This window comes from Brevibacterium oceani, assembly GCF_013623835.1.
Taxonomy (GTDB): Bacteria; Actinomycetota; Actinomycetes; order Actinomycetales; family Brevibacteriaceae; genus Brevibacterium; species Brevibacterium oceani.
Genome location: NZ_JABKDE010000005.1, coordinates 229861 through 287364 on the forward strand (window position 1 = coordinate 229861; position 57504 = coordinate 287364).

Annotated in this window: 52 protein-coding genes (1 of these 52 only partly in view); 15 read left to right on the forward strand and 37 right to left on the reverse strand. The window is 66.5% G+C overall.

Annotated features, from left to right (window positions below):
• Window positions 1–49: 49 nt before the first annotated feature.
• Entirely contained in the window at window positions 50–562 is a 513-nt protein-coding gene (locus tag HK401_RS12930; RefSeq protein ID WP_181275076.1) for an EamA family transporter, read from the reverse strand.
• A 16-nt stretch (window positions 563–578) separates the two neighbouring features.
• Here HK401_RS12930 and HK401_RS12935 point away from each other — a divergent pair, with 16 nt between their 5' ends.
• Window positions 579–887 (forward strand): hypothetical protein, encoded by a 309-nt coding sequence (locus HK401_RS12935; protein WP_181275077.1) that lies wholly within the window; start codon window positions 579–581, stop codon window positions 885–887.
• Here the strand turns inward: HK401_RS12935 and HK401_RS12940 are convergent.
• Both HK401_RS12940 and HK401_RS12945 read right to left on the reverse strand, forming a co-directional pair.
• Window positions 875–2008: a pyridoxal phosphate-dependent aminotransferase gene (locus HK401_RS12940; protein ID WP_258234199.1), complete on the reverse strand. Its 1134-nt coding sequence runs from the start codon at window positions 2006–2008 to the stop codon at window positions 875–877. The genes HK401_RS12935 and HK401_RS12940 overlap by 13 nt on opposite strands.
• A gap of 145 nt (window positions 2009–2153) precedes the next feature.
• Entirely contained in the window at window positions 2154–2726 is a 573-nt protein-coding gene (locus HK401_RS12945) for a peroxidase-related enzyme (RefSeq protein WP_210603614.1), read from the reverse strand.
• A gap of 199 nt (window positions 2727–2925) precedes the next feature.
• On the opposite strand from HK401_RS12945, the gene HK401_RS12950 reads away from it, so the two are divergent.
• The gene (locus HK401_RS12950) at window positions 2926–3231 is read left to right on the forward strand and encodes a cupin domain-containing protein (RefSeq protein WP_181275080.1); all 306 of its coding nucleotides are present in this window, start codon (window positions 2926–2928) and stop codon (window positions 3229–3231) included.
• 30 nt (window positions 3232–3261) lie between these two features.
• Here HK401_RS12950 and HK401_RS12955 read toward each other — a convergent pair whose 3' ends face one another.
• Window positions 3262–4740: a glutamate-cysteine ligase family protein gene (locus HK401_RS12955; RefSeq protein ID WP_181275081.1), complete on the reverse strand. Its 1479-nt coding sequence runs from the start codon at window positions 4738–4740 to the stop codon at window positions 3262–3264.
• A 170-nt stretch (window positions 4741–4910) separates the two neighbouring features.
• On the opposite strand from HK401_RS12955, the gene HK401_RS12960 reads away from it, so the two are divergent.
• Entirely contained in the window at window positions 4911–6083 is a 1173-nt protein-coding gene (locus tag HK401_RS12960) for a M20 family metallopeptidase (protein WP_181275082.1), read from the forward strand.
• Window positions 6084–6344: 261 nt separating this feature from the next.
• Here the strand turns inward: HK401_RS12960 and HK401_RS12965 are convergent, their stop codons facing one another.
• The gene (locus tag HK401_RS12965) at window positions 6345–7322 is read right to left on the reverse strand and encodes an FkbM family methyltransferase (protein WP_181275083.1); all 978 of its coding nucleotides are present in this window, start codon (window positions 7320–7322) and stop codon (window positions 6345–6347) included.
• 162 nt (window positions 7323–7484) lie between these two features.
• Between HK401_RS12965 and menC the strand changes: the two genes are divergently transcribed.
• A complete protein-coding gene (gene menC, locus HK401_RS12970) occupies window positions 7485–8609 on the forward strand; it encodes an o-succinylbenzoate synthase (protein ID WP_181275084.1) in 1125 nt (374 codons plus the stop codon).
• A 74-nt stretch (window positions 8610–8683) separates the two neighbouring features.
• Here menC and HK401_RS12975 read toward each other — a convergent pair whose 3' ends face one another.
• The 8 genes from HK401_RS12975 to HK401_RS13010 form a co-directional block, all read right to left on the reverse strand.
• Window positions 8684–9046 carry a hypothetical protein gene (locus tag HK401_RS12975; protein WP_181275085.1) on the reverse strand — a complete coding sequence of 121 codons (363 nt, stop codon included), beginning with the start codon at window positions 9044–9046 and terminating at the stop codon, window positions 8684–8686.
• 109 nt (window positions 9047–9155) lie between these two features.
• Entirely contained in the window at window positions 9156–10370 is a 1215-nt protein-coding gene (locus HK401_RS12980; RefSeq protein ID WP_181275086.1) for an ABC transporter permease, read from the reverse strand.
• Window positions 10367–11152, reverse strand: a complete 786-nt coding sequence (locus tag HK401_RS12985; protein ID WP_309135986.1) for an ABC transporter ATP-binding protein — start codon at window positions 11150–11152, stop codon at window positions 10367–10369. The genes HK401_RS12980 and HK401_RS12985 overlap by 4 nt, the downstream gene beginning before the upstream one ends.
• 20 nt (window positions 11153–11172) lie before the next feature.
• Window positions 11173–12531, reverse strand: coding sequence for an efflux RND transporter periplasmic adaptor subunit (locus tag HK401_RS12990; RefSeq protein ID WP_181275087.1), 1359 nt, complete (start codon window positions 12529–12531; stop codon window positions 11173–11175).
• Window positions 12532–12628: 97 nt separating this feature from the next.
• On the reverse strand, window positions 12629–13537 hold the full coding sequence (locus tag HK401_RS12995; protein ID WP_181275088.1) for a cation diffusion facilitator family transporter: 909 nt from the start codon (window positions 13535–13537) through the stop codon (window positions 12629–12631).
• 305 nt (window positions 13538–13842) lie between these two features.
• A complete protein-coding gene (locus HK401_RS13000) occupies window positions 13843–15549 on the reverse strand; it encodes a flotillin family protein (protein ID WP_181275089.1) in 1707 nt (568 codons plus the stop codon).
• Between the two features lie 149 nt (window positions 15550–15698).
• Window positions 15699–16151 carry a DUF3817 domain-containing protein gene (locus tag HK401_RS13005; protein WP_181275090.1) on the reverse strand — a complete coding sequence of 151 codons (453 nt, stop codon included), beginning with the start codon at window positions 16149–16151 and terminating at the stop codon, window positions 15699–15701.
• A 248-nt stretch (window positions 16152–16399) separates the two neighbouring features.
• Complete coding sequence (locus tag HK401_RS13010; RefSeq protein ID WP_181275091.1) at window positions 16400–18508, reverse strand: M28 family peptidase; 2109 nt, start codon at window positions 18506–18508, stop codon at window positions 16400–16402.
• Window positions 18509–18940: 432 nt separating this feature from the next.
• Here HK401_RS13010 and HK401_RS13015 point away from each other — a divergent pair, with 432 nt between their 5' ends.
• Both HK401_RS13015 and HK401_RS13020 read left to right on the forward strand, forming a co-directional pair.
• Window positions 18941–20044 carry a VIT1/CCC1 transporter family protein gene (locus HK401_RS13015; RefSeq protein ID WP_181275092.1) on the forward strand — a complete coding sequence of 368 codons (1104 nt, stop codon included), beginning with the start codon at window positions 18941–18943 and terminating at the stop codon, window positions 20042–20044.
• The gene (locus HK401_RS13020) at window positions 20041–20928 is read left to right on the forward strand and encodes an aminotransferase class IV (protein ID WP_181275093.1); all 888 of its coding nucleotides are present in this window, start codon (window positions 20041–20043) and stop codon (window positions 20926–20928) included. Before HK401_RS13015 ends, HK401_RS13020 begins: the two co-directional genes overlap by 4 nt.
• Before the next feature lie 91 nt (window positions 20929–21019).
• Here the strand turns inward: HK401_RS13020 and HK401_RS13025 are convergent, their stop codons facing one another.
• Window positions 21020–21220, reverse strand: coding sequence for a hypothetical protein (locus HK401_RS13025; protein WP_181275094.1), 201 nt, complete (start codon window positions 21218–21220; stop codon window positions 21020–21022).
• 255 nt (window positions 21221–21475) lie between these two features.
• On the opposite strand from HK401_RS13025, the gene HK401_RS13030 reads away from it, so the two are divergent.
• Window positions 21476–21775, forward strand: coding sequence for a DUF4235 domain-containing protein (locus HK401_RS13030; RefSeq protein ID WP_181275095.1), 300 nt, complete (start codon window positions 21476–21478; stop codon window positions 21773–21775).
• Between the two features lie 98 nt (window positions 21776–21873).
• On the opposite strand, the gene aroD is transcribed toward HK401_RS13030, so the two are convergent.
• Window positions 21874–22656, reverse strand: coding sequence for a type I 3-dehydroquinate dehydratase (gene aroD / locus HK401_RS13035; RefSeq protein WP_181275096.1), 783 nt, complete (start codon window positions 22654–22656; stop codon window positions 21874–21876).
• Window positions 22657–22703: 47 nt separating this feature from the next.
• Between aroD and HK401_RS13040 the strand changes: the two genes are divergently transcribed.
• The 6 genes from HK401_RS13040 to HK401_RS13065 all read left to right on the forward strand — a co-directional run bounded on the left by HK401_RS13040 (window position 22704) and on the right by HK401_RS13065 (window position 29123).
• Window positions 22704–23516, forward strand: a complete 813-nt coding sequence (locus HK401_RS13040; RefSeq protein WP_181275097.1) for an alpha/beta fold hydrolase — start codon at window positions 22704–22706, stop codon at window positions 23514–23516.
• A gap of 399 nt (window positions 23517–23915) precedes the next feature.
• Window positions 23916–25226, forward strand: coding sequence for a quaternary amine ABC transporter ATP-binding protein (locus HK401_RS13045; protein WP_181275098.1), 1311 nt, complete (start codon window positions 23916–23918; stop codon window positions 25224–25226).
• On the forward strand, window positions 25226–26131 hold the full coding sequence (locus HK401_RS13050; protein WP_181275099.1) for an ABC transporter permease: 906 nt from the start codon (window positions 25226–25228) through the stop codon (window positions 26129–26131). Before HK401_RS13045 ends, HK401_RS13050 begins: the two co-directional genes overlap by 1 nt.
• 59 nt (window positions 26132–26190) lie before the next feature.
• Window positions 26191–27102 carry a glycine betaine ABC transporter substrate-binding protein gene (locus tag HK401_RS13055; RefSeq protein ID WP_181275100.1) on the forward strand — a complete coding sequence of 304 codons (912 nt, stop codon included), beginning with the start codon at window positions 26191–26193 and terminating at the stop codon, window positions 27100–27102.
• A gap of 203 nt (window positions 27103–27305) precedes the next feature.
• Entirely contained in the window at window positions 27306–27890 is a 585-nt protein-coding gene (locus HK401_RS13060; RefSeq protein ID WP_181275101.1) for a methylated-DNA--[protein]-cysteine S-methyltransferase, read from the forward strand.
• Between the two features lie 330 nt (window positions 27891–28220).
• On the forward strand, window positions 28221–29123 hold the full coding sequence (locus HK401_RS13065; protein ID WP_181275102.1) for a glycine betaine ABC transporter substrate-binding protein: 903 nt from the start codon (window positions 28221–28223) through the stop codon (window positions 29121–29123).
• Window positions 29124–29246: 123 nt separating this feature from the next.
• On the opposite strand, the gene HK401_RS13070 is transcribed toward HK401_RS13065, so the two are convergent.
• The 4 genes from HK401_RS13070 to HK401_RS13085 all read right to left on the reverse strand — a co-directional run bounded on the left by HK401_RS13070 (window position 29247) and on the right by HK401_RS13085 (window position 32834).
• Entirely contained in the window at window positions 29247–30560 is a 1314-nt protein-coding gene (locus tag HK401_RS13070; protein WP_309135987.1) for a Dyp-type peroxidase, read from the reverse strand.
• Window positions 30550–31197: a copper chaperone PCu(A)C gene (locus tag HK401_RS13075; RefSeq protein WP_181275103.1), complete on the reverse strand. Its 648-nt coding sequence runs from the start codon at window positions 31195–31197 to the stop codon at window positions 30550–30552. Before HK401_RS13075 ends, HK401_RS13070 begins: the two co-directional genes overlap by 11 nt.
• Before the next feature lie 316 nt (window positions 31198–31513).
• Entirely contained in the window at window positions 31514–32185 is a 672-nt protein-coding gene (locus HK401_RS13080) for a hypothetical protein (RefSeq protein WP_181275104.1), read from the reverse strand.
• A gap of 178 nt (window positions 32186–32363) precedes the next feature.
• Window positions 32364–32834 (reverse strand): isochorismatase family protein, encoded by a 471-nt coding sequence (locus HK401_RS13085; RefSeq protein WP_181275105.1) that lies wholly within the window; start codon window positions 32832–32834, stop codon window positions 32364–32366.
• 362 nt (window positions 32835–33196) lie between these two features.
• On the opposite strand from HK401_RS13085, the gene HK401_RS13090 reads away from it, so the two are divergent.
• A complete protein-coding gene (locus HK401_RS13090; RefSeq protein WP_181275106.1) occupies window positions 33197–34816 on the forward strand; it encodes an HNH endonuclease signature motif containing protein in 1620 nt (539 codons plus the stop codon).
• 148 nt (window positions 34817–34964) lie between these two features.
• On the opposite strand, the gene HK401_RS13095 is transcribed toward HK401_RS13090, so the two are convergent.
• From HK401_RS13095 to dcd, 18 genes are all read right to left on the reverse strand, one after another.
• The gene (locus tag HK401_RS13095; protein ID WP_181275107.1) at window positions 34965–36317 is read right to left on the reverse strand and encodes an N-acetylglucosamine-6-phosphate deacetylase; all 1353 of its coding nucleotides are present in this window, start codon (window positions 36315–36317) and stop codon (window positions 34965–34967) included.
• Window positions 36314–37105 (reverse strand): DeoR/GlpR family DNA-binding transcription regulator, encoded by a 792-nt coding sequence (locus HK401_RS13100; RefSeq protein WP_181275108.1) that lies wholly within the window; start codon window positions 37103–37105, stop codon window positions 36314–36316. Before HK401_RS13100 ends, HK401_RS13095 begins: the two co-directional genes overlap by 4 nt.
• A 42-nt stretch (window positions 37106–37147) precedes the next feature.
• Complete coding sequence (locus tag HK401_RS13105; protein WP_181275109.1) at window positions 37148–38122, reverse strand: class II fructose-bisphosphate aldolase; 975 nt, start codon at window positions 38120–38122, stop codon at window positions 37148–37150.
• Window positions 38123–38126: 4 nt separating this feature from the next.
• A complete protein-coding gene (locus HK401_RS13110; protein ID WP_181275110.1) occupies window positions 38127–39455 on the reverse strand; it encodes a PfkB family carbohydrate kinase in 1329 nt (442 codons plus the stop codon).
• A complete protein-coding gene (locus tag HK401_RS13115; RefSeq protein WP_181275111.1) occupies window positions 39452–40537 on the reverse strand; it encodes an ROK family protein in 1086 nt (361 codons plus the stop codon). Before HK401_RS13115 ends, HK401_RS13110 begins: the two co-directional genes overlap by 4 nt.
• Window positions 40534–41463, reverse strand: coding sequence for an SIS domain-containing protein (locus HK401_RS13120; protein WP_181275112.1), 930 nt, complete (start codon window positions 41461–41463; stop codon window positions 40534–40536). The genes HK401_RS13115 and HK401_RS13120 overlap by 4 nt, the downstream gene beginning before the upstream one ends.
• Before the next feature lie 143 nt (window positions 41464–41606).
• Complete coding sequence (locus HK401_RS13125) at window positions 41607–43622, reverse strand: S9 family peptidase (protein ID WP_181275113.1); 2016 nt, start codon at window positions 43620–43622, stop codon at window positions 41607–41609.
• 25 nt (window positions 43623–43647) lie between these two features.
• Complete coding sequence (locus HK401_RS13130) at window positions 43648–44454, reverse strand: hypothetical protein (protein ID WP_309135988.1); 807 nt, start codon at window positions 44452–44454, stop codon at window positions 43648–43650.
• Window positions 44451–46139: a sensor histidine kinase gene (locus tag HK401_RS13135; RefSeq protein WP_181275114.1), complete on the reverse strand. Its 1689-nt coding sequence runs from the start codon at window positions 46137–46139 to the stop codon at window positions 44451–44453. Before HK401_RS13135 ends, HK401_RS13130 begins: the two co-directional genes overlap by 4 nt.
• Window positions 46136–46888, reverse strand: a complete 753-nt coding sequence (locus HK401_RS13140; RefSeq protein WP_181275115.1) for a response regulator transcription factor — start codon at window positions 46886–46888, stop codon at window positions 46136–46138. Before HK401_RS13140 ends, HK401_RS13135 begins: the two co-directional genes overlap by 4 nt.
• Window positions 46878–47273, reverse strand: coding sequence for a monovalent cation/H(+) antiporter subunit G (mnhG, locus tag HK401_RS13145; protein WP_181275116.1), 396 nt, complete (start codon window positions 47271–47273; stop codon window positions 46878–46880). Before mnhG ends, HK401_RS13140 begins: the two co-directional genes overlap by 11 nt.
• Window positions 47263–47982: a monovalent cation/H+ antiporter complex subunit F gene (locus HK401_RS13150; RefSeq protein WP_181275117.1), complete on the reverse strand. Its 720-nt coding sequence runs from the start codon at window positions 47980–47982 to the stop codon at window positions 47263–47265. The genes mnhG and HK401_RS13150 overlap by 11 nt, the downstream gene beginning before the upstream one ends.
• The gene (locus tag HK401_RS13155) at window positions 47979–48605 is read right to left on the reverse strand and encodes a Na+/H+ antiporter subunit E (RefSeq protein ID WP_181275118.1); all 627 of its coding nucleotides are present in this window, start codon (window positions 48603–48605) and stop codon (window positions 47979–47981) included. Before HK401_RS13155 ends, HK401_RS13150 begins: the two co-directional genes overlap by 4 nt.
• Entirely contained in the window at window positions 48605–50185 is a 1581-nt protein-coding gene (locus HK401_RS13160) for a Na+/H+ antiporter subunit D (protein WP_181275119.1), read from the reverse strand. The genes HK401_RS13155 and HK401_RS13160 overlap by 1 nt, the downstream gene beginning before the upstream one ends.
• The gene (locus HK401_RS20765) at window positions 50182–50877 is read right to left on the reverse strand and encodes a Na(+)/H(+) antiporter subunit C (protein WP_258234202.1); all 696 of its coding nucleotides are present in this window, start codon (window positions 50875–50877) and stop codon (window positions 50182–50184) included. The genes HK401_RS13160 and HK401_RS20765 overlap by 4 nt, the downstream gene beginning before the upstream one ends.
• 2 nt (window positions 50878–50879) lie before the next feature.
• Entirely contained in the window at window positions 50880–53924 is a 3045-nt protein-coding gene (locus tag HK401_RS13170) for a Na+/H+ antiporter subunit A (RefSeq protein WP_181275201.1), read from the reverse strand.
• A 271-nt stretch (window positions 53925–54195) separates the two neighbouring features.
• Entirely contained in the window at window positions 54196–55506 is a 1311-nt protein-coding gene (locus HK401_RS13175) for a hypothetical protein (RefSeq protein WP_258234189.1), read from the reverse strand.
• Window positions 55503–56081: a dCTP deaminase gene (gene dcd / locus HK401_RS13180; protein ID WP_181275120.1), complete on the reverse strand. Its 579-nt coding sequence runs from the start codon at window positions 56079–56081 to the stop codon at window positions 55503–55505. Before dcd ends, HK401_RS13175 begins: the two co-directional genes overlap by 4 nt.
• A 384-nt stretch (window positions 56082–56465) precedes the next feature.
• Here dcd and HK401_RS21065 point away from each other — a divergent pair, with 384 nt between their 5' ends.
• On the forward strand, window positions 56466–57504 hold the 5' portion of the coding sequence (locus HK401_RS21065; protein ID WP_181275121.1) for an LPXTG cell wall anchor domain-containing protein. Its footprint extends 542 nt past the window's final position; 1039 of the gene's 1581 nt are visible here — the first part of the coding sequence; it begins with the start codon at window positions 56466–56468; its stop codon lies beyond the right edge, outside the window.

Consider the following 57504-nt stretch of genomic DNA (forward strand, 5'->3'; position numbering starts at 1 on the left):
GTGGCCCGCCGCAGCGATCACCGCGCGGGGTTCGCCTCCGCGACCTCAGTCAGCGCCGCCTTCGCGTCAGCGCCGCCGGGCCTCCCCCGACGACCCAGACGATCGCGGCGACGATGACCGCACCGATCCACTGGGCCGGCTGCAGGCGCTCGCCGGCGATGAGCGAACCGAGCACCACGGCCGACAGCGGCTGCAGCAGCATGAGCGCGGCCGTCGTGGGCACCGGAACCAAGGGGCTCGAGATGCTCAGCAGCACCCAGGACAGGGCCTGCCCGCACACGGCCAGCGCGAGTATCCAGGCCCAGCCATCCCAACCGAGCTCGAAGTCGAGTCCGCCGAGGACGATCCCGGCTGCCGCCGTCATCACCCCGGCCGCGATGGTGCCGACCTCGACGGGAGCGACGACGTACTGCGGGGCGATCTTCCGGCAGTGATGGATGCCGAAGATGTAGACGCCGTAGAGGATGCCCGAGAGGATCCCGAAGACCGCGCCCCGTGTCGGGTTCGCCGCGGCGGCATCGACTCCGAAGACTCCCCCGGTGAGCAGCATGCCGATGATCATGAGTGGAATGCAGCCGATGAACAGCCATCCGGGGCGGTTCCCGCCGAAGATCCAGACCAGCGCCGGAGACTCCGGCGATGACCAGAGCCTTCGGCGGAATCTTCCCGTGCCTGCGGATCTCAAGCACGGCCAACGGCGCAAGGACGACGACCGCGATCCAACACCGCAGAAAGGCAGCGGTGGGGGCGGTCGCCTCGGCGAGGATGACGAACAGACCTGCCGAGCCCAGCAGCACAGCCGCGACGATCACCCCGAGCACCGGCAGGGCGCGTGGGGCAGGGGTCGGGCCCGGTTCGGTCACCTCGGCGGAACTCATCCCATGTAGTCGAGGATGCGGTCGATGGCCTCGGCGGTGCGGCCGGCACCGACGGCCAGGGACAGACGCACCGAGCGGGACCCGTCGACGGAGTCGAAGTCATCGCCCGGCGCCAGGGCCACGCCGGTCGCGTCGAGCACCTGCGCGCACCAATGTCCGGCGGTGTCGAGTCCCGCCCGGTCGAGGATGTCGTCGATGCGGGCGTACATGTAGAAGGCGCCGTCGGGTGGGGCCATCTCGCCGAAACCGAGATCATCGCGCGCTTCCAGGACGTGGTCGCGGGCTCCGGCGAAGGACGCCACGGCGGCTTCGCACTCGGCATAGGATTCGTCGGTGAAGCCGGCGACGGCCGCATACTGGGCGGGCACCGGGGCGCACAGTGACAGGTTTCCCGTGACGTTCTGGGCCGGGGCGATGAGGGACTCGGGCAGGATCGCCCACCCCAGCCGCCATCCGGTCATGCCCCAGTACTTCGAAAACGAGGAGATGACGATGGCCGTGTCGTCGTGGGCGAGTGCGCATTCGCCGCGGGTGCCGATGTAGCTGATGCCGTGGTAGATCTCGTCCGAGATCACCTGCACCCCGTTCGCCCGGCACCAGTCGACGATCTCGCCGAGCGCCTCGGGCCCGATCATCGTGCCCGTCGGATTTGCCGGGGAAGCGAGCATGAGGCCCTTGAGCGGCGCCTCGGCGTGAGCGGCGGCCAGGAGTTCGACGTTGGGTTGGAACCCTTCGTCGGGTCCGCAGTCGAGTTCGACGACCTCACAGCCGAGTGCGGCGAGGATGTTCTTGTACGCCCCGTACCCGGGCCTGGCCAGAGCCACGCGGTCACCGACGTCGAAGCAGGTGAGGAACGTCGTCTGGAATGCCCCCGAGGAGCCGGTGGTCACGGCGATGCGTTCGGGTGGGATGTCGAGGCCGTACCAGTCGCGATAGTGTCCGGCGATGGCTTCGCGCAGTTCGGGGATGCCGAAGATCGGCGAGTAGCCGAGCCCGGTGCCGGCGCGGGCGACCTCGGCGGCACGTGCCAGCACGGGGCTGGGTGCGCCTTGGGTCGGTTCGCCCAGACACATGGCGATGGTGTCGCGGCCGGCCCGCTGCATCGCATTGACCGTGGCGACGATGCCCATCGCGGCGAAGGGTTGGACGAGTCCGGACCGGGCGGAGGCGGCGGGGACGGAGGGGACCGAGCTGGAACTGCTGGGGACGGACTTGGTGGGGGCCACCTCGGCGGGGGCGGCTTGGCCTCGGGCGGGGGTGTCGGCGGTCATCGGTTCACTTCTTCTCGCGCGGGACGCGGCCGAGGGTGTAGAACTCCGGGTTCGGGACCATCCCGGAGATGTGGGCCATTCGGTTGGACAGGCCAAAGAAGCCGGTGATCGCGGCGATGTCCCAAGCGTCCTCGTCGTCGAAGCCGTGCTCGGCAAGTATCGCGTGGTCGGCGTCGCTGACGGCCCAGGGTTCTTCGCAGACCTTGACGGCGAAGTCGAGCATCGCCTTCTGACGTGCGCTGATGTCTGCCTGGCGGTAGTTCGTGGCGACGACGTCGGCGATGAAGGCGTCCTTTGCGAAGATCCGCAGCATCGCCCCGTGGGCGACGACGCAGTAGAGGCAGTGATTGATCGCCGAGGTGGCCACGACGATCATCTCCCGATCTGCCTTGGTGAGGTTCCCCGTCTCCTTCTCCATGAGCGCGTCATAGTAGGCGAAGAAAGCGCGGAATTCGGCGGGGCGACGAGCCAGGGCGAGGAAGACGTTGGGCACGAAGCCCGACTTCTCGGCCACCTCGAGGATCTGGGCGCGGATGTCATCGTCGACGTCGTCGATGTCAGCAAGTGGGTATCGCATATCCCTCATGCTAGCCCGGGAGAGGCGGGCCGCGTCGAGGGGTTCGTTCCCGCACGCAGGTCCGCGGTGAGTGCGACGTGGGGTGCGGCGAGGGGATGCCCAGCGTTCAGCGCGCGAGCCCGCTCAGCACGAGCGAGCGATACAGTGAGATCGGTACGTTCGTTCACGTGTCCACTCGAGCATCGAAGGAGATCACATCATGGCCGCATGCGACGCAGAAGACACCGGATCGACCGGCGAGGTCCAGCTCGACAACGGTGTGTTCCGGGTGACGAGGTGGACGATCAGACCAGACGGGGTCATCCCGATGCACAAGCATGAGCACGAGTACGTCGTGGTGCCGATGGTCACCGGCACGATGCACGTGCGCAACTTCGACGGCACCGAGATCCACGCCGAACTCGAGGCCGGAGTCTCCTACACTCGCCCGGCAGGCTCCGAGCACGAGGTCTCGAACCCCGGAGGCAGCACCGACGTCGTCTTCGTCGAGGTCGAGCGCCTCTGAGGGTCTGACTCCTCAGCGAGAAGCTGAGCCTCAGGCGGGGATCTCCCAGGTGTGGACGGGCTTGCCCGAGGCCTGGTTCGCCAGGTACGCATCCATCATCCCGGCCAGTCCTTCGCGGCGTTCCGGTGAGTCGTGCCGACTGCCGGGAGCCAGGCTCTCGAGCGTGCGCAGCTGCCAGGTGGCACCGTTGACGCGGCGCTCGGCCCGGCCCTCGATGATCGACATGTATTCGTCGATGACGTCCTTATCGATGTTCAGCCTCGCCAGACCGCGCCTGGCCTGCGGTGCGAGCACATCGGTGACGAGGTCGGCGACGCCGATCCGCCCGATCTTCGGCCAGGTCACCCGCGCTTCGATGCCATCCTTGGCGCACGCGAAGAAGTTCTCCTCGGCCTCGGCGAACGACATCCGCGACCATACTGGACGGTTCTCCCCGACGAGGAATTCGGCCAGCCCGTAGTAGAAGGCGGCATCGGCGACCATGTCGACCGGCGTCGGGCCGGCCGGCAGCAGCCGGTTCTCGACCCGGATGTGCGCGCCGCTGTCACCCGAGTTGTAGATCGGCCGGTTCCAACGCCATACGGTGCCGTTGTGGAGGTTGAGTTCGAAGAGCTTCGGGGCGTCGGCGGCGCGGAACTCGACGAAGTCCTTGATCTCGGGCAGCAGCGGCGGGAAGTAGCGGACGTTCTCCTCGAAGAGGTCGAACACGCTGGTGATCCAACGTTCCCCGAACCACACGCGGGGCCGCACACCCTGATTGACCAGCTCCGGCGTACGCGTGTCGATGGACTGCGAGAACACCGGGATCCGGGACTCGTGCCACAGCTTCCGCCCGACGAACAGCGGCGAGTTCGCCGCCACCGCCACCTGCGCGGCGGCGATCGCCTGCGAGGCATTCCACGCATCGGCGAACCGGTTCGGCGCCACCTGCAGGTGCAGCTGCATCGACGTGCAGGAGGCCTCGGGGGCGATATCGGAGAACTCCGCCCGGTACCGCTCCTCGCGGCCGAGTTCGATCTGCACGTACTCACCGCGCGCATCGATGATCGAGTTGCTCAGCGCCTCGTAGCGGTTCTCCTCGGTCATCCACCTCTCGTCGGTGAGGAATTCGGTGGTCAGTGTCGGCAGCGTTCCGATCGACACCGCCTTCAGCCCGTCCGCCTCGGCGGCCTTCTGCGCCTTTTCGAGCCGGTGGGCGACACCGGCTTCGAGGGTCTTGAGTCCGCGTCCGGCGACCTGGAGCACCGGGTGGTTGAGTTCGAGGTTGAACCCGCCGATCTCGGACTGGAACTCGTCGTCGAGGCGGTCGAGCACCTCCTTGTTGCGCAGGCTCGGCTGGTTCCCGTCGTCGACGAGGTTGAGCTCGAGTTCGAGCCCGATCGTGCCCGCGGATTTGAACTCCGCATGACGCAGGTAGGTATCGAAGAGCTCGAGGTTCTCCGCGAGCTTCTCCCGATACAGTGTTCGTTCCTCCGGCGTGTACCGCTTGGAGCTGACTGCCTCACCCATAGGACTAGCAAACCACAGACGGCAGGGTTCGCGCGCGGTCCGAACCCGCTGTCGCATCATCCGGACAACACGCGTCGAATGCCCTCGCCCGCTCCGATGAGTCCGGTCGCTGTCGGTCGCACCATCCGGACACCGCACACCCCGCGAGCCGCCCTCCGTAGAATCGGAGCATGACCTCGCTCACTTCATCCGACCTCCAGCCCGCTGACCTCGTCAATCAGGCCGCAGAGCACCTGCCCGACATCCTCGCCGACATCGAACGCGTGATCACCCTCGAGACCCCGTCGAGCGACAAGAATGCGGTGGCCGCCGGTGCGCGGGACTTCGCCGCGCTCCTCAAGGACCGCCTCGGCGCCGAGGCGGAGCTGCTCGAGGTCGAAGGCACCACTCATCTGCGTCTGCGCTTCGGCACCGGCCCCACTCGGGTCGTCCTCCTCAACCACCAGGACACGGTGTGGCCGCACGGCACGCTCGAACGCATCCCGTTCTCCACCGACGACGGCATCCTCCGCGGGCCCGGCAGCTTCGACATGCTCACCGGGGCGATCATGAGCGTGCACGCGACCGCGATCCTGCGCGACCGCCTCGGGGATGGTGCTCTGGACGGTCTGTCGATCCTCGTCACCGGCGATGAGGAGATCGGCTCGCTGACTTCGTCCGATCTCATCCGCGCTGAGGCGGCCGACGCCGGTGCCGTGTTCGTGATGGAGGCGAGCGCCGGCGGTGCGCTCAAGCTCGAGCGCAAGGGCACGAGCAACTACGTCCTCGTCTTCTCGGGCAAGGCCTCGCATGCGGGGCTCGAACCGGAGAAGGGGATCAACGCGGGCATGGCGCTGGCGCTGACCCTGCCGCTGGTGGCGGACCTCGCCGACGCCGAGGCGGGGACGACGGTGGTGCCGACCGTGATCAGTGCGGGCACGACGTCGAACACGGTGCCCGCCGAAGCGCGGGTGGACATCGATGTGCGCGCCCGGACTGCGGCGGAGCTCGAGCGCGTCGATGCGCAGATCCGCGAATTGGCGAAGAATCCGCAGGTGGAGGGCTCGACGACCGAGGTGCTCGGCGGGATCAATCGCCCGCCGTTCGAGCGCGAGCAGTCGGCGGCGCTGTTCGATCGTGCGAGAGCGCTGGCGGATGAACTCGGGCTGCCTGTTCCTGAAGGCGTGTCCGTGGGCGGGGCCTCGGACGGGAACTTCACGGCCGGCGACGGCATCCCCACACTCGATGGCCTCGGTGCCGTCGGCGACGGTGCGCACGCCGAACACGAGCATGCCGTCATCGCCGAGATCGCACCGCGCACCGCACTCCTCGCCGCCCTCATCGCCGACCAACTGAAGGGCTGAGAGGCGGCGGGGCGAGGCGGGCGCCGGCCTTGGCTGGCGTAGCGGTTACGTCAGCAAGTCGACGATTCCTCACTCACGCCCACAAGTGGGTACAGAATGCCAAAATCCCTCGGAAAATGTGCATTCTGTACCCACTTCCTGGACTCCGGAGCGGTCCGGGCGACCGCCTCTCGCCAGCGGAATCAACACGAGCCCTGCGCCGACAGACTGGCTGAAGGCCCTCCACTCAGGTTCGGCCTCGGCGCCGACGACGAAAGCCAGCTAATCCACGGGGTATCCGGCGGCGCGCATCTGCTCGGGAGACTTGAGCGTGAACAGCCAGTCACGCAGCCGCGGATCCGGCCTGATCGCCTTCCGGGCGAGGAGCCGATCCTCGCCGACGAGATAGTAGTGGTAGCCGTGCCCGCCGAGGTGGCCCATGAGTTCGCGTGGCCTCGCCCGGTCCTCGAGGACTTCGCAGAGGATGTCGGGGTGGAATGTGTCGAGGAATTCCTGCCCGTTGGCGAAGACCTCGTTCTCGCCACCTTCGACGTCGATCTTCACGGTCACCCGAGAGTGATTCGCAACTGGTGCTGTGTCCCACCCGGGATTCTCCTCCAGCAGTTCGGGAAGGAGGTCGTCGAGGGAGGTGAAGCGCACTTCGGCATCGGAGTCGAAGTCCATATCGGCGGAGTAGAACGAGGGCAGGGCCGACCCGCCGCTGCCGAGCGGCACCTTCATCCATGTATCGGGGCTGCCGACTCCGGTGGGATGGACGGTGACCCGGTCGGTGAAACCGTTGCGCTCGAGGTTCTTCTCGATGCCGGCGACCACAGCCGGGATGATCTCGAACGTATGGGCGCGGGTCCGCGGATTCGCCGCGAGGACGGCCATGGTGAAGACCCCGGTGTAGGCGCCGATGTCGAGGAACACCTCGGCGTCGGAGCTGAGGTCGACCATGAGGTCGAGGGCGAACGCGTCCTCGGGTTCGGTGCGTCTGCCTCGGCCCCAGTAGAACTCTTTGGCGATCTCGCAGCGGAAGGGTTCGACGAGGTAGAAGTCGGCGCAGCCGGACCGTCCGCGGACTTCGGTCAGTTCGATCGGAGCGGGCAGGCGGCCGATCTTCAGCCCTTTGACTCGGGGAGCGATCGTGCGCAGCAAAGGGTGGAGGAAAGGCTGGGCGAGGGCGGCCTTGACCGGGAGTTTGAGGCCGAACCAGGACTGTCTGCGCGCGGCGAGCGTGCGCAGGTAGTCGTTCATGACGTGGCCCCCTCGCTGACAGGAAGACTTTCGTTCACACTATCAATCGCGGGTCCGCTGCTCCAGAGGCTGCTGGCCTAAGCTGGGGGAAAGAACCATCGACCGCATTGCGCAGGAGCTGCGCAAGGATTGCGCGGTAAATGCGCAGAAGGAGCCAGGCTCATGAAGCTGAAGTCAGTCACCCTCCACCAGGTCTCCATCCCCCTGGTCACCCCGTTCGAGACCTCGTTCATGCGGGAGACCGAGAAGGACTGCTACCTCGTCGAGGCGGTCTTCGACACTCCCAAGGGTGAGATCACCGGATGGGGTGAGTCGGTGGCGATGATCGCTCCGCTGTACTCCTCGGAGTATGTCGCCGCAGGCATCGACGTCACTCGCCGCTGGCTGGCGCCCATCCTCTTCGACGTCGAAGACCTGACCGCCGAGACCGTCGGCTGGCACCTGCGCCACGTCATCGGCCACCCGATGGCGAAGTCCGCACTCGAGATGGCGGTCATCGAAGCCCAGCTGAAACTCCACGACCAGTCGTTCAAGGACTACCTCGGCGGGGTCGTCGACTCCGTCCCGTCGGGAGTGTCGGTGGGCATTCAGGACTCCGTCGAGGAGACCGTCAAGGTCATCGGCGGATACCTCGAGGAGGGTTACGCCCGGATCAAGCTGAAGATCAAGCCCGGCAAGGACATCGCTCCGGTCGCCGCCGTGCGCAAGGCCTTCGGCGAAGACTTCGGTTTCCAGGTCGACGCGAATGCCGCCTACACTCTCGTCGATGCCGCACATCTGCGCCGCCTCGACGAATACGGTCTCCTCCTCATCGAACAGCCCCTCGGCGAGGCCGACATCCGGCAGCATGCGGAACTTGCGAAGCTCATGGACACCCCGATGTGCCTCGACGAATCCATCGTCTCCGCCGAGGCGGCCGCGGATGCGATCATGCTCGGAGCCACCTCGGTGATCAATATCAAACCCGGACGGGTCGGCGGCTTCATCGAGGCGAAGAAGATCCACGACCTCGCCGCCGCACACGGGGTCGCCGTGTGGCACGGAGGAATGGTCGAGACCGGACTGGGACGCGCGGCGAACGCTGCCCTGGCCTCGCTGCCGGGCTTCACCCTGCCCGGCGACATCTCCGGGTCGAACCGGTTCTTCCACGAGGACATCACCGAGGAGATCGTCATGCACGACGGCAAGGTCGACGTCCCCGCAGGGGTCGGCTTCGGCGTCTCGATCGACCCGGCCAAGCTCGAACGCTTCCGCACCGAATCAGTGGAGCTCCTGCCCGGGCGCTGATTCTCCCGCGGCGAGGCGAACCGGCACAGTCTCCTCACGCAGTCGCCGTCGTGGCCCGGGTTGACGGAGTCCGCCTAACCCTCTGCCGGGGCGTCTGCGTCCTCCGCTGACGAAGCACCGGATCCCGAGTCGGAGCCTTCCGACCCCGAGCTGCCCGACTCGTCTCCGGATCGATCTGCCTCATCGCGTTCGGACTGGGACCCGCCCGGCGCGTCGCCTCCGCCCTGCATCTGGCTCTGCCCAGGGCCTCCGCCTCCGGGCCCGGACTGATTCGGCGCGAACTGCATCACGCCGATTCCTGCGAGACCGCCTGCGAGGAACAGGGCGGCCCCGCCGAGGATGAGGGTGGTCTTGCGGGAGGTCAGAGGACGTTTCCTGCCTCCTGCCGCGTGCATCGTCTCCTCGTCGGACTCTCTCGGTGTCGGATCGGTGGTCATAGTGCGTTCCTCTCTGCCTTCTCGGTCATTGCCTGTCGTCTCCGTCGGTGTCTGCCCGGTTCGTGCGGATTCGGTGCCCGCTCACCCGCCTCGAGGGCTCGATCTCGTCTCACGAGCTTCTCAGCGCCTCGATGGGCCGCATCGAGGCCGCCCGCCACGCCGGATAGACGCCGAAGAAGATGCCGATGGCCACCGAGATTCCGAGGGCGATCGGTATCGATGCCGCGACGATGACCGGCTGCGTCCCGCTGATCTCGAAACGCGTGACGACGATAGCGAGAAGAACACCGAGGATGCCGCCGGCCAGGGTGAGCAGAGCCGCCTCGACGAGGAACTGCATGAGTATCGCCGGTCGGGCGGCACCGAGCGCCTTCCGGATGCCGATCTCTCGGGTGCGTTCGGTGACGGTGACGAGCATGATGTTGGTGACTCCGATGCCGCCGACGAGCAGGCTGATCCCCGCGACGGCAGCAAGCAGCACCGTGAAGGTCTGCGCGGTCTCCTGCTGAGTCTCGAGCAGCTCGGACTGATTGACGATGGAATAGGTCTCGTCGTCCTCATCGTCGATCCCGAGGAGCTGATTGAGACCGATCTCGAGCTCACCCTCGGCGGCGATCACAGAGTCGGAGTCCGAAGCGAGAACCGTCAGCGAATCGACGGATCCTAATCCGGTCAGACTCGCCTGGACCCTGCTGATGGGGGCGATGATCGATGAGTTGGGATCGTCCTGACCGGACGAATCCTGCTGACTCATCACCCCGGAGACGGTGTAGCTCGTCCCGTCGATGCCGATGGTCTGGCCCACGGCGCTCCCGGAGCTGAAGAGGTCGGAGGCAAGGGTGCTGCCGATCACGACGACCTTCTGCGACTGCTCTTCGGCAGAGGCGTCGAAAGCCGAGCCGGACGACAGGTCGACGTCGCCGACCTCGAAATAGTCTGCCGAGGTGCCGATCACGCTGACATCGTCGCTGCTGAGGCTGTCGGCGGTGACCGTCGCCGTCGTTGAGACTTCGGGAACGATGAGATCGACATGCCCGAGCTCCATATCTGACAAGCCGGCGGCGGTCTCGGTAGTCAGGTCCGAGGACGCATCCTGGCCGGACTGCCCCGGCCCCATCCCGCCGCTCGAGCTGCGTACCGTCAGAGTCGAGCTGCCGAGGGTCGAGATCGCGTCATTCACGCTCTGAGCGGAGCCGTTGCCCACCGCAGTGAGCACGATGACCGCGGCGACACCGATGAGCACGCCCAGCATAGTGAGGATCGAGCGGAGCGGATTGGCAGTGACGCCGCGCAACGAGGAGGCCAGCACATCGCTCGGGTTCACCTGCCCTCCCCCTGTCGGACCGGCGCATACTGCGGGAACTCGACGGTGTCGTCGAGGTCTGCGCTATCATCTCCGCGGGTTCTCGGTCGATCCTCGACGATCACGCCGTCCGCCAGGGTGACGAGCCTGTCGGCTCGAGCTCCCACTTCGGCCTCATGAGTGATGAGGACGATGGTGCGACCGAGCTCGCCGAGGTGTTCGAAGAGCCGAAGTACGTCCTCAGTAGATTCGGCATCGAGGTTGCCCGTCGGTTCGTCCGCCAGCAGCAACGCAGGTTCGGTCACCAGCGCACGAGCCACCGCGACCCGCTGCTGCTGACCGCCCGAGAGCTGATGCGGCTGATGCCCGCCGCGCTCGGCCAGACCGACGCTCTCCAGCGCGGCCAGGGCGCGCTCCCGCCGCTCGCGCCGTGCGATCCCTCCGTAGACGAGCGGCAGCTCGACGTTGGCCAGCGCACTCATCCGTGCAATGAGGTTGAATGATTGAAAGACGAATCCGATCCGTCGATTGCGCACTCGTGCCAGTTCGGCCTCACCGAGGTCGCCGACTTCGAGACCGTCGAGCCGGTAGCGCCCCGATGTCGGCACATCCAGGCATCCGATGAGGTTCATCATCGTCGATTTCCCCGACCCGGAGGGTCCCATGATGGCGACCTGTTCTCCGCTGGCGACCGTGAGGTCGATGCCGCGCAGTGCGTGCACCCGCATCTCACCTTTTCCGTAGATCTGTTCGATGCCGGCCAACTCGACTACGGGGGCCTGTCGCCCACTGTCGTCGGCCACAGGCGGCTGCTCTGGCTGACTCACTGGCCGCCTCCCGGTCCGCCGCCGGCGGGCCCGTCTCCCGGCCCGCCGCCCTGGGAGCTGCCTCCGGGCATCTGGGCACCGGAACCACCTTCTCCGCCTGACCTCTCGTCGTTGTTCTGTCCGTCGGACGAGTTCTCCGAGTCCTCCCTCACCTGTCCGATCACCACCGTCTGCCCCTCCTCGAGACCGTCGGTGATCTCGGTTCCCTCATCTCCGACGACGCCGGTGGTGACTTCGACCTGAGAGGTCTCGCCGTCATCGCCGACCACTTCGACACCGCTCGCCCCGTCCGCATCGGTCGAAACAGCGGTCGAGACGACGTAGAGCGAATCCTCGTCGCTGGAATCCGTGACGATTTCGGCCTCAGCGCTCTGGCCGATCCGCAGGTCGTCGGGAACCTTGTCGAGTTCGATCGTCGTGTCATAGGTGACGACGGAGGACGAGCTGTCAGAGGTCGGAGAGATCGCGGTGACGGTCGCCGACTGTTCGACATCCTGAAGTGCCGGGAAGGTCACTGTGGCTTCCTGCTTCTTCGACACCTCGCCGATATCGGCCTCAGGGATCGCGGCGGTGATCGTCATCGACGAAACGTCCGCGATCGTCATGAAACCGGAGGAGTCCGAGGAACCGGAGGAACTGCCCTCGGTTCCGGACTCGCCTCCCTCTGCGCCGCTCGAGTCCTCGGCGTCCGAGGAAGTGCTGCCAGAGCTACTGTTCGAGCCGCCGCTGACGGTCGATCCGTCTTCGCCGTTGATGGCGATGACCAGGCCGTCGATGGGTGCGGTCAGTGTTGCGGCGGCCAGTTGGTCCTGTGCCTCGGCGAGATCGTCCGTGGCGTCGTCGACGGCGTCCTCCGCAGTGTCGACGGTGTCCTCGGACGATCCGCTCTGCCCGGACCCGGAAGACTCCCCGGAACCCGGTGTGCCCTCTGAGCTCCCGGACGTCGTGTCCGCGGATTCGGAGGAGGCGGCCGCGCTCTGGGCTGCGCTGAGATCGTCTTCGGCCTCGGCGAGCGCCGTCTGCGCATCGGCCACCGCCTGGGACAGATCGGTCGTGTCCAAGCTCGCCACCGTGTCGCCTTTCTCCACGGTGTCTCCGACCGCCACCGCGACGTCGGAGACCGTGCCCCCGACATCGAAAGCGGCATCGACCTCGCGCTTTGCCGCGACCGTTCCGCTGGCGGAGATCGTCGAGGACACCGTTCCCCGTTGGACGGTGCCGGTGAGCTGAGTTGCCGAGGCTTCGTCTTCGTCGGACCGCCATGGTGAGAGGAAGAGCACCAGACACAGGCTCAGAGCGAGCGCACAGGCGATGGCGAGAATGATGTTGAGCACGCGGCGACGACTGGAAGACATGTCGATACTCTCGCGTCGGGGTCTATGTGGCTCCTAGCGCCATCCTGTGTGCCGCCTTTGTTTCAGTGTCGACGGCTGCGTCTGCGCCTCGATCGGCTCACTCGTGAGTGTGGGTCTCCTGGGCGGCGTCCTTGGCTCGGTCGAACTGGAATGTCGAATGCTCGATCGCGATTTCGAAGTGCTCGGCCAGGCAATCCTGCAGGGCGACGAGGATCCGCGGAGCGTGTCCGTCGTAGAAGCATTCGTCGGCGAGGACCACGTGCGCGGTGAGCACGGGCAGGTTCGAATCGATGCGGGTGACGTGCAGATCATGGACTTCCCTGACGTGTTCGACCCCTTCGATGTGGGCCTTGACCTTCTCCAGGTCGATCTCCTTCGGCGCTGCCTCGAGGAGGATCGAACCGGTCTCGCGGAGAATCGCGAAGGCTCGTGGCACGATGAGCGCGGCGATGACGAGCGCGGCGACGGCATCGGCGCGGTCCCAGCCGAAGAGCCAGATCGTCACGGCGGCGATGATCACCGCGACCGAGCCGAGCGCATCGGCGATGACCTCGAGGAACGCCGCCTTGAGGTTGAGGGAGGCTTCCTTGGAGGAGCTGAGGATGATGATGGAGACGATGTTGCCGACCAGACCGATGGCACCGAAGAGGAGCAGGCCGGGCCCGGGCACCTCGGGTGGTACGAAGAAGCGCCGGATGCCCTCGATGAGGCTGTAGACACCGAGCCCGAGCAGCAGCGTGGCCTGAGCCCCGGCGGCCAGCACCTCCGCTCGGCGGAATCCCCAGGTCTTCTGACCGCCTGCGGGCTTGTGGACGAGAGTGGCGGCGAAGAGCGCGATGCCGATGCCGATGAGGTCGACGGCGTTGTGCCCGGTGTCGATGAGCAGCGCGAGGCTGCCGGTGACGACGGAGCCGATGAGCTGGAAGACGAAGATCGCGAAGACGATGGCGAAGACTGCGCCGAGGCGACGCCGCGAACCGGTCGAATGTGCATGATCGTGAGCCATGGGAACCTCCTGACCCCATTACATTAACATATGCACATTTGTTTATGCATTACTGTGAGACCGATTTTGTGTGGCGAGCGACGACTCGAATGTGCGGTTCTAGGGCACTTCGGATCGCCGCCCAGCTTCCTGCGGGTGGATCCACCTCGATATCGCGCGTGGAATCACGGTGGATCCACCCGCAGGAGACATGATCGAGAACGACAGCGGCCGCCGAGGTGGTCCTCGACGGCCGCTGGATGCGCAGGGCGGGAGCTCTCGAACGGGTGCTACCGCAAGGGCGCCCCCGCACGGACGCGCTGTGTTCAGTCTTCGGAGTTCCGACCGCCCTCGTCGCCTTCGTCAGCGTCGCCGGGCTCCGTCCCGTCGGCATCGCCGCGTCCGGTATCTCCGCTGCCGGTCTCGCGGCTGCCGCCTTCGTCGAGGCGGCGCTTCGCTTCGTCGATGTAGCCCTGCACGTCGAATCCGGTGGCCTTCTTCACGTCGTCGCCGATCCGGTCGAGGTCGATGCCGCTCTCGTCGAGGAACGTCTTCGGATCGAAGTTCCCACGGTTCGGCTTCCGTCCGGGACCATCGGAGACGACCCCGTCGACGACCTCTCCCGAGCCGCCCGTCGAGTTCGCAGAGCCGCCGCCCGTCGAACTTGCGGAGCCGCCGGGCCCGCCCGAATTCTTCGCCTTGGCGACGAGGTCGGTGAGGTCGACGCCGGTCGTCCCGCGAACCACTTCGAGGACCTGCGAGAGGTTGTTCGACACCGAGTTCGCGAGCTTCGACTCGCCGTCGGTGGACACGATCGAAAGATCCTTGATGTTCGCATACGGCGCCACCAGCTCGCCGGCGACGGAGGGCAGCACCTCGAGGACCTTCGACAGCACGGCCGCATCGTTGAACTGTTTGTAGGCCTCGGCCTGCGCCCGCAGCGCTTCGGCCTCCGCCTCACCGCGGGCCCTGATCGCATCGGCTTCGGCCTCACCTTCGAGTCGGATCGCCTCGGCGTCCTTCGACCGGCGGTGCAGTTCGGCGGCGGCCTCGGCGCGACCCTGAGCTTCGATCTCATACGCCCGGGCATCGGCGGCGGCCTGTTGCCGGTAGCGTTCGGCGTCGGCGGGACGGCGCACCTCGGCGTCGAGCTGCTCGGCACGCAGCTCCGCGGCTTCCTTCGCCACGATCCGGTCCTTCTCGAGCAGCTTCTGCTTCTCGGCCGCGGCGGCGAGCGGGCCGGCATTGTCCGCGGAGGCCTGTCGCTGGTCGGCCTCTTCCTTCAGGGCGGCTCGGCGCAGGGCGAGCTGCTGCTGCTGTTCGGCGATCGCCTGGTCGGTCAGCGCCTGCTGCTTCTGGGTCTCCTCGTTCTGCTGGGCTTCCTCGACGGCCGAGGCACGGCCGGCGTTCGCCTCGGCGATGGCGGCGTTCTTCGCCACCTCGGCGGCCTGCGGACGACCCCAGTCACGCAGGTAGCTGCCCTCGTCCTCGACCGCTGAGATCTGGAACGTGTCGATGATGAGGCCCTGGTTGTTCATCGAATGCGCGGATTCCTCCTGCACCTGAGCGGCGAAGGAGGCGCGGTCCTGGATGATCTGCTCGACGGTGAGCGTGCCGACGACGGCGCGCAGGGTGCCGGAGAGGATCTCCTTCGAATAGTGGTCGATCTGGTCCTGCTGGTCGAGGAAGCGCTGCGCGGCCTTGCGCACATCGTCCTCGGTGCCGCCGACCTTGACCTGCGCGACGCCGCGCAGGCGCAGCGCGATGCCGTTGATCGAGATGCCGTCGATCTCGACGGAGATCTGCCGCGAGGACAGAGAGAGGATGAACGCCTTCTGCACGATCGGGTAGACGACCGAACGGCCGCCGATGACGATGCGACCGGTCCCGGATGCTCCCGAGGCGTTCCGGCCGGTGATGATGAGCGCCTCGGACGGGGACGCGATCTTGTATGACCGGAGGATCACGAACAGAATGATCAGAATGATGAGGACGAGGACGCCGATTCCTCCGACGCCGAAGAGCAGGTCCATCGGTGGGCCTTTCATCGCGGTGGGGTGTGCAGTCGGCCGATGATCGGCCGGTCCCATTCATCCTATGCGAGGCCACGGACACAGAACAGGGAGGATCTCCGCCGAGGCGGCCGGAGCCTCCCGTACACGCCTTGAGCTCGTCGGGGCGATCAGGATCCGGGAGGGCCGACCGTGAGCAGCACGACGAAGATGATGACGACGACGATGAGGCCGACGCCGAGGGCCAGCCACGGCGAGCGCAGCGCCCAGGCGACGAGCTTTTCGAGCGGACCGCGCGGCTCGCGCCCCTCGGTGCCGAGGCCCCAATCTCCGTCGAGCGCTCCGGCGCGGGCCGAGGCGAGTTCGAAGGGCACGGTGGCGAACGGAACGATCGCGGACACAAGACCCATGACGAATCGCTTCCAGCCCCACCGCTGCGATACCCCGACGAGGATGACGGCGAGGACGAAGCAGAGGAACACGAAGCCGTGGATGCCTCCGCCGATGCGCACACCCACCTCGGTGGTCTTGGTGACGTACTTGAGGAACATGCCGATGAGAAGAAGAGCCCAGGTGATGGCCTCGGCCACGGCGAAGAAGTTGAAAAAGCGTTTGGGAGTCACGGTCAACCATTGTGCCGTGTGCAGGTGGGTGAGCGCTGAACGCCCCCACCCACTGAGCGGGAGTGTCTCAGCACGGTGCGGAGCATGGACCCGTGGATAGCGTGAATGGGCTCGCCGAGTGAATGGGCACGCGGGCCGGCGAACTTTCTCAGTCGCCGGCCCGCGTGGATCAGGGCCGCTCCTCAGGGGCATCGTCCGGGAATCGATCTCGTTGATGCCCCGCCTCGGCGATGGGATCTTTCCGATGCTCAGCGCTTGCGGCGGCGTGAGCCCATCGTCATCGCGACACCGAGCACGATGAGCGCTCCGGCGGAGATGACCAGCGGCAGGGCCTCATTACCGGTGCGCGGCAGGTCTCCCCCGCCGCCACCGCCTCCGGAGCCGTCCTCGGCGGCGACGACCTCGAAGGATCCGTTCAGCGGATCTCCGCCGTCACAGTCGACGGTGACGGCGTAGCTGCCGATGTAGGTCTCGGCCTGCGACTCATCGAGTCCACGGACGCCGAAGCGTGCGGCGGTGTCCTCACCGACCTCGGCGGTCTGTTCGAACTTCTCGATATTGCCGTTGCCAGGGTCGACGGTCATCGTCGCGGTCGTGTCCGCGGTGCAGCCGGTCGCGGTGACCTGAACACCCTTGTCACCGACGAAATCATCGGCTTCGATCGTGGTCGGATCCACACTGAGAGCTCGCTCACCTGCGGGAGGATCGGTCGGGTCCGTCGGCGGATCGGTGGGATCCGTCGGCGGGTCCGTCGGCGCATCGACGAGGTCGTAGGCCAGCGTGTGCACCGCGAAGGCGATCGCAGGAACGAAGATGTCCATCGAGTCCCGGTTGACGTTCTCGATGGTGTCGGTCGCCTGGTGGTAGTTCGTATCGTGCTTCTCACCGACCGTGCCGCCGAACATCTCGGCCTCCTCGGCGGTCTTCGTACCGTCGGCGCCGGAGAACAGACCGCTGGAGGGAATGCCGTTGTCGATGAACGCCTGGTAGTCCGACCGGCCGGAGAAGTCCGTGCCGACGTTGGGCTGATCATTGTCGGCGAAGTAGTCGGTGAAGACCTCTTCGAGCTCGGCGGATCCTTCGGGGACGTTGACGCCATCGGGGATCGGCACATCGGAGCCGTCTGAGTCGAGCGTGCCGACGATGTAGTTGTCGGAGCCGATCATGTCGAAGTTCATGTATGCCTTGATCTTCGACAGCTCAGCCTCATCGAGGCTCTCGACATAGTGGGTCGAACCGACGAGCCCCTCCTCTTCGGCGCCCCACCATCCGAAGCGGATCGCGTTGTCGACGTCGGTGGGCTGCTTCGCTAGCGCCTCGGCTGAGGCCAGCAGTGCCGCGGAACCCGAACCGTTGTCGTTGACGCCCGGGCCTTCGGCGACGCTGTCGAGGTGGGCACCGAGCATCTGGACGTTGTCATGATCGCCGGCCTTGGTCTCGGCGATGACGTTCCAGGTCGTCGAGGTGACGTATTGGGTCTCGAGCGTGAAGTCCGCCGTGAGCGCGGCAGCCGCTGCGGCTTCGTCGTCGGCCGTCGCATCGTCGACTGCCTCGTCGTCTGTCGCCTCGTCGCCGCCGGAGAGTCCTGTGCTTTTATCTGCGCCGCCGGTCTCGGCGTTTTCCGAGGCACTCTCGGCTTCGGCGGCTTCCTCGACCTTGGACAGGAGGTCCTGGCCGACGTTGTAGGTGACCGTCACGGTCGGCGCGCCGTTCTCTATCCGGGCGCCGAGGGTGGCATTGAGCACCTCGTCGGGGTTGGCGGAGTCGTTGTTGTAGATGATGAGCGCGGCTGCACCGGCGTCGGTGGCGGCCTGGGCCTTCTCACCGAACGAGCACTCTCCGCGAGCGGCGAGGACGAGTGCGCCTTCAGCAGAGTCATCATAGTCGTCGGCGGAGCAGCCGAGCTGCCCTCCCGCCAGGTCGCTGTTGTCGGCGTCGACCGGCAGCACCACAGGGATGCCGGTCAGCGGCTCTTCGGTTGCTTCGGTGTAGCTTGCAGTCGTGACATCGACCTTCTCGCCGTCGACGACGACCTCGACGGTGCCGTCCTTCTGCTGTTCGTGCTCGAAGGACTGGCGCTTCACGTCGAAGGCTCCAGTGGCTTCGAGCGTGTCCTCGACGTACTCGACCGCTTCTTCGTAGCCGGGAGTGCCGAGGGCGCGGAATCCCTCATCCGCGTGGGAGGTGGAGATGTCGGAGATCTTCTGCAGGTGCTTCATAGCGGCGTCGCCGGTGACGCCCATATCGGTGTGTTCGCTCGGTCCGGTGGTGCCGGCGGCGAGTGCCGGACTCACCCCTCCGAGAACCAGTCCGGCTGCGGCAGTGACCGCCAGCCAGCTCTTCGTGCGCAACTTCATGGAGTTCCTTTCGCTCCGTCATGTGCCCCGAGGAATCTTTGGCTGGGCGCACCGGAATCGACCGTCACGGCATGGTCCTCACGCCGGTTCCGGTCGTTCGACTGCGCTTGCGGGGAAGCTCGATTCTGACGTTTCGCCGCAATCCGTCGTTGGTAACGAATCACATCTCTCTGTGACGAAACGGTGACACAACTCACATTGGGCTTTAATCTAGCCCACATTCGAGGGGTTTAATGTCACGAATTGATAACAACCGGTCACTGAATGGTTTCGCGGCCGTGGTGCGATTGCGGTTTCCGTGCGACTGACCTGCGGTGGCGTTGTCCCCACACCTAATCGACCCGCGCTCGCGCACCCCCGCCCCACAGGCTCAATCACGGCCTCCCGCCCCGCCCCTGTGCCGGACCCGACCACACGACTAGACTCGGACCAGTGACGACCAACGATTCCGCGGGAGGCGCCCAGCCCGCTGCCCCCGACAGACGGACGATCCGCCGCTGGCAGCGCTACCTCGCCAACGAACGGCTCGAGGAACGGGTGTACCGCGACCTCGCCGAACGCCGCAGGGGCGAGGATCGGGAGATCCTCCTCAGTCTCGCCACCGCCGAATCCCGTCATCAGGAACACTGGATCGAGCTCTTGGGCGAGCACGCGGAGAAGCGTCGCTCGGCCGACCTCGTCACCCGCTGCCTGGCCTTCTTCGGCCGCATGTTCGGCTCCGTGTTCGTCCTCGCGCTCGCGCAGCAGTCGGAGACGAGCTCTCCCTATGAGGACGACGATGCCGCCTCGGCGGAGATGGCCGCCGACGAACGCATCCACGCCGAGGTGGTCCGGGCACTGGCCGCCCGATCCCGAGCACGCCTGTCGGGGAACTTCCGCGCCGCCGTCTTCGGCGCCAATGACGGACTCGTCTCGAATCTGGCCCTCGTTCTCGGCGTCGGCGCTGCGGGAGTCTCGAACACCGTCATCCTGCTCACCGGCGCGTCCGGGCTCCTCGCCGGAGCCCTGTCGATGGGTGCCGGCGAGTACATCTCCGTGCGGTCCCAGCGCGAGCTCCTCGACGCCTCGACCCCGGACCCCGAGTCCCGGCACGCCCTGGCCGATCTCAACATCGACGCCAACGAGCTCGCGCTCGTCTTCCGTGCCCGCGGTATGGGCACCCGCGAGGCCGAAGCCCGAGCGAATCGCGCGATCGCGGCGGCGAAGAACCAGCAGCCCCCGAAGCTGCCGGCCATCGACTCGGGAGTCGACCGTGATGAGCTCGGCACGGGCCTCGGTGCCGCACTGTCGAGCTTCTGCTTCTTCTCCTCCGGTGCGCTGATCCCGATCCTGCCCTACATCTTCGGCATGATCGGGCTGCCCGCAGTGATCCTCTCCGCCGGCCTGGTGGGCATCGCCCTGCTGTTCACCGGCGGCATCGTCGGCCTGCTCTCGGGCAAATCCCCGGGACCGCGGGCCCTGCGCCAGCTCGGCATCGGCTTCGGCGCCGCCGCCGTGACCTATATCCTCGGCCTGTTCTTCGGAGGCACTGCATGACCGATCCGCTCATCCTCGTCGACCCGACCGATGCGACGTTCGCGCTCACCGAGCTGGCCGCCGCACAGCTGCCGGTCACCGATCTCTCCGCCCATCGAGGGGACGGCATCTTCGAAACGGTGCTGGTCAGCGTGGGTGAGGACGGGATCACCGTCGTCTCGCGAGACCGCCACTTCGCACGTTTCCGCACGTCCGCCTCGGCGCTGGATCTGCCCGATCCCGACCCCGTGCTCTGGGATCGGGTCATCGACGAACTGATCGCCGAGGTGACCGCCGCCGATGCGACGATCGCCGAGTTCGGGATCCGCTATGCCCTCTCGCGCGGCGAGGTGGGTGCCGACGGCACGGTCCGCCCGCGCGGGTGGGCATTCCCCGTGCCCGTGGACGAACACATCCACACGGCCCGCGCACACGGCGTCACCGCCGTCAGCCTCGACCGCGGCTTCGACGCCTATATCGGCAGCAAGGCCCCCTGGCTGCTCATCGGGGCGAAGACCCTGTCGTATGCGGTCAATCAGGCAGCCGGGCGCTATGCCGGGCAGCGCGGAGCCGACGAAGCCCTGTTCGTCTCCCACGACGGCATCGTCCTCGAGGGACCGACCGCGAACATCATCATCCGCCGAGGTGACCGCCTGCTCACGCCCGATCCCGCGGCGGGGCTGTTGTCGGGAACGACGCAGCGGCTGATCTTCGATCATGCCGAGGAGCTGGGGCTGAGGGCCGAATACGCCGATCTCAGCCTCGAGGACGTCAAGACCGCCGACGGCGCGTGGTACGTCTCATCGATGCGCACCGCCGCGGCGCTGCGTGAACTCGACGGGAATGCGATCGCTGTCGACGACGCACTGACGACGCGATTCCAGGAGATCGTCCAGGCCGGCTGATCTGCACGACCGATGTTCGTGACTGCTTTACGCGGCTGAACTGCACGTTTGAACTGCGTGGCTGAAGTGGGGGATGCGCTGCCCCGAGCGCTCAGGCTCGGGGCAGGGCGTCGGCTCTCGCCGACGAGGGGAGAGTGAAGGCGAGCACGAGCCCGAGGATGCAGGCCGCGCACCCGGTCAGCCACAGCACCCAGAAGATGCCGGAGAGACCGGGCAGCAGCGCCAGGAAGAACCCGAGGGCGCCACAGACGAACAGTCCGGTGACGACCCGAGTCTTCCATTTCCTCAGCATGATGCGCCTTTCTCAGCTCCGCCTCGGCGAGGGCCTTCCCTTACCCCGACCGAAGCGTGCTTTCAAGCTATCGGGCGCACAGCCGAAAGCGCATCCCCCAAAAGTATGAGATGCAGGGACTTTCTGACTCATCCCTGGGTACGTCGGCACCGCTGAGAGGCATGCGCCACGTCCTGAGTTAGTGTTGACTCGGACGGAATACGTTCACACGGCTCGAACGGTCGTGGGACCTGGCTTCAAGGAAAGGACACGGGCATGGGAAAGCTCGCTTGGCAGATCATCGGTGTGGGAGCGCCCATCGCAGCCGCATTCGTCGCTCGCAAGACCCTGACCTTCGCATGGGAGAAGTCGACGAAGCGTCCGGCTCCGTCGAACCCAGTCGACGATGAGATCTCGATGTCCGAGGCCCTCGCCTGGACCATCGTCTCAGGCGTCGGCGTCGCGGTGGCTCAGCTCGTCGTGCAGCGCATCGCCGCGAACACCGTGCGCAACAACTTCGGCGATGCAGCCCTGCCGAAGAAGTTCCGCAAGCAGGTCGAAGAGACCACCGACTGAGCTTTGCCGGATCATCGCCGGCTGAACGTTAACGGGACCTGCACCCATCGAACGGGTACAGGTCCCGTTGTCGTTCGCGCTCCGAAGCGACTTCGCACTCAGATGCGGTCGAGGATCTCGGCGAGGTGCGCGGCGTCGATCTGACCCGGCGCCGAGGCCTCGCCGATCTGCGCGAATGTCGCGCAGCTGCCGAAGTCCGCGCCCATGATCCGGCTGGCTCGGCCCAGCTGACCCATCGAGATGCCGAGCACGGGGCATCCCAGCTCCTCCTGCGCCTCGGCGGTCGCGGCCAGCAGACGCGCAACATCGACCGGGGACCGCGGCATCATCGCCGCCTTCGCCACATCGGCACCCGCCTCGGCCATCCTGCGGAAGGTGGCCAGCAGGTCCTCTTCTGAGTCCGTGGACTCGAAGTTGTGATGAGAGGCGACGACCGGAATCCCGACTTCGCGCGCCGCAGCGATCAGGGCATGAGACTCCGCCCGGTCGATCTCGATGTCGAGGGCGATGGGAACGGTGCCGGACAGTCCTGCGATGAGGTGCCGGACCACCTCGGCGTACTCATCCTCAGCGATATCGACCAGTCCGCCTTCGAACCCGGTGCGCAGCGTCACGAGCACCGGCAGACCGGCCGCGACGGCGTGCGGAAGCAGGGCCAGAACCGCCTCGGCGCGCGTCGCACCATCAGCGTCGCTGCCGGCAAGCAGAGGATCGATGCGCCATTCCACGACGTCGACGACGCCGGTCCGGGCCGCCTCGGCGCAATGGGAACTCAAGTCATCGGCATCGACGGCCTGAGTGGGCACGATGAGGGACGGACGCAGTGGATTGCGCACGGCGGGCGTACCTGCGGCAGGATTGAGAAACGGCAGAGGCAACATGACTCAAGCGTAGGCGCTGTGCGGCGCGCGCAGGCAGGAGGACACAGGTGGAGACGCGGCAGGAGACCAGGATCAGCACTCGCGACGGATTCCCGCTCGCGGTCCAGGTCAGCGGCCCAGCCGAGGCTCCGGCACTGCTTCTTCTCCAGGGCCAGGCGAACTCGCACGAGTGGTGGGACGGCCTGCGCGAGGACTTCGAACCGCAGTTTCGCACGATCACCTTCGACTACCGCGGGACGGGCGGCAGTCGTGGGGAGCTCGGGAAGCTGTCGACCGCGAGCTTCGCCGCCGACGCCGCCGAGGTGCTCGACCACCTCGGCGTCGATCGCGCGTGTGTCTACGGCACCTCGATGGGCGGGCGGATCGCGCAGATGCTCACCCTCGACTTCCCTGAGCGGGTGAGCGCGCTTGTGCTCGGCTGCACGACCCCGGGCGGACCGCACTCGGTCAAGCGCCCGCGCGAGGTCGGGCAGAACCTTGCCCGCCTGCACGGCGAGGAGCACACCCGCTACCTGTTCGGCCTCTTCTACACTCCCGCGTGGACGGTGTCCGCGAAGTACAGCAAACTGCTCGGCGATGATTCGATGGCGGCCGCAGAATCCGCGGCCCACCTGCGCATCAGTGCGAGTCACAACGCGTGGGACCGCCTGCCCGAGATCACCGCGCCGACGCTGATCATCCATGGCGACGAGGACCGGATGAACCCGGTCGACAACGCCCGCATCCTGCATGAGCGCATCGCCGGTTCGCAGCTGCTCATCCAGCCGGAGGGACGGCATGGCTGCTTCGAGGAATTCGCCGAGGTGGTCACCCCGGCAGTCGCGCGTTTCCTCACCGAATCGCTCGGCATTCCCTCCTGATCTTCCGCAGGCCCATCGGCCGAGCTATGATCGGCTTTCACAGAGAGCCGGACACCGTCGTCCGCATTCAGTGAGGCAAGGGCGCCTTTCGCAACAAAGATCGGCAGAGAATAACAAATCGAATAAGGGCACATCTACATGGCCCAAGCAGTGTTTATAACAATCAAGTAACGCACACACTTGTATCTTCGCAGGTCAGGCGGGTAGTCAAGCTCGCCACTCCGCTCAAGCGCACAAAACCTTCCGACGAAAAACCTGAATAAAACTACAATGGAGAGTGAGAAATCCGTGCGCGGCGAGGCTGAAGTGCGATGAACCAGAGATCGCCATCGCCGAATCGCGAAACGGGGGTGAAGCCTCTCGTTCTTGCGGAGGGTCAAGAATGCAAGGAGGAAACGCGTGAGCGTTGTCAAAGCATCAAACGTGTACAAGGTCTTCGGCAAGCGCCAAAACGAAGTCGTCAAGCGACTCGAAGAGGGCGCCGACCGCGATGACCTGACCAAACTCGGAACTGCCGCGGTCATCGACGCGAGTTTCGAGGTCGAAGCCGGCGAGATCTTCGTCGTCATGGGCCTGTCGGGGTCCGGCAAGTCCACTCTCATCCGCACGCTCAATGGCCTGTGGCCGACCACCTCGGGATCGGTCGAGGTCCTCGGCACCGACATCGCGAAGATCGATGACGCTGCCCTGCGCAAGGTCCGCAGCGAGCACATCTCGATGGTGTTCCAGCACTTCGCTCTGCTGCCGCACCGCACGGTCCGAGACAATGCCGCCTATGCCCTCGAGATCCGGGGAGTAGCGAAGGCCGAACGAGACAAGGCCGCCGACAAGTGGCTCAAAGCCGTCGGCCTCGAAGGCTGGGGTGACAAGTTCCCCGAGCAGCTCTCCGGCGGTATGCAGCAGCGCGTCGGTCTTGCCCGCGCTCTGGCCGCAGAGACCGACATCCTGCTCATGGACGAAGCCTTCTCTGCGCTCGACCCGCTGATCCGCCGCGAAATGCAGGAACAGCTCGTCGAGCTCCAGTCGGAGCTGCAGAAGACCATCATCTTCATCACCCACGACCTCAATGAGGCGATGTTCCTCGGCGACCGGATCGCGGTTATGCGCAACGGCCGCATCGTCCAGGTCGGCACCCCGGAGGACATCCTCACCGATCCGGCCAATGACTACGTCGCGCAGTTCGTCCACGACGTCGACCGCGCCCGCGTTCTCACCGCCAACAACGTCATGGAGAAGGCACGCCAGACCGTCTCGAACCAGAACGGACCTCGGGTCGCCCTCCGCAGCATGCGGGAGAGCAACTCCTCCGCGATCTACGTCATGGATCGGCACCGGAAGTTCCTCGGCGTGGTCTACGACCGCGACTGCATCGACCACCTCCGCAAGGGCGGGACGACGCTGGACGAGATCATCAAGCCTGCCGCCCAGACGGCCTCTCCCGACGATCTGCTCATCGATCTCTTCCTGCCGTCCTCAGAGACTCCCCTGCCGGTGCCGGTGACCAACGACGACGGTCAGCTGGTGGGCGTGGTGCCCCGCGCAACCCTGCTGGCTGCCCTCGGCAATCAGAACGGCAACGACGAAGCGCCCCAGGAAGAGAGCGCTGCTGAATGGCCCGAACCTGTGGACTCCGGTCTCATCGATCAGGTCCTCGCCGAAACCGGTGATGCGACCGAAGCCGATGCCGCAAACGAAAGGGGTGCCCTCTGATGGAGAACATCCGTATTCCCGTCGGCACCTGGGTCGACTCCGCCTTCGACTGGCTCAAAGACAATGTCGCCTGGTTCTTCGATGCCGTGACCTGGCTATTCAGCCTGCTCATCGACATCCTCACGAATGTGCTCGTCGACCTCCATCCGCTGGTGATCATCCTCATCCTCGCACTGCTCGGCTGGGTCCTGCGGTCCTGGCAGATGGCCCTGGGCACAGTGATCACACTGTTCTTCATCATGACGATGGATCAGTGGGTGGCCTCGATGCAGACACTGGCGCTCGTCCTCATCGCTGCGATCATCGCCGTCATCGTCGCCATACCGGTCGGCATTCTCGCCGCGCGCAACGATACGGCCTCGACCATCATCAAACCGGTGCTCGACTTCATGCAGACCATGCCGGCCTTCGTCTACCTCATCCCGGCTGTGACCTTCTTCAGCATCGGCGTCGTGCCCGGCCTCGTGGCCACGGTGATCTTCGCTCTGCCTCCGGGTGTCAGGTTCACAGAACTCGGCATCCGCGGAGTGGATTCCGAGACGGTCGAAGCCGGACAGTCGTTCGGCGCGACTCCCGGCCAGATCCTCCGCGGAGTCCAGCTGCCCTTGGCCACGCCGACGATCATGGCCGGCATCAACCAGGTCATCATGCTCGCCCTGGCCATGGCGGTCATCGCCGGCATGGTCGGCGCCGACGGACTCGGAAAGAACGTCGTCGAAGCGATCGCCACCCAGAACCTGCCGCTCGGCGTCGAGGCCGGCCTCGGCGTCGTCATCATCGCGGTCTATCTCGACCGCGTGACCGCGGCGCTGGGCAACGCCAAGGACTATCCGGCTTCGCTCGTCGCGGTCATGCGCCGCCGCAGCGCGAAGAACAAGGCTGCGGCCGCGACCGCCAAGGCCTGATCGCCCAAGCGTCGGGCACACATTCGGACAAGTCGACCACTAGAGAAAAGGAACACACAATGAAGAGAAGATTCCTCACCCCGATCGTCGCTGCAGTGGCAGCACTCGGCCTCGCTCTGACCGGGTGCTCCCAGGAAGCATCGAAGGACGACGGCAGCGGAGGCGGAGACAAGGGCGACATCAAGCTCGGCTACGTCACCGGCTGGACCGACGGTCAGAGCATCTCGCTCCTGCTCGAAGACCAGCTGGGCAAGATGGGCTACAACGTCGAGACCGAGACCTTCAGCGACGCCGCCGTCCTCTACGCGGGTGTCGCCAACGGCGACATCGACATCTATCCGTCCTCGTGGCCCGAGGTCACACACAAACAGTACATCGACAAGTACGGCGACGACCTCGAGGACCTCGGCGCATACTACGACAATGCGGTGCTCACCATCGCCGTGCCGAAGTACATGAAGGACATCAACTCCATCCAAGACCTCAAGGGCAAGGGCAAGGACTTCGACGGCAAGATCGTCGGCATCGAACCCGGTGCCGGTCTGACCAAGGCCACGAAGGCGATGATTCCCGAATACGGGCTTGATGGCGAGTATAAACTCGTCACCTCGTCGACGGCTGCCATGCTCACCGAGCTCGGCAATGCCACCGACGCCGAGAAGGACATCGTCGTCACCCTGTGGCGTCCGTTCTGGGCCAACAACGAATACCCGGTCAAGGACCTCAAGGACCCGAAGGGTGCCATGGGTGATCCTGAGAAGCTTCACTTCACCGCCACCAAGGGCTTCGGCGAAGAGAACTCGGACGCCGCCGACTACATCGGCAAGATCAAGATGGATGACAAGCAGTACGGTGAGCTCGAGGACCTCGTCGTCAACAAGCACAAGGACGACGGCGAGAAGGCCATCACCGAATGGCTGAAGGCCAACCCCGACGCCTACGACGGCGAATTGACCGACGACGACAAGTGATCGGTTCGCCACGGCGATCATCGCGCTGAAGGAGAATTCGCCTTCTCCTCTCGGCGGTGACCGCCACATCTGACAGTGCCCTCCCGACTTCTCGGAGTCGGGAGGGCACTGTCGTCCGAATCGGCACTGTCGACAGGAAGGGCACTGTCGTCCGAAATGGCACCGTCTCCTGAAACGGACCGACGGCAGATCGGAGGAGCACCATGACGACGAGCTCCGTCACCCTCGACACCTTCGTCGGCTCGCTGACCGTGACCTGTGGCGTCAGCGCTGTCGTCGGCCTCGAATGGGCCACCCCCGCCGAGGCTGTCGGGCCTCCCGCTGCCCCCGACCCGGCCGGAATCGCAACCGTTCCACCCCGAAACGGAACCGACCCCACCGAACCGAGTGCGGACTCACCGACCGATTTCGACAATCCCCTCCTTAACGAGGCGGTCACTCAGCTGCGTACCTACTTCGACGGCCGCCTCGGCGATTTCGATCTGCCGGTCGACTTCGGTCAGGTCTCGGACGTCGCCCGCACAGTGCTCACGACCCTGGCCGAACGAGTGCCGGCAGGCACGACCGTGACCTACGGCGAACTCGCGGAGGCAAGCGGCACAGGCATCCCAGCGCGCGCTGTCGGCGGGATCATGGGACTCAATCCGATTCCGATCATCGTCCCATGCCATCGGGTCGTCGCCGGTGACGGTCTCGGCGGGTATTCGGGTGGACTGCCGGGCCACGAACTCGAGACCAAGCGGCGCCTCCTCGAGTTCGAAGACGCCCTGCCGCGGCCGCTGTTCTGACCCGCTCGCGCCGACGGCAGGAAGCCGGCGGCAGGAAGTCCGCGGTAGGAAGCCGGCGGCAGGAAGTCCGCGGTAGGAAGTCCGCGGTAGGAAGCCGGCGGCAGTCATCGGAAGTCCGCGGCAGTAGGTCGGCGGCAGACATCGGAAGTCCGCGGTGACGGTCCACGCTCGGCAGAAACCACTGGCAGTCGGTTGAATAATGTGATTACATTGGCGCACCGGTATTTGTGATCACAAACTATTTCGCTCTCCATGTTCCTGCTCGAACCGCCGAAACCGCCAGCGTCGGCGGTGCCCCGCGTTCGGGCAGCCACCACGAAGAGGACACCGATGAAATCACGCACAATCACCTCACTCGTCGCCGCATGCGCGGCCTTGGGTCTCGCCCTGAGCGGGTGCTCCCAGGAGGCGAGCAAGGACTCAGGTTCCGACGGCGACAAGGGAACGATCACGATCGGCTACATCTCCTCATGGTCCGACAGTCGCAGCACCGCGTTCCTGCTCGAGGACCAGCTCGAGAAGCTCGGATACGATACCGAGCTGCAGTCGATGTCGGAGGCCGCGATCCTCTACGCAGGCGTCGCGAACGGCGATATCGACGTCTACCCGTCCGCATGGCCGGAGCGAACCCATAAGCAGTACATGGACAAGTACGGCGACAAGATCGAGGACATCAGCACCTACTACGACAAGGCGCAGAACACGATCGTCGTGCCCTCCTACTCGGACATCGATTCGATCGACGAGCTCAAGGACAACGCCGAGAAGTTCGACAGCAAGATCATCGGCATCGAGCCCGGAGCCGGTCTGACTGCCGTGACGAAGGATTCCATGATGCCGGCATACGGCTTGGACAAGGACTTCGAGCTCGTCACCTCGTCGACCCCGGCCATGCTCACCGAGCTGGGCAATGCCATCGACGCGAAGGAAGACATCGTCGTCACCCTGTGGCGACCGTTCTGGGCGAACAACGCCTACGACGTCAAGGACCTCAAGGATCCGAAGAACGCCATGGGCGATCCCGAGAAGATGCACTTCCTCGGCGCCGACGGCTTCAGCGACGAGTTCCCCGAAGCATCCGAGCTCATCAAGGGGATCAAGCTCGATGACAAGACGTACGGTGAACTCGAGGACCTCATCGTCAATGAATACGACGAGGGGCAGGAAGGCGACGCCGTCGATCAGTGGATCAAGGACAACCCGTCGGCCTTCGATTCCGAGATCGCCGACTGAGCGTGCTGACTGGTGGGCGCTTGCGCTGAGCGAGCGATTGCGCTGAGCGGCCGGCTGGATCGCACCACCGGGCAAGCCGCCGCGCTGAGCGGGCCGCTCCATCGAGCGGCCCGCCCTGCCCATTCACCCTTCGAACAGCTCCTGGCCGATGTAGCCCCCGTCCGAAGTTCCCGGCGGGATCGCCCAGACGGTCGACCCGATCGGGGTGGTCCACTCGTTGAGCAGGTCAACCTCGGCGAGGCGGCGCTGGATCGGCAGGAACTGCCGCTCGATATCGGCCTGGAAGGACGCGAACAGCAGCCCCGCGTCTCCTCCCGCACCGGTCTCGTAGTTGTAGGTGCGGCGGTGGATCTGCACCTCCGGGCCGAACTCGTCACGAGCCCGCGCGATGTGCGCGGCCTTCGAGATCTTCGTCAGTCCCCGCTTGTCCACGGCGGTGAAGTCGGGGACGTCGAACTCGTCCGTGCCCGACAGCGGCGCACCGGTGTCCAGGGTCCGCCCGGTGGAGAACTCCCTGGCCGGCCGGTCGGCCTTGTCCCAGGTGTCGAGGTTCATCGCGATGTCGCGCAGCACGAGCGTCGTGCCGCCGTCCAACCACGGCGGCAGGTGTGATCCGAGGTCGGTCGGCGGCTCCCCGCGGGCCGAGTACACAGGGTCGGCCCTGTCTGTGCCTTGGCCCCAGATGATCCGCGCGAAGTCCTCGGACCCGGGCCCGGGATTGGCGGTGCCGTCGAGCTGACCGAAGAGGTTCCGCTGAGTCTTCCCCTCCCCCGTGGAACCATAGGCGCGGCGGAATCCCCCACGCTGCCAGGCCACCTCGGCGAAGGTCCGGGTGTCTTTGAACAGCATCCGGCGGGCATGGGCCACGGTCAGCGGGTCGTCGCCGCAGATCTGCAGGAGCAGATCGCCCGTGCACCGGTCCGGGTCGAGATCATCGATCCGGAACTTCTCCAGGGGCTTCAGCCAGTCCGGCACATGCTGCTTACCTGCCAAGGCGACGAGGCTCGGGCCGAAGCCGAAGGTCACGGTCAGGCGCGCGGGGTCGACGGTGAGTTCGGACTCGGAATCGGCCAACGGAGGTCTGCCCTGCGTCAGGGCGGCCGCATCCGCGGTGAGCAACCGGAGCCAGCGGACCGCCTCGGCGGCCTTGATCCCCGGTTTCATCGTGAACGCGAGGAAGTGCGCGTGCGCTTGAGGTGGAGTTTCGACACCTGATTGATGGGTGCCGTAGAACGGTTCGACCTCTGCCCCGTTCGCTCCGTCCAGGTCTCGCCGAGGCGACCCTCCGTCACCGTCGGATGCGCCGTTCGATCCCGGGCCGTACCGGCCGATGCCGAACCCGGCCGTCGCACCGACGAGTCCGGCACCGCCGGCGGCAGCTGCCGAGGTGATGAGGCCTCGGCGGCTGAAGCCGGACCGCTCGGGCTCAGTGGTCACCGTGATCCCCGTGGTCGGACTCAGAGCCTCCGTGGTCGGAGTCAGCGTGGTCGCTGCTCTCACCGTCGTCGCCGGACTTCTCGTCTCCGTCACCGTCGTGGCCGCTGTCAGCCTCACCCGGTGCGTAGTCTTCCTGGGCACCGGAGTACTCCTTGGCCACGGCCGTGACCTCAGTGGTCTGGTCGTCGGCGGTGACGAGTTCGACGGTGATCTGCTCACCGGGTTTGATCGCCTTCTTCAGGCCCATGATCATGATGTGATCGCCGCCGGGTTTGAGGCTGACGCTCTTCCCTGCCGGGATGTCGAAGCCGCCCTTCTTCTCCTGCATCGACATTCCGCCCGATCCGTCCTCGGTCGTCTCGTGGAGCTGGACCATCTCCGCGTCCGAGTATTTCGCCTCGACGAGGTTGATGTCATGATCAGTGCTGTTGTGGAGTTCGCCGAAGACCGCCGTCATTCCGTCGTCGGCCGCCTTGACCCAGGCGTCGTCGAGGCTGAGCCCCGCGGCCTCGACCTGGGATGAGGCGACCTCGCTCGGTTCGGACCCGGATGCTTGGGACTCGGACTGTCCGCAGCCGGAGAGGCCGAGCACGACGGCGATGGGCAGGGCAAAGGCCAGTGTGATGTTCTTTCGCATGATGTCTGCACTTTCGTCTTCCGGTGCAGTCGAGCACGTTTCGCATCGACGCGGGCAGGGCCGGGTCGCTGCAGGCAGGTGCCCACGACGCGTGGGCATGCGCCGCGGCACGGGCGCGGGGCACGTTCGCGTGTGCCGACCCGGCGGGACGTGTTCGTGCGTGCCGACGCCGGCGGTCGCGATCGCCGTCCCCGCAAGGCGCATTATGCGCGAGCGGGATGCTCGACTGTCACCTCATGGTCGGCGGCCGCCTCTGTGCGGGCGGCCATCCGATGAGGAATGGTGTGCGGCGAGCCGTGTCGCCGCAGATGAGGTGTCACACGAGTGCGGGCGGTCCGCGCCGATAGTTCGGACCGATCACCGCCGAGGTGACCGCCTGCGGGAGCCGGAACCGATCGCCTGGCGAACGGAACGGATGCTCGGCAAGGATTCCGGCCGCCTCGGCGAGGGCCTGCAGGGCGCCGATCACAGGGCCCAGGGCAAGCTGCAGGATGCTGAGGACGATGTCCTCACCGCGCTTGAGGATCACCGCGGTGATCGCGACGGCGACGATGTGGGCGAGGAGCATGCCCGTCGACGTGCCGCCGTGGCCGGCGTGCCCGAGCCCAGCCGCGGCAGCGCTGAGATCAAGCGACCCGGAGGCCGGAACGAGGTGTCCGGCGTGGGCGCCGACGGAACCATTCGCCGAGGTGGCGTGCGATGTCGCCCCGACGCCCGCCGAGGCGGCATGGCCGCTCGCGTGTCCGCCGGCCGCCCAGCCCATCGTCACGTGCATGAGCACCTGCCCGAGTCCGAGCAGAGCGGTCAGCGCGAGGTATCCGAGGCGTCGGCCGGCGAGGATCATCGCCGCCCACAGAACGAGGACGAAGACGATGCCGGTGCCGATCGGGGAGGCGCCGCCGCCCGCACCGACGTGCATGAGAAGCGCGAGGAGGGTGGTGATGAGGGCGGCGAAGAGAGCACGCACGGACTTCGTCCATCCGGTCATGTTCCCTCCTTCACTCCGTCGCCGAGGTTGCCCGACTGGGTTCGTCTCACTGAGTCGGTGTGCACCTACGAGCGGTCACTGGTCAAGGGCTGAATGCACAGCCCCCTCACACATTCTACTCAGAGTAGAAGTCAGTGGAGCCACTTATCTCCGGACCAGTGATAGGTATGCGACAGGCTTACATCCGCAGCCAGGTGTCGGCGGTCTTCTTGACCATGGCCCCGGCTTCCTCGGCGGCGGGCATCCAGTCAACGAGCTCACCCTTGGGACCGGTAGTGGAGTCGGAGAGCACGATGACGTCGAAGTTGCACACGAGAGCGGCCATCGCCGAGGCGTAGACGGCACCGGGAGCATCGTCGCCGCCGGCGATGACGATGCGGTCGACAGCCATGTCGTGGAGTCCTGCGGCGAGGTCGCTCACGCCCTCGAAGATATCGGGGTTGTCCGAGCGGAGGACGAGGTCCTCCTCGTCGGGTACGAAGATGCTCAGCTCCTCGTCCGGAGTGTCCGCGAGGTCCTCTTTCGTCGATGCGAAGATGAGCACCCCGCCTACGGCTCGCGTGCGGGTGACGATGTCACCGAGGGTCTCCATGGCGTCATCGCTGGGGTAGCTGGCGTCGTCGGTGTCGATGAGGAGCAGGGCATCCATACCCCAATCGTGCCACGACGTGCGGATTCAGGCGAAGCGGGCTGCGCCGGGGCCATCCTGCGCTCGACCAGGTTCGGGCTGCTCCAGTTCAGTCACTGCACCAGGCCGATCTGCATGCCGCGACTCGCTCGAGCTGAATCGGCAACGCCGGATTGCCGCGTTGAGCTCGACCGGACACACCGGTGTGCTGCCTAGATCTGAGACTGCCCTGTCCGTAGGCCAAGGATTCTTGCCCTATATATCGAACATTCCCGAACTGTTCAATTTTTCTCAGAATTTTTTCGAACTACCTATTGTTCTATTTGCCGTATTCGAATAGAGTGATCATTACAACAACGACGTTGGTGAATGGATCGCTGAAGATGACTCTCACACCCGAAGACAAAGCCGAGGACGCCGCGGATCGCGGTGCCCACAAGGCTCCTCAGAGCAGCGGACATCCCCTGCTCGCCGATGAGGAGTGGGCAGATCTGACGCGCTTTGCACCCGAGGTCACCGAGGCGATCACCCATCTGATGGGTCTCAAGGACGGACTGCGCAGCTTCGATCGCCCGATGGGACCCGACCAGGCGATCATGCTCGTCGACGGCGTCGAAGCACTCAGCCGCATCAACGATGCTCTCTCCACTCTTGCGCTCGCGGTCTGCGAGCGGGTCGGCACTCCCAGCGAGTACGGAGCGAAGTCCACCAAAGCCCTCATCGAGAATCGACTCAACCTCAGCGGAGCCGAAGCTCACCGGCGCACCGAGATGGCCAAGAATCTCGGCGGCCGGGTCGACTTCACCGGTCAGGCTCTCCCGCCCCTCTACCCTCTCGTCGCCGAGGCGCTCCACGCCGGAACGATCTCTGCCGGTCAAGCGACCGTCATCGAGAGCTGTCTGAAGAAGGTCCCGGCATGGGCCGACCAGACAGTCCGCACGGACATCGAGAGTCGATTGGTCACCAACGCCCCCAAGGTGCGTCTGAAAGACCTGCGGGCGATCTTCGATCGCCTCATGGGCCACATCGACCCCGACGGCAGCGAACCGCTCGAACCCACCGACCGGTCGAAGTACTGCGTGAATCTCAAGGCTCGCACCAACGGCGACTGGGAACTTTCCGGCCTGCTCGATCCGGTCGCCGGCGGCACGCTCAACGGTCTGCTGACCTCACGCATCCAGGCCGCCAAAGAGGCGGCCGAGGCAACGACAACCGCAACGGACGAAACACAGACTCCCGCCGAGTCCGACGACGAGCTGCTCGACATCGTCGACGCCGTCCTCTCCGGCGAGCGCCACGACGCGGTGAAGGTCCCCACCCCTGAGCTGCGCAATGCTTCAGGCGAGCGCCCCGCAGCCGACACACCCGGAATCGGTGTCCGCACCGACGGCAGCATCATCGACACGAGCGGCGAGCAGCCGTCCGTGCGCGAGTGGATCTACGAACGGTTCGCCGGTCTCGTTTCCACGATCGACAAACAGCGCACCACCGCGGGCGCTCCCTACGCCTTGGTCATCACAGCCATGGCCGAGGACCTCGCGAAGGGAAAGGGCACTGCGACGACCGGCGCCGAAAACCCCGTCCCCATCAGGGAGCTCGCGACCAACGGCCTCAACGGGTCGGTGTTCTTCCATCTCATGAGCGATACTGCGAAGACCGTGCAGGTCGCTACTGAGCAGCGGTTCGCCAACCGCAAGCAGATCGCCGTCATCACCGCCCGTGACAGGGGCTGTACGTTCCCCGGATGTGATGCGCCGCCCGGATGGTGCGACGCCAACCACGTCGTCCCCCACAGCGCGGGAGGCAGGACTGACATCAACAATCTCGCGCTCACGTGTTCCTATCACCACCACCTGCTCGACCACAGCGAGTGGGACACCCTCATGCTCCGCGACGGTCGACCGGCGTGGAAACCTCCAGCCACGGTAGACCCTGCCCGCACACCGATCCTGCACCCCCGCTTCATCGCGGACGACATCGTCGACACGCTCTTCGACGATTAGCCCCGGCACTACGTTTCCAGGGGACAACTGTGCCCGAAACGCCCTCCGCAGTGCCAGGCGCCAGCCGCGCACTCGGGCTCCACTTGGCTGCTCCGGGCCCCACTTGGCTCCCTCGAGCCGCATCCGGCTCGTCTGGGCCGCACTCCGCTCACATCGCGCCGCCCTCGGGCGCAATCAGCCCGTTCCCGACCGTTTCTATTGAGTCGCGGTACCAGGTTCGCCGGATGCGCATGTCCGTCTCCAAGAGCAGAAGGTCCGCCGGCATCCCCGGCATGAGAAGTTCGGGGCCAGACGCCAGGAGTTCGGTGCTGCCCTCTGCGAGCGACATTCCCAACGCCTGCAACGGAACGAGGCTCGCGGCCCGCACGGCCTCGCTGGGGCTCAGCCCCACCTCGGCGACGGCGCGCCGGACGGCCCCGTCCATCGTCAAGGTGGACCCGGCGATCGACCCGACCGATCCGTCCGCGGTCACGAGCCTGGCCACGGAATCCTCGACGACCACAGGCAGCGAACCGAGCATGTACTCGCCGTCGCTCATCCCTGTCGCCGCCATCGCATCGGTGATGAGCGCGATGCGACCAGGCACCATCTCGTGCAGCACGCGCGCGACCGGGCCGACGACGTGGACGCCGTCGTTGATGAGCTCGAGAGTGACCTGCTCGTTCTCGACCGCGGCCAGGATCGGCCCCGGCGCCCGATGATGGATTCCGGGCATCGCGTTGAATGCGTGCGTGAGGATGCTCGCGCCCGCCTCGAATCCCGCCGCCGTCAGCGCGTAGTCCGCTGCCGTGTGCCCGATGGCGACCCGCACCCCCGCCTCGGCGAACCGGGTGATCGCATCGAGCGCTCCAGGCAGTTCGGGGGCGATGGTGATCTGCGCGAGCGACCCATCTGCGGCCCCGAGGATCGCCTCGACTGCCTCGGGGGTGGGTGCGGTGAGCACCTCGGGAGCGTGCGCGCCCTTGAAATCCGGGGACAGGAACGGGCCTTCGGCGTGCAGGCCGAGGACACCCGTGTGGCTGCGCGCGAGTTCGGCGCCGCTGCTCAGCGATCGGCAGAGCCCGTCGATCGTGTCCGAGACATACGACAGCGCGAGCGCGCGGGTGCCGTGCTCGCGGTGGACGGCGAGGATCGTCTCGATCCCGTCGGCACCGTCCTCGGCGGCCGCGCCGCCGGCACCATGACAGTGGATGTCGACGAAGGCCGGGGACACGTATCCGCCCGCCGCGTCGATGACCTCGACCTCCGCCGAGGCGGCCGCGTCCTTCCAGCCGTCCCCGCGGCCGCGATCGACGATCGTTCCCTGACCGAACGCGATCCATGTGTCTGCGGGTGTGCTGGTGGGCGACTCGACCGCACCGTCGAGGATGTGCGCATCGTGGATGACCACCTCGGCGGGGGCGTCCGTACGACCTTTGATTCCCGCTTCGGCGGGGATGTGCACACGGCTCTCGGGTCCCGCCGCGATCGGTGCGTCCGTACGCTGTCCTGGCAGGGTCATCGGCTCTCACCCAGCGGTGCGAGTTCGACGTCATAACCGGCCGCGGTGAGTTCCTCTCGGTCATCATCGCCGAGGTGGTCATCGGTGATGATCGCTTCGAACACGTCGGTGCCCCCGACTGTGGCGAAGGCCTTCCGCCCGTACTTCGAGGAGTCCGCGACGACGACGGCATGGTCGGCGCGTTCGGCCATCAGCCGGTTGACGTACGCTTCGTCCTCATTGGCGGTCATCCCACCCGAGGCGGCGGACATGGCGTGGACTCCGACGAACGCGACGTCGAGCCAGATGCTGCGCAGCACACTGTCGACGAAGGAGCCGACGAGTTCGAAGCTCGAGGTGTTGATGACCCCACCGCAGACGATGACCTTGAGATTCGGATGGATGGCGAGCTTGTTGGCGATGTCGACGGCGTTCGTGACGATCGTGAGGTCGGCGAGCAGGTCATCACGCTGGCTGAGCGCATCGGCGACCATGAACGTCGTGGTGCCGCCCGACAGGCCGACGATCGATCCGGGGGTGATGCGGTCGACGGCGGCTCGTGCGATCGCAGCCTTCGCCTCGGTCGCGGCGGCTTCCTTGTAGCGCAGGGACAGTTCGTAGTCGACGGAACGGCGGGTGGCCCCGCCGTGAGTGCGTTCGACGAGGCGGCGCTGCTCGAGCAGGTCGAGATCGCGGCGGATCGTGGCCACGGAGACCTCGAGTTCGTGGCTGAGGGCCTCGACCCCGACCGTGCCCTCGTGGTCGAGTTTCGACAGGATCGCGTCGAGTCGATCTTCACGCGTGCTCATAGGCCAACTTTCCGTCGTGGGCCGGAATTTGGCAAACGCGGCTCATGCTCCGGTCCCACCGCTCGGCGAACGGCGCACCTGATCGTCGGCTCCTCCGGCAGCCCCGCCCTCCTGTCCGGCAGCGCCACCGCCGGACAGGAGGGTGATGAGGCGGGCCACCTCGGCGGCGAAGGCCTCCCGGGCCGGGCCGAGGTACTTTCGGGAGTCCACGAGCGCCGGGTCGGTGTCGAGGATTCCGCGCAGCCGTTCGGTGAAGACCCTGTTGAGGTGGGTGGAGATGTTGATCTTGCGCATCCCGGCGGCGACGGCGCGGACGATCTCGTCATCGGGGACCCCGGAGGAACCGTGCAGAACCAGGGGCACGGGCAGTGTCTCTGCGAGGACCGCGATGAGGTCGAGGTCGAGGCGGCTGGTGCGCTCCACCATCGCATGGGAGCTGCCGACGGCGACGGCGAGCGCGTCGACGCCGGTTGCGGCCACGAAGTCCGCGGCCTCGGTCGGGTCGGTGCGCACCCCGGGCGAATGGGCGCCGTCCTTGCCGCCGATCTCGCCGAGTTCGGCCTCGACGGCGGCTCCGCTGGCATGGGCGCGGCGGACCGCCTCGGCGGTGGTGGCGACATTCGCATCGAAGTCGAGGTGGGCACCGTCGTACATCACGGAGTCGAAGCCGAGGTCGATTGCCTCGGCGACGAGTTCGGGGTCCGTGGCGTGGTCGAGGTGCACGGCGATCGGGACGTTTGCGGACTCAGCGATGCTCAGTGTTGCACGGGCGATCGGGGCCAGTCGGCCGTGGTACTTCACGCAGTTCTCGGAGATCTGCATGATCGTCGGGCGACCTGCCGCCTCGGCGCCGGCGGCGATCCCTTCGGCGGATTCGATGTGGATGACATTGAAGGCACCGACCGCGCAGGGACCGGCGAGCGCCGCTGGGGCTGCCGGTGACGCGGCGGCGGAAGCCGAGGTCGGCGGAGGGGTGACGCCATCGTGCAGAAGGTCGATCGTGGCGGCTTTCGTCATGGTCTCATTCTCCGGGATTGTCGGCGGGTGAGGGGTGGTCGGCGGGTGCGGGGTGGGTGGTCGGTGCCTGGCGCTCCTCTGGGGCCGACGAAGGCGGCTCGGCGGGTGCCATGATCTGCACGCGATCGCGCAGAGCCCTCCAGCTCCCGTGGATAGCACCGGCTTGGGGCATGAGCACCGCGGAGGCCGAGATCGCGACAGCATCGGTGAGGATCGACTCGACCTCGGCATCGGTGAGGCTCGCATCAGCGCTGTTGAGGCTCACGGCTGAATCGTCGAGGCTCGCGTCGGCGGCCCGAGACGCCGCAGAATCGTCGGTGCAAGTGGCTTCCCGCGACTGTGAGCCAGTGCCCTCGGCCAGGCGGCTGAGCAGTGCCGCCACCACGGCGTCGCCGGCACCCGTCGGATTCCCCTGCACCGGCTGGTCGAGTTTCGCCGCCGACCGCGGCCCCGACCGGTCGATGAGCGTCAGCCCCGCTTCACCTCGAGAGGCAAGCACGGCTCCCGCCCCCGCCGCGATGAGGGCACTGGCGCTCCTGACCTGGAAGGCCGGGGTCATGCTCTGAGAACTGTCGTCGACGAAACCGTCCGCGGCCTGTGCATCCACGCGCGTCTGGTCGCTGCCCGTGGGCGTTGCGTCGGCTGCGGCGAGTTCGGCGAGTTCGGCGAGTTCCTCAGTGTTGGGTTTGAGCCAGTCGGCTCCGGCCTTCGCCGCTGTGATCAGTGCCGGCCCCGAGGTGTCGACGACGACGGAGACCCCGGAGGCATGCGCAGCGGCGACGATACGATCGACGAACCCCTCCGGCAGATCCACGGGAGTCGAACCCGAGATCGCCAGCGCCCTCACCTGCGGTTCGACGAGTCGTGAGCGCAGCTTCTCTTCGATCTGCTCCCACACCTCGACCGGGTGTTCGGAGGCGCGTTCGTTGAACAGGGTGGCGCGACCGGAGGACTCGACGAGTGCGTAGCTGCGGCGCAGTCGCGCCGGAGTCGGCGTCAGATCCCACACCAAGTCGTCGGTCGGGCCGACGGCCTCCGGCCAGTCCGTGGTATTCACCGGACCCTGCACATAGACGGACCAATCGAGCGCGGAGAGGACTTGCGCGACGTTGATCCCTTTCCCGCCGAGGCGGCCGCCGGCCTGCGCGACCCGATGCGAGGTTCCGAGATCGATTGCGTCCACATCGATGGTGAGGTCGCGGGCAGGGCTGAGCGTGAGGGTGACGACTTGCGGTGCACGGCTCGTCTCTCTGCCGGTCATCGAGCCGCACTCACGCTCGTACCGGTTGCCGTCGCGGCCGGCACCGGACGCATCCGCCGCCCCGCCGGTCATCGTTGTCCCCTGGTGAGTTGACCGGCCCTGGTGAGCTGACCGGTCCTGGTGAGCAGGCCGGCGCCGATGAGTCCGGCGACCGAACCGAGCCCGGCCGTGTGGATCTCCGGTTCGCGGTGGAATCTCAGCCGAGTGCGCATCGCGGCGGTCACTGCGGGAATGAGTTCAGAGGCACCGCTCAGACCTCCCCCGAGGACGATCGCCGAGGGAGCGGTGATCGTCACGAGCTGGGCACACATGGCGCCGAGGGCATCGGCCGCCTCGGCGAACACCTCAGCAGCGACCGCGTCGCCCGAGCGCATCGCCTCGAGCACCTCCCGCGCCCCGCCGGCGTCCCGACCGCTGCGCTCCGCGTACCGACGGGCGATCGCGGCCGCCGAAGCGATGAGCTCGACGGGCCCCTTGAACCGCCCTTCGGCGATGTCGACAGCGACCTCGAGGAAGCCCAGCTCACCGGCATATCCCCCGGACGAGACCATCCGGCCCTCGACCTGCATGGCACCGGCGATGCCCGTGCCGATGGTGACGAGTGCGGCATCGGCGGGCATCGATGCCGCGAACTCGAACTCCGCCCGACCGGCCGCGCGCACATCATGGCCGAAGACGACCTCACAGCCGAGCGACCGAGCGAGCAGATCCGCCATGGGTACATCCCGCCAGCCGAGGTTCGCCGAGTACACCGCGGTCCCCGTCGCCTCTTCGACGATGCCCGGCACGACCACGGCCGCCGTCGCGACCGGCAGTTCGGGGTGCGCTTCCGCGAGGTCATCGCGCAGTGCCACGACCGCGTCGACGATCGCCTCTTCCGGAGCGTGCACATCGGCAGTCCCCTCCGGGGCGCGCCCACCGGCAGTCCCCTCCGAGTCAGGCACGGGAGCGGACCCAGCGATGGCGGGCTCAGGTGCGACCCCCGCCGAGGCGGCTGCAGGCGTGGATGCGGTGCGGGCATCGACGAGGGCGCCGTCCGAGTCGAACAGCCCCGCCTTGAGCCCCGTACCGCCGACGTCAACGGCCAGGGCAACGGGGCCGAGACCGAGGCTGAGAGCTCCGGCCACGTCCAGGATCTCGGTGCGGGTGGTCATCCCTCGAGGACGACCGAGCGGGTCAGTGACCTGGGATTGTCCGGGTCGACGCCGAGGCGGCGAGCGCGCATGAGCGCCACCGCGTGGAGACGGACGAGATCGGCCAGGGGATCCCGGTCGGCCTGTTCGAAGCGAGCTCCGGTGGCCTCGACCTGAGCGGCGAGCCCCTCCGGCGCTCGGCCGAACTGCCAGCTCACCCGCCCCGGAGCGGCGATCGCAATCGGTCCGTGCCGATACTCCATGGACGAATAGGACTCCGTCCAGGCCCGAGCGGATTCGCGCAGCTTGAGCGCCGCCTCGTTCGCCAACCCCCAGGTCCACCCCATACCGAGGAAGCTGTACTGCTCGGCGGTGAGGAGCCCGTCGTCGATGAGCGTCTCATCGGCCGTCGTGAAGTCGGCGTCGATTCCGTCGAGCACGGTCCGGGCATCGGCGATGGCCGCCTCGAGCTCGGCGTCCTGGCCGAGCCACGACCGCATCGCCACGATCGCCGAGGTGCCGAAGCGGGTCTGGACGACCGAGCGCTCATCGGCGAAGTCGAGCTCGACGACATGGCTCGAGGCCGCGCCGATCGGAGAGTCCGCCACCCCGAGCACCGAGGTCACCGGCGTCGAACCGGCGAGCTGTTCGAGGGCGGCCGCCACCTCGGTGGTGGTGCCGGACCGGGAGATCGCGACGATGCGGTCATAGCGGCGCCCGGTGGGGAATTCGCTGGCCGTGAAGGCGTCCGTCTCCCCCTTGCCGAGGCTCTCACGCAGGGACGCGAAGACCTGCGCCCCGAACCACGAGGTGCCGCAGCCGATGACCGCGATCCGTTCCCCGTCCTGCGGCAGCGCCGAGGTTGCCGCCGGCGTCTCGAGGACGCGCTGCCAGATGTCGGGCTGACTGCGCAGCTCCGATTCCATGAACCGGCCGAGCTCGGACATCAATCACACTCCTGATCGAAACTTTCACTAATCAATCACAATAATGACACATTTCCCGCCTCAGCGATAGATAATCTGTGCGATCTGTCGGCAAGTCGATCATTCCCATGAACGTTCAGCACTGATTCCGTTCATGCTGATGCTCAACCCAGGGTGCGGACACGGTTCGCCTCGATCCCGAGCACATGCGCATCGAGGAAGGCCAGCACGGTGCGGTACCAGACCTCGGCATTGCCGCGACCGAGGATCCAGTGCCCTTCGTCCGGGTAGTAGAGGAACCGGTGCTGTGTGTCTCCGTCGGCGTCGAGCGGGGTCTTCGCCTGCGTGAGCAGATCCAGCCACAGCTCCTGCCCCTGCCCGATCGGCACCCGATAGTCCTTGTCTCCGTGGATGACGAGCATGGGGACTTCGATCTCGCCGGCGAAGAGGTGCGGAGAATATTCCGCCGCCTGCTCGCGCATCGCCTGGTCCCAGGACGAGTTGTCCGTGGTCCGGCCCATCGAGGTGGTGTTCCACAGGGAGGCATGGGTGACGATGCATCTGAACCTGCTGCCCGTATGTCCCGCGATCCAGTTCGCCATGTACCCGCCGTATGAACCGCCGGCCAGGGCGATGCGCTCATCGTCGATGTCCGCCCGCTGCCCGGCCGCCTCAGTGAGCGTCATGATGTCGGTGAAGGGAGTGCCGCCCAGCTGCTGCTGACCGCGGTCGATCATCGCCTGGCCGTACCCGGTCGAGATCGCCGGATCCGGCAGCAGCACGGCATAGCCGGCAGCGGCGAAGGGACAGGGATTCCACCGGTAGGTCCACGCGTTCCATGACCCCCAGGGTCCGCCGTGGGCGAAGACGACGAGCGGGTGCGGCCCCTGCCCTTCCGGCAGGACCAGCCATGCACGGATCGGGGTTCCGTCCTCGGCGCGGACCTCCACCTCGGTGAGGGTTCCCTCCTCGTCGAGGACGGTCGCCGGGTTCGCGAGTTCGCTGATGACGCCGGTCTCGAGGTCGATCGAGACCGGCAGGGGCGCGACATCGATCGCTGAGGCGGTCGCCACGACCGTGTCCCCGCGCAGTGCGAGTCCCGAGAACGCATACTTCTGGTCGACGCCTCCGACGAGGCGCCTCGGCTCGGCATCGTCGAGTCCGCCGATGAAGACGCTGCCGCGTCCGTGATCGTCGGCCGTGGCCACGATCGTCGAATCATCGACCCAGATCGGGGAGAACCAGAAGTCTGCGTCGGGCCACACCGGTTCCAGCTCGGCCGTTTCGAGATCGAGGACCATGAGCTCGACCGCGAGGTTGGTCCGAGGAGTCCAGAACTGTTGGCGACTGACCAGTGCTTTCGTCCCGTCGGGGCTGATGGCTTCGATGCCGAACCCGTGGTCGGCGGCCGGTTTCGTCAGCCGGTGCAGTTCGGGTTCGCCTTCGAGGTCGACGCGCCAGATCTCGCTGGCTTCGAGCTGGCCGGGGATCGGCTTCTCCAGTTCGACGAGGACGAACCGTGCTTCGTCGTCGACGGCCCAGTCGACGAGCCGTCCGCTCGGCAGCGACAGGTAGCGGAAGTCGAGGCCGGCAGGAACGCTCAGTTCGTCGGTGACCTCGGGGAAGTCGGCGCCGGACTGGTCGAGCTTCGCCACGGCCAAGGTCTGTCTGCCCGGCCCCAGGTCGTGGTCCCACCGGCGGACGGGGAATCCGGTGTGGAGGATGCCGCTGACCTTAGCCTCGCTGCGTTCGGTGCTGAATTCCTGGTGGTCGGACTCATCGGCGGCCCAGGTGTGGACGGGGAATTCGACGATGAGGGTCTCGCCCTTGATCTCGATGCGAGAGAATCCGCCCTCGTGGTCGGCGAGTTTGCGGGCCTCGCCGGTGTCCGGCAGCGCCCAGAGGCTCGAGCTCTCGGCGTCTTTGCCGTCCTCGCCCTTCCGCTTCGAGGCGAAGACGATCGTCCCGTCGTCGCTCAGCGCGGTCGGCCCGATCGACTGGGCACCGCGAGTGAGGCGGCGGGCCTCTTCGCCGCCGATGTCGGCGAGGTGGGTGAGGGAGGTGCTGCCTTCGGAGTCGAGGAATGAGTAACTGGCGATGACGCGGCCGTTCTGGTTCGTCAGGAGACCTTGCAGGCGGCGGGCGTCGAGGAGTCTGGTCACAGCGTCGTGGGTCGTCATCGTCCCATCCTAATTCGCCGGTCGACTAACGGAAGCTGGGGGCGGGGACCTTCTCGCCGTCGATGCTCACCGTCGGCAGGATCTTCCTGAACTCTTCGTCCGCCTCGGTGTTCGACTTCAGGGTGCGCATCTCGATGGTGAGGCTGACGAGGCGCCCATTGATCTTGTACCCCGTCTGGACACCGTAGGCCATGGTGGGCTGCTGATCGATGGCAAGGATCTCTGTGGCACCGAGTACCGCCTGATAGCTCCAGTACTCACCGGCGCTGAGCGAACCGGTCCTCTCGGCCAGGACCTGAGAGTCCTGCTTCGAGAAGCTGAACTTTCTCTTCTGGTCGACGACTTCCTGCGCGCTGTCGCTGTATTCGTCGTTGCAGCTGATCATGAAGACGTCTGAACTCGTCGAGCCGTCGGAGCGAGAGTAGATATGGAACTGGTCCGTGCTGCCGGTGCTGCCGGTCCAATCATCTCCGAGCGCGAAGGAGACCTCCACGGGACAGGTGCCGCCGAGGGTGACGGTCTCCTTCTTCATCCCCTCGGGAATCCCGCCCTCGGTGGGTTCGCTCGTGGGTTCGGAGCCGGCGGTCTTCTGCACACCGACCCTGACGGGGCCCGATGACGTGTCCTCGGTGCGGATCTGCAGGACCGAGCATCCGCTGAGGAGGACGGTCAGCGCCAGGGCTCCGGCGCCCGCGGCACGCCGCGTTCCTGGTGAGGGCCCGGCCCCGGCCGCGCGTTTCGGGGTGCCGGCATTCTCCGAGGCGGTCGCGGGGCCCGATCCGAGTATGCGCTTCGGGATACCGACGGTGTTCTTCGGACGCGGAGGGATCACCGCTGCTCACCCTGATCTCGCCGCTTCGGGCACCCCTCCTCCGGACCTGGCTGCTGCGGCGGGGTGTTCGGTGCGGTAGTCGGGGCGGCGCCGGGGTGTGGCGGCTGAGAGCCGGAGTTCGGCTGCGCGTTGTTGCCGAACGGCGTGGACTGCCCGACGTTCTGCGGGCCGGAGTTCGGCTGGCTGCCGGAGGGCCGCTGTGGGCCGGACTTCGGCTGGCCGGTGTAGGGCTGCGGCTGACTGCCGTACTGAGGCTGCTGCCCGAAATTCTGGGAGCCGCCGTTCGGCTGCCCGCCGTAGGGCTGTTGGGCCCCGGGAATCGGCTGGCCATAGCCCTGCCCGCCCGGCTGGCTGCCGATCGGTGGCTGCTGTCCGGTGTTCGGCTGGCTGATGCCGGGCTGACTGCCAAAGGGCTGCTGTGGTCCCGAATTCGGCTGGCTGCCGATCGGGGGCTGCTGACCGTTGTTCGGCGCACCGTTGTTCGGCTGGACGGGCTGCGGGTTCTGCCCGCCGCCCGGACCGCCGCGCGGCGGCTTGAACTGCGAATGCTGGCCGGAGTCCGGCGGCAGACCGCCGGAGACGGACTCGCCCGTGGTGCGATTGACCAGCGCCCCGTCGATGCGTTCGAGGCGACGTTTCGACGTCCGCCTCGGCGTGCCGAGGATCCGCCCCTCGAGTTCGTCCTGGTTCGGCTGGCGCGGCGGCAGGAACCCGGGTGCCTGCCGCGCATCCGCCTGCTGCACCGGCTGCACAGCATGCGATCCGGCGGCCACCCGGTCCATGTGCTCGGACATCTGCGGCACGGTCACCGGCGCGGCATCGGCGAGCACCGGCAGGACCATGCGCACCGAGGTGCCGACACCCTCCTGGCTGAACAGCTGCACTGACCCACCATGGCGGGTGACGATCGCCCGCACCAACGACAGCCCCATTCCCGAACCGGCGACGGCGCGTACCCGCGAGCCGCGGGAGAGTTCGTCCCAGACGCCTTCCTGCTCGGCCAGAGGGATTCCGCTTCCCGTATCGGCCACCTCGACGACGACCCACCGGTGGCCGTCGATGATCTGTTCGTTGGCCCGCAGCTCGACGACCTCGGCCTGCGACGAATACTTGAGCGCATTGCCCAGAAGATTGAGGATCGCGGTGAGCAGCAGGTCCTCTTCACCGGCGACGTCCGGCAGCCGCCACGGCGCCCGAGCGACCGTGGCCACGATCATCCGATCCTCGGCGCCGGGCGCGGTCGAGGCGTCCTCGACGGCCTGATGGATGAGCGCGTCGAGGTCGACGCGGGCGTATTCGATGATGCGGGTCTCGACATCGGCGAGCTTGCGCAGATCGGCGAGCAGCCGCGCCACCCGCCTCGAGGACACGTCGACCTGCTTGGCGGCCGGCTCCACCTCGGACAGGGTTCCCCCGTCGCGGACGACCTCGCGGATGCTCGCCGCCGAGGTGCGCAGCGCCGTGAGCGGATTCTTCAGCTCGTGGTCGAGACGAATGAGCATGCGATTCCGCTTCGTCATCGAGTCCTCGGCGGCCGCGGTCTCGATGGACTCCCGCAGCGTCGCCTCCCGCTTCTGCAGAGACCGCCATGCGAACCATGCTCCGACGGCGAGACCGGCGAGCACGAGGACGATCAGGAGCAGGAACAGCCAGACCTGGATCTCGACAACGAGGAAATTCGTCATACGTGCCTCTGGCCGTCCTCTCCGCGGACCTCACCGACGAAGCGGTATCCGCGTCCCTGCACGGTGGCGATCCACCGCGGTTCGGCGGCATCCTCGCCGAGCACCCGTCGCAGCTCTGCGACTCGGGAGTCGACCGCGCGAGTGCCCACGGCCTCCTCGAAGCCCCACAGGACCTCGAGCAGTCGGGAGCGTTCGATGAGCTCCTCCTTGTGCACCATGAGGTACTCGAGCAGAGTGAAGCCCTTCGGCGTGATGACGAGTTCGCGCGGCCCCAGCCACGCCCTCCGACCGACGCGGTCGACGCGCAGCCCGAAGCTCGACACGAGCACGGGGGCCGTCGCCAACGGGGGGCCGTCATTGCGGGTACGTCTGAGCACCGCGCGGATGCGAGCGACGAGCTCATGCGGGTCGAAGGGTTTGTTGAGGTAGTCGTCGGCGCCCTCCTCGAGCGCCATCGCCCGCTCGACGCCCTCCCCGACCTGAGTCAGCAGCAGCACCGGGACCCAATTCTCCTCCTGCCGCAGACGCCTGAGCACCTGTCGGCCGTCGGCTCCGGGCATGAGCACGTCGAGCACGCAGACATCGGGTCTGTGCCGGTGGATCTCATCGAGAGCCAGCAGTCCGTCGCTGGCCGGCAGAACCCGGAAGCCTGAGCGCTCGAGGAACGGCACCACCGCCCCGAGGACGTCGGGCTCATCATCGGCGACTAAGACGAGTGGTTGGGGCTCGCTGTGATTGTCAGTCGTCATGGTGGTCTGGTCCGGTTCCTCTCTGGCGTTCCCAAGCAAGCTCTCGGGCCTCAGCACGATCGACCGCCTCGGCGAGTTCGTCTCGGTACAGCATAGAACGACGCAGGTGCTTGGTGCGATAGCCGGCGCGGCCGACCATATGCGTGGCGACGGGGATCGTCACCAGCTGGAAGGAGATGATGATCGCCAGCGTCGTCACCGTCGCCCATGTCGGGAACTGGATCGCGACCCCTACACACACGAGCGTCAGGCCCAGGACCTGCGGTTTCGCACTCGCGTGCATGCGGGAGAGCAGATCCCCGAAGCGGACGAGTCCCACCGCGGCGGCCAAGGACAGGACCGCGCCGAGGAGGATGAGCACTGCCGAGATGATGTCAAGAACCATTGTTCTGCCCTTCCCCGGAGGTCTCGTCCGTTTCCGTCGGAGCCCTGTCCGCGTCAGTCGAGGCCCTGTCCGCGTCAGTCGAGGCCCTGTCCGCGTCCGTCGAGCCCCGGCTCATGTGCTCGGCGTCATCGGGACCGGGATCGGGTCCCGTGCCCTCGCCCTCCCCGTCGACGTCGGCGTCGGGATCGTAGGTCGGGTCCTCGATCTCGGTGACCTCATCGGTCACCGGACCTGCGTCCTGCGACGATGCGGACCGCGCCCCCGCCTCGGCGGTGGTGTCCTCACCCTGCGCAGACTCACCCTCCGCAGCGGAGTCCCGCTCACCGGGCCCCTGCTCACCGGCATCCGACGGTGTCTCATCGCGGGCGTCCCGCGGCATGTGCCAATCGGTGCTGGAGAAATCGGACAGCGCACCCGCCTCGGCGCCGGGAGTCATCGAATCGGACTTCGAGACGTACCGGGACACGCTCACGGACCCGACGAATCCGAGCATCGCGAGCACGATGAGCACCGGCAGCAGGTCCGTGCGGTCAGACAGCGCCATGTACCCGCCGAGACCGCACATGATCGAGGCCAGCACCACGTCGGTGCCGATCATGCGATCGAGGATCGAGGGCCCGCGGACGATGCGATAGAGGGCGAGGACCACCGAGGCGGCCAGGAGCAGCGAACCGGCGACGATGAGGATGTCGAGGACGATCTGACTCATGCTGATCCTCCAGCGGTCTCGCCGAGCGGATCCGGACGGGAGCGCAGCGCGGCGAGGTCACGATGCGAACCGAGCGTGCGGATGAGCAGCTCCTCGATGTGATAGACCTGCGCCTTGGCCTTGCGCACCTTCTCCTCCGAATCGCAGTCGAGGAAGTGGAGGTAGAGGATGCCCATCGACCGGTCACTGTCGATGATGATCGACCCGGGGATGAGGCTGGCGGTGTCGGCGATGAGCGTGAGCACGAGGTCCGAGCTCGTGCGCAGATCGCAGGCGACGACCGAACCGGCACCGACGGCGCGGGGCCGGAATGCGAACCACGCGACCTCGATCGAGGCGTAGAGCACCGAGTAGATGAACCACAGGCCGAAGACCAGCGCATGCCAGACATTGAACCGGCCGGAGAGCACCACCGGCGGCAGGTAGAAGACGCGGGTGACGAGGAACGCGACCACGATGCCCGAGACCACGGTGATCGCCGTGACCGAATCCCACAGCATCAGCCACAGCAGGACGAGGGAGATGAGCAGCACGAGCTGCTGGACGAACCCTCTGCCGCGGCTCATCCGCGGTCGGGTCGGGCCGGCAGGACGGCTCAGGCGCGTCGATCGTCTCGGACTCATCAGCTCTCATCTCCGAGCACGTTGGAGACGTAGTCGAGCGGGGTCTGCAGATTCTCTGCCGCCCGTTCCGCCATCCCCCACAGCGGTTCGGCCGCGACCGTGAGCACGATGGAGGCGATGACGATCACCGAGGTGGCCACCACCATGGCAGGGGGCACGCCGATCTGAGACTTCCACTTCTTCCCGGCCAGCAGCGTCTTCTTCCGTTCGGCGAACTCGTCGACGAGGTCCGCATTGGGCTCCTCGACGTCGGCGGGGTCGCGCCAGAAAGCGAGGTTGAAGGTACGGCCGATGACGTAGAGGGTGAGCAGGCTCGTCAGGGCGCCGGCGACGATGAGGACCGTCGGCAGCCACGCGTGGTCGTCGAAGCCGGCGAGGAACAGCGCGACCTTGCCGATGAAGCCGGAGAACGGCGGAATGCCGGAGAGATTGAGGGCCGGGACGAAGAACATGATCGTCAGCACCGGAGAGAGCACCATGAGTCCGCCCAACGACCTCGTCGAGGTGGACCCGCCGCGCATCTCCACGAGCCCGATGGCCAGGAACAGTGCGGTCTGGACGATGATGTGGTGGAGCGTGTAGTAGATCGCCGCGGACAGGCCCACACTCGTGCCCAGAGCCACACCGAAGAGCATGTAGCCGATGTGGGAGACGAGGGTGAAGGACACGATCCTCTTGATCTCCGACTGCGCGATCGCACCGAGGATGCCCACGAGCATCGTCAGTCCCGCCGCGATGAGCAGCGGCACCCGCAGGGAGGAATCGGCGAACAGCAGCGTCTCTGTCCGGATGATCGCGTAGATGCCGACCTTCGTCAGCAGTCCCGCGAACACCGCGGTGACCGGGGCCGGAGCCGTCGGGTACGAGTCGGGCAGCCAGAATGAGAGCGGGAAGATCGCGGCCTTGATGCCGAAGCCGAGCAGCAGCAGCACGTGGAGGATCATCTGCACATCGGCGGGCAGGTCGGAGATCCGCTCGGACAGCTGCGCCATGTTCACCGTGCCGGTCGCCGCGTAGATGATGCCGATCGCGGTGAGGAAGATGACCGAGGACACGAGAGAGATGATCACGTAGGTCACGCCCGCCCGGATCCGTTCGGCCGTCGCACCGAGGGTGAGCAGAACATACGAGGCGACGAGGAACATCTCGAAGCCGACGTAGAGGTTGAACAGGTCGCCGGCGAGGAAGGAGTTCGCGATGCCCGCGCACAGCACCAGATAGCTGGGGTTGAACACGGAGATCGGGGTCTCGTTCGAATCGTCGTTCGCGTCCTGGCTCAGAGCGTAGACGAGCACGCACAGAGTCACCAGCGAGGAGACGATGAGCATGAGCGCGGAGAGCCTGTCCGCCACGAGCACGATGCCCGCCGGCGGCTCCCACCCGCCGATGGCCACGACCTGCGGCCCGTGAGCGTCGACGCCGAAGAGCACGACCGTGGCGATGACCATGACCGCCAAGAGGATCGCGATCGACACGACGTTCTGCGCCTTCGTGTACTTGGACAGGACGAGCGTGATGCCCGCGCCGATGAGCGGCAGCAGAACCGGCAGCGGAATGAGGACGGGCAGGAGATCGATCATGCGTCATCCCCCTTCGTGCCCTTGGCGTCGTTGGTGTCCTTCGCTTCCTCGGTGTCCGTCGCTACGTCGGCATCCGTCGCTTCCTTGGCGTCCGTCGCTTCCTCGGCGGCCTCGGCCTCGTTCGCACTGTGCGCGTCCGTCTGGGAGTCCACGACCGCCTCGGCGATGGCATCGGCCTGGGCCGGGTTCGGAGCATCGTCGATCTCCGCGGCGATCTCTTCCCTCTCATCGGGAGTGCCGTCGTCGTCGAGGTCGACGGCACCCCTGATCGGGGACTCCGCCTCGTCACCGAACTCGGTGTCGTCGTAGTCGGTGCTCGCCTCCGCCTCGGAGTCGATGACCTTGGTGATCGCGACCTGGAGGTCGGCGTCGTCGTCCTGCAGCGAATCGGCGCGCATGAGCCTCCAGGAACGGTAGATCATCGCCAACAGGAACGCGGTCACGGCGAAGGTGATGACGATTGCGGTGAGGATGAGGGCCTGCGGCAGCGGGTCGGACATGCCCTCCGTCGACAGGTTCTTCCCATCGGTCAGCGGCACCGAACCGCGGCCGGCGGTGAGGATGATGAGCAGATTCGCGCCGTTGCCGAGCAGGATGAAGCCGAGCAGGACACGGGTCAGCGACCGCTCGAGCATGAGGTAGATGCCGGCGGCGAAGAGGACGCCCATGGCCACGACCATGACGAAGGGCATGCTCACAGTCGACCTCCTTCCGCACCGTTGTCGACGTCGAGTTCGTTGACCCGATCCATGATCACCGACACGGCTCGGTGTTCGGCCGTGGTGCCCATGTTCTCGGAGAAGCTGACGTTGTCGTGAATGCGGTGGGCCAGCATCGCCTCGTCGCGCTCCTGGTGCAGGTCGACTTCGGCGCCGAGCGAGCGGAGGATGTCGAGCATGAGGCCGATGACGATGAGGTAGACACCGATGTCGAAGAAGGTCGAGGTGCCGAAGGACAGGTGTCCCAGCAGCGGCAGATCACCTTCGAGGTAGACGGAGTCGAAGACGGTCTCGCCCCACACCCAGCCGCCGATGACGGTGAGCACCGCCGTGACCAGGCCGGTGCCGAGCATCCCGGACGGAGTGAAGGGGGCCGCCTCGGCGAGTTCGTACTTGCCTCCGGCCAGATAGCGCACGACGAGCGCGAGCCCGGCGACGAGGCCGCCGGCGAATCCGCCGCCGGGGTCGTTGTGACCGGCGAAGAGGAGGTAGACGGAGAAGACCATGACGGCGTGGAAGATCAGACGTGCGGTCACCTCGAGGATGATCGAGCGGTTGCGCGGGGCCAGGGTGCGTCCGGCGATGAGCCAGGACACGCGCTTCTGCGACAGATCCTCACGTCCGGGGTTGTGGATGTCGGCGACCTCTTCGGCCACGGGCTGGAAGCGGACCCGGCCGGCCGCCTCGGTGCCGTCCTTCTTCCGTTCGAAGCGGTGGAGGTGACCCTCGCGACCGCGGACGAAGATGAGGCCGGCGATCCCGGTTCCCGCAGCGACGAGCACGGAGATCTCACCCATCGTGTCCCACGCACGGATGTCGACGAGGGTGACGTTGACGATGTTCTTGCCGTGGCCGAGTTCGTAGGCGAGCTGACCGAAGTCGACCGAGACCGGATCGGACACGCGCACGCCCGCGGCGATGAGGACCACCAGCATCATCGTGATGCCCACGGCACCGCCGATGATCGCCCGCCAGGCCGGGGTGAAACGGCCGGTGGACTCGCCGATGCGGGCCGGCAGGCGACGGAGGACGAGGACGAAGACGACGATCGTGATGGTCTCGACGAGCACCTGCGTCAGCGCGAGGTCGGGTGCTCCGACGAAGGCGAAGTAGGCGACCATCGCGTATCCGGAGATGCCGGTGACGACGACCGCGGTGAATCGCTTCCGCGCTCTCGTCGCCGAGATCGCGACGATGATGAGCACGGTCGCGACGATGAAGTCGAGCGGGGTGTCGGAGAGGTGGAAGTCGATGTTCCAGGTGTCGTTGGAGATGACGGCCAGACCGACGCCGGCGACGAGGACGAGGTAGACCACGGCCTGATAGAACGGCAGCGAACCGCGCTGGGTGCGAGCGGTGACCCACAGCGCCAGGGCCTCCATCCAGCCGATTGACTTCCGATAGAGCTCGTGGAAGTCGATGCCCGACGGCAGCGTCGACTGCACCTTCGCGAACGGGCGGCGCAGCACGAAGAGCGCGAGGCCTGCGGCGATCGTGACGGCGGAGAATGCGAGTGCCGGTTCGAGACCGTGCCACAGTGCCAGGTGGTAGTGCCCGTCCTCGGCGGACACCACCGGCAGGGAGTCGGTCCACGCGGAGAAATAGCCGTCGAGGAGGCCGACCCCGGGGCCCAAGGCAAGGGTCATCGCGGTGAGGATGAGCGGAGCGACGACGAGGGTGACCTTCTCGTCGCGGCGAGCGATGTCGTCGACTCCGGGCTTCGAGGAGAACGCTCCCCAGACGAAGCGCGCCGAGTAGGCGACCGTGAGGATCGAGCCGATCATGATGCCGATGAACGCGATCACCGAGGACTTGTCCGGGGAGGCCAGCAGCGTCGAGTACGCGGCCTCTTTCGCGGCGAAGCCGAGCATCGGTGGCAGTCCCGCCATCGAGGCGGCCGCGATCGTCGCGCACACGGCGACGACGGGGAAGGCCTTCCACCCCCCGGAGAGCTTCGTCAGATCACGGGTGCCGGCACGGTGGTCGATGATGCCCACGCACAGGAACAGGCAGGACTTGAACAGCGCATGGGCGATGAGCAGACCCAGGGCCGCCTTCGTGATGTCCGGGGTCCCGAACGAGGCCATGGTGGTGAGGAAACCCAGCTGGGAGACGGTGCCGAAGGCCAACAGAAGTTTGAGGTCGGTCTGCTTGAGCGCCTGCCACCCGCCGATGAACATCGTCAGCAGGCCGAGGGTCAGCAGCGTCTCGGTCCACCCCGGGACGTGGTGGTATCCGGGCGCCAGCCGCAGCACGAGGTAGATGCCGGCCTTGACCATGGCGGCGGCGTGGAGGTAGGCGCTGACCGGGGTGGGTGCGGCCATGGCACCGGGCAGCCAGAAGTGGAACGGCATGAGCGCCGACTTCGAGATCGCGCCGATGAGGATGAGGATGACCGCGCTGATGATGATCGGACCGGTGTCCATGCCCTGCTGAGCGCGATCGATGAGCGTGGAGATCCGGCCGGTGCCGGTGGCTGTGATGAGCATGATCATGCCCACGAGCATGGCCAGGCCGCCGGCGGTGGTGACGATGAGCGCCTGCAGGGCGGCCTGGCGGGAGCGGCGCCGGGACTGGTTGTGGCCGATGAGCAGGTACGAGAAGACCGTGGTGCCTTCCCAGAACAGGTAGAGCATGAGGAGCTCGTCGGCGACGACGAGTCCGTACATCATCGCCGCGAAGGCCATGAAGATGCCGGCGAAGCGGGCCAGGCCCGGCTCGTCGGGCGGGAAGTAGCGGGCACAGTAGACGAAGACGAGGGTTCCGACGCCGGTGACGAGCAGACTCATCACCCAGGAGAGGACATCGAGACGGAACACACCCTCAAGTCCCAGCGCCGGCAGCCAGTCCATCGACTCGACCAGGGGGTGGGCAACGGGCCCGAAGAGGTCGCCGATCTTCGACAGGCTGAAGATCAGTCCCGCCAGGGGAACGAGGGCGAGGAAGAAGAAGCCGTTGCGGCCGAGGAGGCGGATCAGGGGGTAGGCAATGACAGACGCGCCGAAGAAGGCACCTGTCATGGCTAACACCGGCAGCCACCTCCGTCATATGCCTGAATGCGGGAAAGGTCCGTGACCTATTTTTGCACGGACGGGCGTTGTTTCCCCAATCAGGAAACGTCTGATATGGGGGCGAATCGCCCGTCATGACGGGGCTCGCACCTGGAGTGACGCCGAGGTTGGGCGACGTTCGGCGCGACCGGATCGGGAGGTTGCGACGTCCAGGTAAGGGAGGCAGCCGTCACCGGTTCGAAACTGCTGTCGAGCTCACTTGCGGAGCTGAGAAACTCACTCATCCAGCCGGCGAAGTCCACTCGCGCAGCTGGCGACTGGTGACGAGGAAGCCGTTCTCGTCGAGCCCGATCCCATCGCAGCCGACGAGGAGCTCGGCCCCGATGGCATCGGTCAGCCGGGCGACTTCGCCGCGCATCCGCCGGAACCGCCGGCTCTGGTCGGGTCGGTAGCGACGGGACTCGGTGTCCATCCAATGCACGTGGTACTCGATCTGCGGAGCGTCCGAGTGTGCGGCGATGATCGGCGGCACCCATTCGGCCTCCATCACACGGATCTCGAGGCTGCCCGCGCTCTCGGCGATGTCTCCGAGCGGGACCAGCAGCGCATAGCCGTCGAGGACGACCGGAGCCGAGGGGTCGAAGAGCGGATCGTCGATGCTCGCCTGTGCCAGCACATCCTCGTCGGGGGTGGGCAGCGCCTGCTGGAAGGCGTGCGGGGCATGCCGGCGCACGAACTCCAGCGCCACCGCCGGTTCGAGCCAGTACGGCGAGTAGAGGTAGAGGTCGACCTTCGCATCGGGGTCGGGAATGATCACGCGGGTCGGCAGATCGGCCTCATCGGCCAGGCGCAGCCCCGTGTGCAGGCGGGAGGCGATGGACAGGAAGAGGCTGAGCATCCGTTCCTCCTCCCGGTCGGGCATCCCCGCCGGGAAAGCCTCATGGAGCCCGTCCGCATCGGCGTGCCAATCCGGCGGCGGGGTCGGCTGACGGTCGCGGGGGCAGTCGATGACGACGGCGTGCCGGGCCCAGTCGGGAACGTCGAGAGCGGCGACGTCGGCAGGTTCGAGGTCGACCCCGATGCTGAGCCGGGAGTGCCGACTCAGCCGCATCTGCCCGTGTTCGTCGAGGCGCGGCTGCAGGTCGGGAAGCTTGTTGTGGATGAGCGCGAGGACATCCGAGACCTCGACCTCGTCATCGAGGAGCAGGAGGTGGAATCCCCGCAGATCCGCCGAGGTGGCCGTCTCCGCAGGTGCGGATCCGCCGCGGGCGCCGTAGCCGGGCCTGCCCGTCGACGGCATCCCCGTCCGCCGCCTGCTCGCGGCAGAATCGGAGACGTCGGGCGGCTGAGTGTGGTCAGGGCCGGCGGGAATGGAAGGGCGGCCGGGGCCTGCGACACCATGGTCGGCAGGAATACCGGCACCGTCAGGGTCGGCGATGCCAGAGCCGACGGCGCCGGTTCCAGTTCGGTCAGGGACGTCCGAGTCAGGGCCGGCATAGTCGGGGCCGGCATAGCGCGCGCCGTCGGCCTGTTCGCGGGCGGCGCGTTCAGCGGCTTCGCGTTGGAGCCGCAGTTCGCGGCGAGTGATCACATGTCCCTCCGGTAGAAGTTGAGGTGCGATCGAGAGGCCGTGGGACCGCGCTGACCCTGGTACCGGTTGCCGGTGGCCTCCGAACCGTAGGGGTTGAGCGCCGAGGAGCTGAGGCGGAAGAAGCACAGCTGCCCGATCTTCATGCCCGGCCACAGAGTGATCGGCAGGGTCGCGACATTCGAGAGCTCGAGGGTCACGTGGCCGCTGAATCCCGGATCGATGAATCCGGCGGTCGAGTGGGTGAGCAGCCCGAGCCGTCCCAGCGAGGACTTCCCTTCGAGGCGGGCGGCGACGTCATCGGGCAGAGTGACGAGCTCATGGGTCGAGGCCAGGACGAACTCGCCGGGGTGGAGGACGAACGGCTCTCCCGGGGCAGCCTCGACGAAGCGCGTGAGTTCAGGCTGTTCGAGGCTCGGATCGATGACCGGGTACTTGTGGTTGTCGAAGAGACGGAAGTAGCGGTCGAGGCAGACGTCGACGCTGGCCGGCTGGATCAGCGAGGGGTCGTAGGGGTCGAGGACGATGCGACCGGAGTCGAGCTCGGCGCGGATGTCGCGGTCGGATAGGAGAGTCACGTATCCGATGGTAGTCGTTCGGGCGCCGGAGCGCTCGAAATGCTGCGCTCGAGGATCCGTGCCTGAGATGCTGTGCCCGAGCCCGGCGCGGCAACCGTCCGACCAGCGCTCAGCAACCCGAAATATGAGCACCCGACAGTCGTCGGACGACAGTGAAAACGAGCAAGCCCCAGTGCGACACGCCGAATTGATGTCACAAACCGATAACGATTCACCCCAATTCTCCTGGTTTTTGCCCGTGTGTCTCCCCACAGCGACTGGTGAATGCTTTAGAGTGATGTGCTGTACGGACCCGCGCACGATGGTGCCTTCCCCTTCTTAAGCCAAGGAATGCCGGGAGTCCCATCGCCTTTCGTGGGTAGACAACAATCGAAAGGCATTACTGTGAAGACCTCGCGTCTTGTGCTTGCCCCCGCAGTAGCCGTTGCATTGACAGGTCTTGCTGGCGCCCCGGCGTTCGCGGAGACATCGTCCCCCGCTACGGTCTCTCCCACGGAGGTCTGCGCTCAGGAAGAGCAGCAGTCATCCGACGACTCCGAATCGGATTCCTCTGTTCCCGACGAATCGGATCCTCAGGCCACCCTTGCTCAGGCGCAGGTGACCCGAGACGACATCGCGGACCAGAAGAAGGGAATCGGCTTCTCCGGCACCGGATTCACCCCGGACGAGAAGGCCACCGTGACGGTCGTCGGCACCGACGGCACCGAATACGCACCGGAGAAGAAGCTCACGGTCGACGAGAAGGGCGAGGTGTCCGGCACCTACTTCTTCTCCGTGACCGAGGGAGCGAAGGTTCCCGTCGGGAAGTACTCGCTCTACCTCACCGATCTCAAGTCGGAGAAGAAGTCCTCGAAGGTCAGCTTCGAGGTCGTCTCCAAGGCTTCCGACGTCGACAATCCCGGAAACGATGACACTCCGGGCAACAACGACGACGACAAGAACTGCGACTCCGCCACCGCTCCGGCCGACAACGGCGACGACGCGACCGAATCGGAATCGCCGTCGCCGTCCGAGACCGGAACCGAGAAGCCCTCGGAGTCGAACACTCCGAGCCCGACCGAGACCGACGACAAGTCTGACGACAAGTCCAGCGAAAGCCCGGTCAAGGGAGTCAACCCCGGCCCGGCCAAGAAGCCCACTACTGAGGCTCCGAAGCCGACCGAGACCGACGATGCCAAGGACGCCGACGACGAGGACTCCGACAAGGCCGAGGACGCCGACGACAAGACGTCCGAGGCTCCGACGACGTCCGAGGCCCCGACGACGTCCGAGGCTCCGAAGCCGACCGAGACCGACGACGCCGACGCGTCCAAGGACTCCGAGGACACCGACAAGTCCGACGACACGAAGCGGAAGGCGTCCGAGGACGACGGCTCGAAGTCCGACGACGAGAAGTCCGAGGACAAGGCCTCCGAGTCGACCG

Bases quoted from the DNA above. Each gene is read 5' to 3' on its own strand.
- HK401_RS12930 (WP_181275076.1), bottom strand. From the start codon at position 562: ATGATCATCGGCATGCTGCTCACCGGGGGAGTCTTCGGAGTCGATGCC.
- HK401_RS12935 (WP_181275077.1), top strand. From the start codon at position 579: ATGAACAGCCATCCGGGGCGGTTCCCGCCGAAGATCCAGACCAGCGCC.
- HK401_RS12940 (WP_258234199.1), bottom strand. From the start codon at position 2,008: ATGGGCATCGTCGCCACGGTCAATGCGATGCAGCGGGCCGGCCGCGAC.
- HK401_RS12945 (WP_210603614.1), bottom strand. From the start codon at position 2,726: ATGCGATACCCACTTGCTGACATCGACGACGTCGACGATGACATCCGC.
- HK401_RS12950 (WP_181275080.1), top strand. From the start codon at position 2,926: ATGGCCGCATGCGACGCAGAAGACACCGGATCGACCGGCGAGGTCCAG.
- HK401_RS12955 (WP_181275081.1), bottom strand. From the start codon at position 4,740: ATGGGTGAGGCAGTCAGCTCCAAGCGGTACACGCCGGAGGAACGAACA.
- HK401_RS12960 (WP_181275082.1), top strand. From the start codon at position 4,911: ATGACCTCGCTCACTTCATCCGACCTCCAGCCCGCTGACCTCGTCAAT.
- HK401_RS12965 (WP_181275083.1), bottom strand. From the start codon at position 7,322: ATGAACGACTACCTGCGCACGCTCGCCGCGCGCAGACAGTCCTGGTTC.
- menC (WP_181275084.1), top strand. From the start codon at position 7,485: ATGAAGCTGAAGTCAGTCACCCTCCACCAGGTCTCCATCCCCCTGGTC.
- HK401_RS12975 (WP_181275085.1), bottom strand. From the start codon at position 9,046: ATGACCACCGATCCGACACCGAGAGAGTCCGACGAGGAGACGATGCAC.
- HK401_RS12990 (WP_181275087.1), bottom strand. From the start codon at position 12,531: ATGTCTTCCAGTCGTCGCCGCGTGCTCAACATCATTCTCGCCATCGCC.
- HK401_RS12995 (WP_181275088.1), bottom strand. From the start codon at position 13,537: ATGGCTCACGATCATGCACATTCGACCGGTTCGCGGCGTCGCCTCGGC.
- HK401_RS13000 (WP_181275089.1), bottom strand. From the start codon at position 15,549: ATGGACCTGCTCTTCGGCGTCGGAGGAATCGGCGTCCTCGTCCTCATC.
- HK401_RS13010 (WP_181275091.1), bottom strand. From the start codon at position 18,508: ATGAAGTTGCGCACGAAGAGCTGGCTGGCGGTCACTGCCGCAGCCGGA.
- HK401_RS13020 (WP_181275093.1), top strand. From the start codon at position 20,041: ATGACCGATCCGCTCATCCTCGTCGACCCGACCGATGCGACGTTCGCG.
- HK401_RS13025 (WP_181275094.1), bottom strand. From the start codon at position 21,220: ATGCTGAGGAAATGGAAGACTCGGGTCGTCACCGGACTGTTCGTCTGT.
- HK401_RS13030 (WP_181275095.1), top strand. From the start codon at position 21,476: ATGGGAAAGCTCGCTTGGCAGATCATCGGTGTGGGAGCGCCCATCGCA.
- aroD (WP_181275096.1), bottom strand. From the start codon at position 22,656: ATGTTGCCTCTGCCGTTTCTCAATCCTGCCGCAGGTACGCCCGCCGTG.
- HK401_RS13050 (WP_181275099.1), top strand. From the start codon at position 25,226: ATGGAGAACATCCGTATTCCCGTCGGCACCTGGGTCGACTCCGCCTTC.
- HK401_RS13055 (WP_181275100.1), top strand. From the start codon at position 26,191: ATGAAGAGAAGATTCCTCACCCCGATCGTCGCTGCAGTGGCAGCACTC.
- HK401_RS13060 (WP_181275101.1), top strand. From the start codon at position 27,306: ATGACGACGAGCTCCGTCACCCTCGACACCTTCGTCGGCTCGCTGACC.
- HK401_RS13065 (WP_181275102.1), top strand. From the start codon at position 28,221: ATGAAATCACGCACAATCACCTCACTCGTCGCCGCATGCGCGGCCTTG.
- HK401_RS13075 (WP_181275103.1), bottom strand. From the start codon at position 31,197: ATGCGAAAGAACATCACACTGGCCTTTGCCCTGCCCATCGCCGTCGTG.
- HK401_RS13080 (WP_181275104.1), bottom strand. From the start codon at position 32,185: ATGACCGGATGGACGAAGTCCGTGCGTGCTCTCTTCGCCGCCCTCATC.
- HK401_RS13085 (WP_181275105.1), bottom strand. From the start codon at position 32,834: ATGGATGCCCTGCTCCTCATCGACACCGACGACGCCAGCTACCCCAGC.
- HK401_RS13090 (WP_181275106.1), top strand. From the start codon at position 33,197: ATGACTCTCACACCCGAAGACAAAGCCGAGGACGCCGCGGATCGCGGT.
- HK401_RS13095 (WP_181275107.1), bottom strand. From the start codon at position 36,317: ATGACCCTGCCAGGACAGCGTACGGACGCACCGATCGCGGCGGGACCC.
- HK401_RS13100 (WP_181275108.1), bottom strand. From the start codon at position 37,105: ATGAGCACGCGTGAAGATCGACTCGACGCGATCCTGTCGAAACTCGAC.
- HK401_RS13105 (WP_181275109.1), bottom strand. From the start codon at position 38,122: ATGACGAAAGCCGCCACGATCGACCTTCTGCACGATGGCGTCACCCCT.
- HK401_RS13110 (WP_181275110.1), bottom strand. From the start codon at position 39,455: ATGACCGGCGGGGCGGCGGATGCGTCCGGTGCCGGCCGCGACGGCAAC.
- HK401_RS13115 (WP_181275111.1), bottom strand. From the start codon at position 40,537: ATGACCACCCGCACCGAGATCCTGGACGTGGCCGGAGCTCTCAGCCTC.
- HK401_RS13120 (WP_181275112.1), bottom strand. From the start codon at position 41,463: ATGTCCGAGCTCGGCCGGTTCATGGAATCGGAGCTGCGCAGTCAGCCC.
- HK401_RS13125 (WP_181275113.1), bottom strand. From the start codon at position 43,622: ATGACGACCCACGACGCTGTGACCAGACTCCTCGACGCCCGCCGCCTG.
- HK401_RS13135 (WP_181275114.1), bottom strand. From the start codon at position 46,139: ATGACGAATTTCCTCGTTGTCGAGATCCAGGTCTGGCTGTTCCTGCTC.
- HK401_RS13140 (WP_181275115.1), bottom strand. From the start codon at position 46,888: ATGACGACTGACAATCACAGCGAGCCCCAACCACTCGTCTTAGTCGCC.
- mnhG (WP_181275116.1), bottom strand. From the start codon at position 47,273: ATGGTTCTTGACATCATCTCGGCAGTGCTCATCCTCCTCGGCGCGGTC.
- HK401_RS13150 (WP_181275117.1), bottom strand. From the start codon at position 47,982: ATGAGTCAGATCGTCCTCGACATCCTCATCGTCGCCGGTTCGCTGCTC.
- HK401_RS13155 (WP_181275118.1), bottom strand. From the start codon at position 48,605: ATGAGTCCGAGACGATCGACGCGCCTGAGCCGTCCTGCCGGCCCGACC.
- HK401_RS13160 (WP_181275119.1), bottom strand. From the start codon at position 50,185: ATGATCGATCTCCTGCCCGTCCTCATTCCGCTGCCGGTTCTGCTGCCG.
- HK401_RS20765 (WP_258234202.1), bottom strand. From the start codon at position 50,877: ATGCCCTTCGTCATGGTCGTGGCCATGGGCGTCCTCTTCGCCGCCGGC.
- HK401_RS13170 (WP_181275201.1), bottom strand. From the start codon at position 53,924: ATGACAGGTGCCTTCTTCGGCGCGTCTGTCATTGCCTACCCCCTGATC.